Annotated in this window: 59 protein-coding genes (1 of these 59 running past the window's edge); 20 read left to right on the forward strand and 39 right to left on the reverse strand. The window is 68.5% G+C overall.

What is annotated here, in order from left to right:
• Positions 1-1,188 (forward strand): DNA phosphorothioation-associated putative methyltransferase (locus AQI95_RS39230; RefSeq protein ID WP_244189005.1); only part of this gene is annotated, 1,188 nt, incomplete at its 5' end.
• Positions 1,189-1,258: 70 nt separating this feature from the next.
• Positions 1,259-2,107 carry a hypothetical protein gene (locus AQI95_RS39235; RefSeq protein WP_067135513.1) on the forward strand — a complete coding sequence of 283 codons (849 nt, stop codon included), beginning with the start codon at positions 1,259-1,261 and terminating at the stop codon, positions 2,105-2,107.
• A 96-nt stretch (positions 2,108-2,203) separates the two neighbouring features.
• Here AQI95_RS39235 and AQI95_RS39240 read toward each other — a convergent pair whose 3' ends face one another.
• From AQI95_RS39240 to AQI95_RS39260, 5 genes are all read right to left on the reverse strand, one after another.
• The gene (locus AQI95_RS39240) at positions 2,204-3,004 is read right to left on the reverse strand and encodes an adenine nucleotide alpha hydrolase family protein (protein ID WP_067135668.1); all 801 of its coding nucleotides are present in this window, start codon (positions 3,002-3,004) and stop codon (positions 2,204-2,206) included.
• A gap of 196 nt (positions 3,005-3,200) precedes the next feature.
• Positions 3,201-3,848, reverse strand: coding sequence for a hypothetical protein (locus tag AQI95_RS39245; RefSeq protein WP_067135515.1), 648 nt, complete (start codon positions 3,846-3,848; stop codon positions 3,201-3,203).
• A 70-nt stretch (positions 3,849-3,918) separates the two neighbouring features.
• Positions 3,919-4,815 (reverse strand): phospholipase D family protein, encoded by an 897-nt coding sequence (locus tag AQI95_RS39250; protein ID WP_079071834.1) that lies wholly within the window; start codon positions 4,813-4,815, stop codon positions 3,919-3,921.
• Complete coding sequence (locus tag AQI95_RS39255) at positions 4,812-6,698, reverse strand: ATP-binding protein (protein WP_244189007.1); 1,887 nt, start codon at positions 6,696-6,698, stop codon at positions 4,812-4,814. Before AQI95_RS39255 ends, AQI95_RS39250 begins: the two co-directional genes overlap by 4 nt.
• Positions 6,695-8,266 carry a DEAD/DEAH box helicase gene (locus tag AQI95_RS39260; RefSeq protein WP_079071835.1) on the reverse strand — a complete coding sequence of 524 codons (1,572 nt, stop codon included), beginning with the start codon at positions 8,264-8,266 and terminating at the stop codon, positions 6,695-6,697. The genes AQI95_RS39255 and AQI95_RS39260 overlap by 4 nt, the downstream gene beginning before the upstream one ends.
• Before the next feature lie 534 nt (positions 8,267-8,800).
• On the opposite strand from AQI95_RS39260, the gene AQI95_RS39265 reads away from it, so the two are divergent.
• The 5 genes from AQI95_RS39265 to AQI95_RS39285 all read left to right on the forward strand — a co-directional run bounded on the left by AQI95_RS39265 (position 8,801) and on the right by AQI95_RS39285 (position 18,138).
• Positions 8,801-9,952 carry a cysteine desulfurase family protein gene (locus AQI95_RS39265; protein WP_244189008.1) on the forward strand — a complete coding sequence of 384 codons (1,152 nt, stop codon included), beginning with the start codon at positions 8,801-8,803 and terminating at the stop codon, positions 9,950-9,952.
• Between the two features lie 59 nt (positions 9,953-10,011).
• Entirely contained in the window at positions 10,012-11,124 is a 1,113-nt protein-coding gene (locus tag AQI95_RS39270; protein WP_037642090.1) for a DUF4007 family protein, read from the forward strand.
• A gap of 86 nt (positions 11,125-11,210) precedes the next feature.
• Positions 11,211-14,699: an ATP-binding protein gene (locus AQI95_RS39275; RefSeq protein ID WP_208614377.1), complete on the forward strand. Its 3,489-nt coding sequence runs from the start codon at positions 11,211-11,213 to the stop codon at positions 14,697-14,699.
• Positions 14,696-15,529 carry a phosphoadenosine phosphosulfate reductase family protein gene (locus tag AQI95_RS39280; RefSeq protein WP_067135521.1) on the forward strand — a complete coding sequence of 278 codons (834 nt, stop codon included), beginning with the start codon at positions 14,696-14,698 and terminating at the stop codon, positions 15,527-15,529. Before AQI95_RS39275 ends, AQI95_RS39280 begins: the two co-directional genes overlap by 4 nt.
• A 293-nt stretch (positions 15,530-15,822) precedes the next feature.
• Positions 15,823-18,138 carry a DUF262 domain-containing protein gene (locus tag AQI95_RS39285; protein WP_067135523.1) on the forward strand — a complete coding sequence of 772 codons (2,316 nt, stop codon included), beginning with the start codon at positions 15,823-15,825 and terminating at the stop codon, positions 18,136-18,138.
• Positions 18,139-18,566: 428 nt separating this feature from the next.
• Here AQI95_RS39285 and AQI95_RS39290 read toward each other — a convergent pair whose 3' ends face one another.
• The 14 genes from AQI95_RS39290 to AQI95_RS39355 form a co-directional block, all read right to left on the reverse strand.
• Positions 18,567-19,700, reverse strand: a complete 1,134-nt coding sequence (locus AQI95_RS39290; RefSeq protein WP_067135525.1) for a DnaB-like helicase N-terminal domain-containing protein — start codon at positions 19,698-19,700, stop codon at positions 18,567-18,569.
• Positions 19,700-20,968, reverse strand: a complete 1,269-nt coding sequence (locus tag AQI95_RS39295; RefSeq protein ID WP_067135526.1) for a DNA cytosine methyltransferase — start codon at positions 20,966-20,968, stop codon at positions 19,700-19,702. The genes AQI95_RS39290 and AQI95_RS39295 overlap by 1 nt, the downstream gene beginning before the upstream one ends.
• Before the next feature lie 130 nt (positions 20,969-21,098).
• Complete coding sequence (locus AQI95_RS39300) at positions 21,099-22,889, reverse strand: type IV secretory system conjugative DNA transfer family protein (protein ID WP_067135528.1); 1,791 nt, start codon at positions 22,887-22,889, stop codon at positions 21,099-21,101.
• 33 nt (positions 22,890-22,922) lie between these two features.
• Complete coding sequence (locus AQI95_RS39305) at positions 22,923-23,678, reverse strand: SPDY domain-containing protein (RefSeq protein WP_067135677.1); 756 nt, start codon at positions 23,676-23,678, stop codon at positions 22,923-22,925.
• A 23-nt stretch (positions 23,679-23,701) separates the two neighbouring features.
• The gene (locus tag AQI95_RS49465; protein WP_244189009.1) at positions 23,702-24,028 is read right to left on the reverse strand and encodes a hypothetical protein; all 327 of its coding nucleotides are present in this window, start codon (positions 24,026-24,028) and stop codon (positions 23,702-23,704) included.
• A 270-nt stretch (positions 24,029-24,298) separates the two neighbouring features.
• Entirely contained in the window at positions 24,299-25,108 is an 810-nt protein-coding gene (locus tag AQI95_RS39315; RefSeq protein ID WP_067135679.1) for an SPDY domain-containing protein, read from the reverse strand.
• A complete protein-coding gene (locus tag AQI95_RS39320) occupies positions 25,099-25,461 on the reverse strand; it encodes a hypothetical protein (protein ID WP_067135531.1) in 363 nt (120 codons plus the stop codon). The genes AQI95_RS39315 and AQI95_RS39320 overlap by 10 nt, the downstream gene beginning before the upstream one ends.
• Before the next feature lie 18 nt (positions 25,462-25,479).
• Positions 25,480-26,283: an SPDY domain-containing protein gene (locus tag AQI95_RS39325; protein WP_067135532.1), complete on the reverse strand. Its 804-nt coding sequence runs from the start codon at positions 26,281-26,283 to the stop codon at positions 25,480-25,482.
• A complete protein-coding gene (locus AQI95_RS39330) occupies positions 26,280-26,663 on the reverse strand; it encodes a hypothetical protein (RefSeq protein ID WP_067135534.1) in 384 nt (127 codons plus the stop codon). The genes AQI95_RS39325 and AQI95_RS39330 overlap by 4 nt, the downstream gene beginning before the upstream one ends.
• A gap of 260 nt (positions 26,664-26,923) precedes the next feature.
• Positions 26,924-27,331 (reverse strand): hypothetical protein, encoded by a 408-nt coding sequence (locus tag AQI95_RS39335; RefSeq protein WP_067135536.1) that lies wholly within the window; start codon positions 27,329-27,331, stop codon positions 26,924-26,926.
• Positions 27,332-27,460: 129 nt separating this feature from the next.
• Positions 27,461-28,219 carry a hypothetical protein gene (locus tag AQI95_RS39340; RefSeq protein WP_067135537.1) on the reverse strand — a complete coding sequence of 253 codons (759 nt, stop codon included), beginning with the start codon at positions 28,217-28,219 and terminating at the stop codon, positions 27,461-27,463.
• Positions 28,220-28,246: 27 nt separating this feature from the next.
• Entirely contained in the window at positions 28,247-28,933 is a 687-nt protein-coding gene (locus AQI95_RS39345; protein ID WP_067135539.1) for a hypothetical protein, read from the reverse strand.
• 20 nt (positions 28,934-28,953) lie between these two features.
• Complete coding sequence (locus AQI95_RS39350; RefSeq protein WP_067135541.1) at positions 28,954-29,451, reverse strand: hypothetical protein; 498 nt, start codon at positions 29,449-29,451, stop codon at positions 28,954-28,956.
• The gene (locus AQI95_RS39355; RefSeq protein WP_067135543.1) at positions 29,448-29,888 is read right to left on the reverse strand and encodes a hypothetical protein; all 441 of its coding nucleotides are present in this window, start codon (positions 29,886-29,888) and stop codon (positions 29,448-29,450) included. Before AQI95_RS39355 ends, AQI95_RS39350 begins: the two co-directional genes overlap by 4 nt.
• Before the next feature lie 601 nt (positions 29,889-30,489).
• Here AQI95_RS39355 and AQI95_RS47630 point away from each other — a divergent pair.
• Complete coding sequence (locus tag AQI95_RS47630; RefSeq protein WP_159056668.1) at positions 30,490-30,654, forward strand: hypothetical protein; 165 nt, start codon at positions 30,490-30,492, stop codon at positions 30,652-30,654.
• A 560-nt stretch (positions 30,655-31,214) separates the two neighbouring features.
• Here AQI95_RS47630 and AQI95_RS39360 read toward each other — a convergent pair.
• The 20 genes from AQI95_RS39360 to AQI95_RS39455 form a co-directional block, all read right to left on the reverse strand.
• The gene (locus AQI95_RS39360) at positions 31,215-31,712 is read right to left on the reverse strand and encodes a hypothetical protein (protein WP_067135544.1); all 498 of its coding nucleotides are present in this window, start codon (positions 31,710-31,712) and stop codon (positions 31,215-31,217) included.
• A 69-nt stretch (positions 31,713-31,781) separates the two neighbouring features.
• Positions 31,782-32,885, reverse strand: coding sequence for a hypothetical protein (locus AQI95_RS39365; protein ID WP_067135546.1), 1,104 nt, complete (start codon positions 32,883-32,885; stop codon positions 31,782-31,784).
• An 88-nt stretch (positions 32,886-32,973) separates the two neighbouring features.
• Entirely contained in the window at positions 32,974-33,318 is a 345-nt protein-coding gene (locus AQI95_RS39370; protein WP_067135549.1) for a hypothetical protein, read from the reverse strand.
• Complete coding sequence (locus AQI95_RS39375; RefSeq protein WP_067135551.1) at positions 33,315-33,764, reverse strand: hypothetical protein; 450 nt, start codon at positions 33,762-33,764, stop codon at positions 33,315-33,317. Before AQI95_RS39375 ends, AQI95_RS39370 begins: the two co-directional genes overlap by 4 nt.
• A gap of 32 nt (positions 33,765-33,796) precedes the next feature.
• Entirely contained in the window at positions 33,797-34,906 is a 1,110-nt protein-coding gene (locus AQI95_RS39380; RefSeq protein WP_067135553.1) for a hypothetical protein, read from the reverse strand.
• A complete protein-coding gene (locus AQI95_RS39385; RefSeq protein WP_079071846.1) occupies positions 34,899-35,636 on the reverse strand; it encodes a glycosyltransferase family 2 protein in 738 nt (245 codons plus the stop codon). Before AQI95_RS39385 ends, AQI95_RS39380 begins: the two co-directional genes overlap by 8 nt.
• Before the next feature lie 44 nt (positions 35,637-35,680).
• Entirely contained in the window at positions 35,681-36,121 is a 441-nt protein-coding gene (locus tag AQI95_RS39390; protein WP_425264961.1) for a hypothetical protein, read from the reverse strand.
• Positions 36,122-36,286: 165 nt separating this feature from the next.
• The gene (locus tag AQI95_RS39395; protein ID WP_244189010.1) at positions 36,287-36,793 is read right to left on the reverse strand and encodes a hypothetical protein; all 507 of its coding nucleotides are present in this window, start codon (positions 36,791-36,793) and stop codon (positions 36,287-36,289) included.
• 42 nt (positions 36,794-36,835) lie between these two features.
• Positions 36,836-38,014: a DUF8094 domain-containing protein gene (locus AQI95_RS39400; protein WP_244189011.1), complete on the reverse strand. Its 1,179-nt coding sequence runs from the start codon at positions 38,012-38,014 to the stop codon at positions 36,836-36,838.
• Positions 37,944-38,441 carry a hypothetical protein gene (locus AQI95_RS39405; protein ID WP_067135561.1) on the reverse strand — a complete coding sequence of 166 codons (498 nt, stop codon included), beginning with the start codon at positions 38,439-38,441 and terminating at the stop codon, positions 37,944-37,946. The genes AQI95_RS39400 and AQI95_RS39405 overlap by 71 nt, the downstream gene beginning before the upstream one ends.
• Before the next feature lie 50 nt (positions 38,442-38,491).
• A complete protein-coding gene (locus AQI95_RS39410; RefSeq protein ID WP_244189012.1) occupies positions 38,492-39,055 on the reverse strand; it encodes a hypothetical protein in 564 nt (187 codons plus the stop codon).
• Positions 39,056-39,309: 254 nt separating this feature from the next.
• Positions 39,310-39,744: a hypothetical protein gene (locus tag AQI95_RS48155; RefSeq protein WP_167361988.1), complete on the reverse strand. Its 435-nt coding sequence runs from the start codon at positions 39,742-39,744 to the stop codon at positions 39,310-39,312.
• Between the two features lie 93 nt (positions 39,745-39,837).
• On the reverse strand, positions 39,838-41,346 hold the full coding sequence (locus AQI95_RS39420) for a VirB4 family type IV secretion system protein (RefSeq protein WP_067135565.1): 1,509 nt from the start codon (positions 41,344-41,346) through the stop codon (positions 39,838-39,840).
• A gap of 28 nt (positions 41,347-41,374) precedes the next feature.
• Positions 41,375-41,833: a DUF6238 family protein gene (locus AQI95_RS39425; protein ID WP_067135567.1), complete on the reverse strand. Its 459-nt coding sequence runs from the start codon at positions 41,831-41,833 to the stop codon at positions 41,375-41,377.
• Positions 41,830-42,321, reverse strand: a complete 492-nt coding sequence (locus AQI95_RS39430) for a hypothetical protein (RefSeq protein WP_067135569.1) — start codon at positions 42,319-42,321, stop codon at positions 41,830-41,832. Before AQI95_RS39430 ends, AQI95_RS39425 begins: the two co-directional genes overlap by 4 nt.
• A 138-nt stretch (positions 42,322-42,459) precedes the next feature.
• Positions 42,460-43,932, reverse strand: a complete 1,473-nt coding sequence (locus tag AQI95_RS39435) for an SCO6880 family protein (RefSeq protein ID WP_067135571.1) — start codon at positions 43,930-43,932, stop codon at positions 42,460-42,462.
• Between the two features lie 84 nt (positions 43,933-44,016).
• Complete coding sequence (locus tag AQI95_RS39440; protein ID WP_067135572.1) at positions 44,017-45,420, reverse strand: SCO6881 family protein; 1,404 nt, start codon at positions 45,418-45,420, stop codon at positions 44,017-44,019.
• Positions 45,421-45,435: 15 nt separating this feature from the next.
• The gene (locus tag AQI95_RS39445; RefSeq protein WP_067135574.1) at positions 45,436-46,101 is read right to left on the reverse strand and encodes a hypothetical protein; all 666 of its coding nucleotides are present in this window, start codon (positions 46,099-46,101) and stop codon (positions 45,436-45,438) included.
• Positions 46,101-46,418: a DUF6112 family protein gene (locus AQI95_RS39450; protein WP_067135576.1), complete on the reverse strand. Its 318-nt coding sequence runs from the start codon at positions 46,416-46,418 to the stop codon at positions 46,101-46,103. The genes AQI95_RS39445 and AQI95_RS39450 overlap by 1 nt, the downstream gene beginning before the upstream one ends.
• Before the next feature lie 87 nt (positions 46,419-46,505).
• Positions 46,506-47,624 (reverse strand): C40 family peptidase, encoded by a 1,119-nt coding sequence (locus AQI95_RS39455; protein ID WP_067135577.1) that lies wholly within the window; start codon positions 47,622-47,624, stop codon positions 46,506-46,508.
• A 513-nt stretch (positions 47,625-48,137) separates the two neighbouring features.
• Between AQI95_RS39455 and AQI95_RS39460 the strand changes: the two genes are divergently transcribed.
• The 12 genes from AQI95_RS39460 to AQI95_RS39515 all read left to right on the forward strand — a co-directional run.
• Complete coding sequence (locus tag AQI95_RS39460) at positions 48,138-48,893, forward strand: DNA-methyltransferase (protein ID WP_067135579.1); 756 nt, start codon at positions 48,138-48,140, stop codon at positions 48,891-48,893.
• 205 nt (positions 48,894-49,098) lie between these two features.
• Positions 49,099-49,650 carry a DUF4913 domain-containing protein gene (locus AQI95_RS39465; protein ID WP_067135685.1) on the forward strand — a complete coding sequence of 184 codons (552 nt, stop codon included), beginning with the start codon at positions 49,099-49,101 and terminating at the stop codon, positions 49,648-49,650.
• Positions 49,647-50,129 (forward strand): hypothetical protein, encoded by a 483-nt coding sequence (locus AQI95_RS39470; protein WP_067135581.1) that lies wholly within the window; start codon positions 49,647-49,649, stop codon positions 50,127-50,129. Before AQI95_RS39465 ends, AQI95_RS39470 begins: the two co-directional genes overlap by 4 nt.
• Complete coding sequence (locus AQI95_RS39475; RefSeq protein ID WP_341849501.1) at positions 50,126-50,602, forward strand: hypothetical protein; 477 nt, start codon at positions 50,126-50,128, stop codon at positions 50,600-50,602. Before AQI95_RS39470 ends, AQI95_RS39475 begins: the two co-directional genes overlap by 4 nt.
• A 214-nt stretch (positions 50,603-50,816) precedes the next feature.
• Positions 50,817-51,617 carry a hypothetical protein gene (locus AQI95_RS39480; RefSeq protein WP_067135583.1) on the forward strand — a complete coding sequence of 267 codons (801 nt, stop codon included), beginning with the start codon at positions 50,817-50,819 and terminating at the stop codon, positions 51,615-51,617.
• Positions 51,618-51,768: 151 nt separating this feature from the next.
• A complete protein-coding gene (locus tag AQI95_RS39485) occupies positions 51,769-52,104 on the forward strand; it encodes an SH3 domain-containing protein (protein WP_208614378.1) in 336 nt (111 codons plus the stop codon).
• Positions 52,105-52,211: 107 nt separating this feature from the next.
• A complete protein-coding gene (locus AQI95_RS39490) occupies positions 52,212-52,679 on the forward strand; it encodes a hypothetical protein (protein WP_067135689.1) in 468 nt (155 codons plus the stop codon).
• Positions 52,676-53,125 (forward strand): hypothetical protein, encoded by a 450-nt coding sequence (locus AQI95_RS39495; RefSeq protein WP_067135585.1) that lies wholly within the window; start codon positions 52,676-52,678, stop codon positions 53,123-53,125. The genes AQI95_RS39490 and AQI95_RS39495 overlap by 4 nt, the downstream gene beginning before the upstream one ends.
• A 10-nt stretch (positions 53,126-53,135) precedes the next feature.
• The gene (locus AQI95_RS39500; RefSeq protein WP_067135587.1) at positions 53,136-53,564 is read left to right on the forward strand and encodes a hypothetical protein; all 429 of its coding nucleotides are present in this window, start codon (positions 53,136-53,138) and stop codon (positions 53,562-53,564) included.
• Between the two features lie 33 nt (positions 53,565-53,597).
• Positions 53,598-54,446 carry a winged helix-turn-helix transcriptional regulator gene (locus AQI95_RS39505; RefSeq protein ID WP_067135589.1) on the forward strand — a complete coding sequence of 283 codons (849 nt, stop codon included), beginning with the start codon at positions 53,598-53,600 and terminating at the stop codon, positions 54,444-54,446.
• Entirely contained in the window at positions 54,443-54,955 is a 513-nt protein-coding gene (locus tag AQI95_RS39510; RefSeq protein ID WP_067135590.1) for a hypothetical protein, read from the forward strand. The genes AQI95_RS39505 and AQI95_RS39510 overlap by 4 nt, the downstream gene beginning before the upstream one ends.
• 86 nt (positions 54,956-55,041) lie before the next feature.
• Positions 55,042-55,985, forward strand: partial view of an MFS transporter gene (locus AQI95_RS39515; protein WP_079071847.1) — the 5' portion only. It continues 184 nt past the right edge of the window; the window shows 944 of its 1,128 coding nt (coding positions 1-944); the start codon lies at positions 55,042-55,044; its stop codon lies off the right edge, out of view.

Below are 55,985 nucleotides of genomic sequence, written 5' to 3' on the forward strand. Positions count from 1 at the left end.
AATGTCATCGAGGACCCCGCAGAACGGCGTCGGACGCTCCTGCGAGCCTGGGAGCTGGCTGGCTCCGTGCTGGTGGTGTCTGCGCGGTTGCGCTGGGAGCGCAACCAGATCAAGGGGATCGAGTACGGTGACGGCATCCTCACCCAGCGCCGGACATTCCAGCACCTTTACGCCGCGGGAGAGCTCCGGGACTATGTCGAGGAAGCCACGGGCGTGCGCTGCTTGTCAGCGGCGCCCGGCATCGTTTACGCCTTCAAGGACGACTCGGCACGCCTCAGCTACCTGGCCCGACAGATCGCGCCTGATGGCGAGTGGTTGGCATCCGAGGACACCGCATCGGCGATCAGTGCGGTCGTCGCCCACTTGGAACAGCGCGGCCGGATGCCGCAGCTGGAGGAAATGCCGCAGCCGATCATTAGCCTCCTCGGTCACCTCCGTCCCGCCGAGCTGAAACGCCTTGCCGAGCAGGAGGCGGACCCCGTGAAGGTGGAACGGGGTGCAGAACGGGCTGCTCTCGACACGCTGCTCTTCCTCGCCGTCGAGTTGTTCCATGGCCGAGGCCCGGCAAGCAGCCTGCCACTTCCCGTCCAGCTCGACATCCGCGCCTTCTTTCCGTCGTACACGGAGGCATGCAAGCGGGCAGACCGCCTGCTGTTCAAGCTGCGCGATGACGCCTACGTCCGCCGAGCCATGAACGGGTCGATCGCCGGAAAGTTCACAGCCACTGCTCTGTACGTCCACCGCCGCGCTCTCCATCGCATCCCGACCGTGCTGCGCCTGTACGAGCAGTGCGCCAGCATCGCCGCCGGCCGGCCTGGCGAGTGGTCGGTCGTGAAACTCCGCCACCAAGGCCGAGGCGTCAGCTGGCTCGACTACCCGGAGTTCGACACGGACCCGCACCCCCGACTGGCCGCTTCCTACGCCGTCGACTTGAGGACCCTCAAGTCCTCCTTCACTTCTTACGCAGACTCAGTCAACCGACCACTTCTGCATCGCAAGCACGAGTTTCTGGCCGAAGACGACCCGGACGCGCCGAAGTACCGGCGTCTGACAGAAGCCGAGGTCCGTGCCGGCCTGTACGAGAGTCCCCACCTGATCGGAACGGAGGAGGGCTGGGAACGCGAACTGGCCCGATGTGGAAGGGAGTTGAGGGGACATCGGTTGGTGCGGCGTCCCGACTGCACCTGAAGCCGTCGCATCGGCCACAGAGGCGCTCAGCTCGGTCACCGTTGTCAGTGCGACATGAGACGCTCCCTCCATGACCACCACTCACACGGAGGGCGCCTGCCTGCCCTCGTACCGCACCGCTCCCACACTCGCGCTTGCTGCGCCTGAGGATCACATCCGTGAACTCACCGACTGGGTGGAGCATGCCTCGGGCGGTGGGGCAGCCGAGCAAGCCAGTTGGGAGAACGCTTACAGGTGGCTCCGCCTTGCCCAGGGGCTGCGTACGGTTACCCTCGATATGTCGTACGACGACGGGGGCATGTGTGCGGCCGGCGGCGACTTCGACGTCGTCTGGTCGGAGATGATGGAGGAGTGGCAGCTGCACCTCGTGCGGCTCGGCTACGTTCGGGCGGCGCTCGAAGGGTTCGTCAGAGTGCTGTACCCGGACTGCACGCAGCCTGTTGCCGCCATCGAGAGGGCGGAGCGCCAGTTGTCTCACCGCACCTACGTCTGGCCAATGCACTCACGCGCGGTCGCTCAGCACCTCACAGGTCACGTACGGAATCAGCCCAGCGACACCGCTGCGTCCGTCGCCTCCGGTGTCGCCGCAGCGATGGCTTTGCACCGTCAGACGGTGCACGGGCTCGCAGGAATCCCGGCGCCGATCGACGATGTGGATGCGAAGATCCACGCAACTGGTCACGAGGAAATCTGTGCTGCCAGGGAAGCGACCACGGCCGTCATGCTGGGCATACAGGTTCTGCTCGCCGCGGCCATGAACGAGGGGGGTGTTGTGCTTCTCGATGAGGACAAGTACCTCTTCGACGGCAGGTTGATCCCAGATGGCGCTGACGGCAGTCGGTGGGTGGATGAAGAGATGCCCTACAGCGAATACCTGGCGGTTCTCCACCTTGAGCCTGGCGAGCCGCCGGAGCTCTGACCTAGGGATCCGACCCGAACGGTGGTTCGTTCGTTGGTGCGAAGCGAAGGCCGGGGACGGAAGGATCAGCTTCCGTCCCCGGCCGTACCCCTTGACTCAGGTCATGCACCAGCCGGAGTCGCATGAACCGTCCCCGTCGTCGGCGTCACAGCTCGCCAAGCCCTCTTCAGGGATTGCCTGCGCGAGCGGGCGGCCGTACCGCGTGAGGTAGACGGCATCACGTCCGAGTGCAGCCCGGCGTTCGTTGATCGTCTCTTCCAGCTCCACCGAGAGGGCGAACAGCTCGGGTTCGTGCCTGCGCTGGTGCCGCCAAGCGTCGACAGTGCGGAAGGGGCAGAAGAAGCAGGAGCTTTTCGGCGGCACTGGCAGGCCCGCCTCCGTGATGAGGCGCTCACAGTCGGTCCTGCGGAGTCCGAGATCGAGAAGCGGATACTCGATGATCTCGTGAGGCTCTCGCCGACGCCGGTTGGCGCGGTGGATCTCGTCGAGGGATATACCGATACCCACCGCAGCCGGATGCTCTGCTGTGGCCCCGTGCTCTCGAAGCCACCGTCCAATCACCTTGATCTTGAAGTCCGCCGTGCAGTTGCGTCGGCCAGGAGCCCCGTTTGCCATGCGCACAGGGATTGGAATCGACCTCGTGGCCGGCCGGTGCAAACGCTGCATGAGCGTCTCGCTCGTTCCATCGCGCCGGCGCCGCCTGAGCTCTTGGACATCGAGGCCCGCCTGGGCGGCGTACGGCATGGCGACCTCACGAACGTAGGCGAGTGTTGCCGGGTGTTCGCTGTCATCGCCCACGTTGGCGAAGAGGAAGGTCTCGAAGTCGATCTCCCTACGGGCCGCCAATACCAGTAGTGCCGTCGATTGCACGCCGCCTCCGTAGGAGACGACCTTCATGGGGTCGGGCTGCCAGGAAGCGGTCTGTGGGACGGAGTCGGTGGGGTTGGCGTCATGGGCTCCGTGGGTGCGCTGCAAGATCGACATGTGAGAGACATTATGGATGGCGCCTGATCAAGGCAAGTGTTTCTCTCGCCGCTGTCGGCGAACATCGAGTTCAACGGGGGCGTGGGCTGGCATGGGCCGTGATGATGAGTTATCGCCGGGGCTTGATGGTGACGGAGTATCCCTGAGCCAGAACGGACGCCAGAAACTCAGCTGCGGCGCTGTGGTTATCGCTGGTGAACGTCTGTGCGGCAGGCGGTGGCTGTCGCGGCGGACTTGCCTCCGGGGCGCTCAGCCTTCGGCCACGGGGCTTCTGAGGAGTGCGCTGTCCTGCACGGAGCGCGGCGACTTCGGAGGCCACGACGGTTCGCTGCCGCTGCCGCGCGTCGTCCAGGATCGTTTCGAGGAGCCAGAGCGGCGAGCCGGAGACGAGCAGGTCGGCCTCTGCGATCTTGTGCCGGTTCCGCCACCGAGAGATGGTCTGCGCGTTCTGACCGAGCACGCGTGCTGCTTCCTGGATACCGACGACGACCGGGAGGTTCTCCTTGTCCCCCGGGTCGTAACCATGAGGGATACCGGCCTTGTAGGTCGATAGCCGTTCCCGGTCGGCGATGCGGTCGCCTTCGCCGTCGAGTCGCATGGCCGTGCTCAGCAGCCAGTACGGATTGCCGGATGCGATCAGGTCGGGCTCAGCGAGCGTGCCGGCTGTCCGCCATCTCTGGGATGTCTGCCGCTCAACGTGGAAGAGGAAGGCGATCTCGGCGTGCCCGAGGAGGAACGGGACGCGTACCTCTGCCATGAGACGGCCTTCCCCATCACCCTGTGCTCGTGTTCGTCGGCGGTGTGCTGGCCACGCCGCGGCTGTGATCTTAGGCGTGCTCTATGCCGGGTCGCAGCTCCCACGAGCCCACTTCGGCGTAGTACCGGCCGAAGTGCTGGAGCCAGGCCGCGAGCGTCTCGGCCGTTCTGCGCGCCTGATCTTCTGTGTCCCCCGTCCGCTCGGCGATGGCCCGTTGGAGCTCGATGTTGCTGAGACGCTGTTCTGTCGTCAGCTGACCGAGTTCCGGAATCGCATGCAGACGAGCCTCGACCTCGCTGTTGAAGGCGTCTTCCGGGAGGCCGGCGGGAACATCGAGCATGGCCAGGTCTCGTACGATGCCGGCCTCGACCAGCGAGGTGAATCTCTGTCGCCCGCTGTAAAGGGCGTAGACGTTCGCCGGTCTCCTTGTCTCCGGGAACCAATACGGGGCTGCTTCGTCCTCAGACGGCGGAGTGACGCGCTCGCTTCTCAGGAGTTCTGCCTGCTGCCGTACGAGGGCTGCCATGTGGGGTGTGGCTATGGTCGAGCGGGTGTTGATCTGGCAGAGGACGCGCTGTACTTCGGGGTGATCGATCGGCACCTCCAGCAGAAGTTCCACGTTGGCGTTCGGCACGCGTCCAGTGGCTTTGCCGGTCAGGTTGGCAGAGCCGACCAGACAGCGGCCGTCGGCACGATAGAGCTTGGCGTGGAGGGACGGACACAAGGCAATGGAAATGCGGTCGTCGCTCTGGGCAGCTTCGATGATCTCCGGGTCCGAGACCCCGGCGGCTACCTCTGCCGGGGTCCAGCGCGTGACACACGTGATCTTCTGGACGGAGGAGGGCACCACGGCGATGGTCTCGTCAAAGATCGCCTTCTTGATGAAGGGGGCGATGATGACCACCTCCTCGGAAGCGTCCTCCACCATGCCCAAGATCTGCTGCCAGACATGGTCTGGCTGCGTCACTCCTCTTCGCTCCCGTCCTCGATGAAGTCACGGGCGTACCGGCCCCAGTCACTTCGGGCATCCGCAATCACCCGGCGATCCTTCTTGCTGGGGATCTCGTCTTCCATCCGTGCCCAGGAGAAGATGAGCAGCTTAAAGGTTTCGGTCGCACGTGCGAGCCGTTGGCGGAGTTCCGCTTCGTTCGCGTTCTCGGGCACGTCCTCAAGAACGGCCATCAGCTTGCTGTGCAGAGGATGCTCTGTATTGAAGGACACCTGAAGCATGCCGGCGAGCAGGTCGATGTTGAAGAAGGCGGATGAGTCCTGGGGGCTGGAGATCCAGCGAACGCGCCAGTCGTTCTCCAATGCTTCGTCGACCAGGGACTGAGCGGTGTGCTCGTCTACGTGGTGTCGCTCGGTAAGCGCGGCTAGTTGCTCTTGGCGCTTATCGGCTTCCGTTGCGTCCTTTGCGAGGCGGTCGGTCGTACCAGTATGCCCGTCCTCATGGCGCCGTTTGACGGCATCCGTGGCCTTGGAAGTGACGTCCTTGTCGTGCCGCTGCCGACCCCCGCGGCTACCAAAGGTCTGTTGGTCCAGTTTCCGGCGCATCTTCTTCAGAAGCTCCACCAGGAACTGGGCAAGGGCTAGCAGTGGCTCGCGCGGGTCACCAAACTCCTTCAGGCGGTCCCTGAATGCCTTGGGAGTCTCGTCCGAGTCCTTCTCGGTAAACCAGTCGAAATCTGACAGAGACGAAAACACGGTGGCAGTCTGCTTGTTGTTCGTGACTCCGAAGACCTCGTCGAGTTCTGGAGGGAAGTCCACCTCCAGACCCCACCAGCGTTCGACCGGGTTGTAGCCGATTGCCCAACTCGAATCGAGATCAAGCTCTCGGCCTTGACGGACCAGTGAGATCCCGATGTTCCTGGCAGCATGCTTGCCCCAAGGCTGCCAACCACCGTCACGGTTTGGGTTCGCCGAGTCAGGCCACGGGTGACCGGGAACGTTGGGGCGGCGGGCTTCGGGCCGCGCGATGGATGCCCGTACTGTCACGGTGTGCTTCGTTCCGTCCGGAGTGAGGATCGGGAAGGGGTAGACGCCTGGTTCGCCCTCGTTGCCCACACCAAACGGCTCGAACATGGGTGTGCTGTTGAAGGGTTCAGGCGTCCCGCTCTTGTCCATCAGGTACAGCGGATCGTTGGGCTCGGCGTAGTACCAACCCTTCTTCTCATCATCGATTACTTCGCCCTCGCGGACGGGTGCCATCTTGATGGTTACGGCGCCGTCCTTCAGGTAGTGCCGGTAAATGCGGCCGATCAACTCCGCGGTGTTGCGCAGGGTGGCCCCCGCACCGTGCCACTTGACGCGGTCGAGGTTGGACCACACGACGAGCGTGCCGCTTCTCCCGAGGGGAGCCTCGCTCAGACCGTCCCAGTAAGCCGGCACCCGACGAAGCTCGGGCTCGGGAACGTCGTCGCGTCCGGCAGCGATCTCCTCAAGGTCGAGATAGGTCCACAGGGCGTTCGCGGCAGTGTTGGTCCACGACCAGACATCGACCCTGGTGCACTGGGACATACTGGAGTTGGGCAGGCCCATACCGAAGCGTCCGATGCGATTACGGTCGTCGCCGAGGCCGTCTCCGTACTTCAGGGCGCGACGCAGGAGGTCCTTGTCCATGCCCTTGCCGTCGTCGAGGACAGCGATCGTTTCCACCCGATATCTGGTCTGAGTCGCCCCTTCGAACGGCTTTTCGCAGGCGAAGACCTGTACCAGCCCGGCTTCCGCGTCGATGCTGTTGTCGATCAGCTCGGCGAGCGCGTAGGCGGTGTTCTTGTAGCCGCTGTCGCGCATGGCCTTGACGGTCAGCGAAGGGCTGACGATCCGGTAGTTGCTTCCTTCGCCGGTCACGCTGTCTCCCATACATCTTCCCAGTTGGTGAATGCTTCGGCGACATCGCCGAACCCAGGGAGCTCCGGGTCGACGACGGTGACGATCTCGCAGGTTTCGGTTCCGCCGGCCTTGGGGCCGCGGATGACCCGGCCGACCATCTGGCTGTACAGCACCAGGGACTTGGTCGGCCGGGCGATGACGGCGGCGCTGGCTGCCGGCGCATCGAAGCCCGTGGTCAGGACTCCGAAGTTGCAGAGGATCATCGGGCGCCGCGCGGCGCTCTTGAAACGACGGATGGCGTCGCTTCGGTGCCGCGGCGAGGACTCGCCGGTCACGAATACCGCGTCGAGGCCGGCCGCGGACAGCACAGAGGCGATGAGTCGGCAGTGATGCACCGATGCCGCGAACACGAGGATGCGGCGGTGCTGCTTCTCAAGCAGCTCCATGATTGTCTGGACAACCTTGAGGTTCCACTGCTTGTCCTTCGCGAGCTCGGCGATGATGCTGTCCGGGATCTCGAACGCTCGCGCCAAGTTCTGCTGATCCCGGGCGGACAGATGCATGCCGGCTTCCGCAGCCACCGTGCGCATGATCGGTTTGGCCAGGTAGCCCTGATCGATAAGGGCTGTCACGGGGTTCGTGTAGCCCTCGATCTCCAGCATGACCTTCTGGCGGGAGAAGAAGTCGGCCAGTTCCTCGTCCTTGGCGATGTCCGCCCACGTGCGGCCCGGGGTCGCGGTGAGGCCCAGTAGACTGGAGTCCTGGCGTACCGTCAGGTCGTCGACTACGCCCTGAAACGTGGGGGCGATGATCTGATGTGCCTCGTCGAACACGGTCAAAGTGGTGCGGGTGGCCAAGGTGCGCAGGAACTGTGGGTCCGACTTGGCGGTTGAGACGGCCTTCTCCAGCCCGAGGACAATCAGTCCGTCGGTCACGTTCGCAAGGTCAGGGGAAGCGCTGCCCCACACACGGAGAACCGGCAGGGGACGGTCGCCGACCTTGCTCCAGGCGCGTTCGAACTCGGCCGCGGCCTGCTCCAGCAGTTCCTGCCCGTGGGCCAGCCACACCACCAGGGTCGGTCCGTACTGTCGCAGGTGGTCGCAGATCATGCTCATGCCGGTCCGTGTCTTGCCAACGCCCGTCGGCAGGTGCAGCACGGCCCGGCGGGGGCCGTCGTACAGCAGCTCTTTGGTCCGGCGCGCCGCGCGGAGCTGATGGGGGAATAGGGCGTAGTCGGGTGCTGTCTCCCGTTTGTAGGCGGGGACTTGAGGCTGCGCGCGCTCTACCGTGAAGCCGAGGAATTCCAGAAGTTTCCGGCGTTCGTCAGGCGTCCACTTCAGCGTGTGCAGATAGTGCAGCGGTTGCTCGTCGCCCAGCGACCCGAGCCGTTGGGCCAGTTCCGCCTGCTTGGGACCGGGAACGAGGCCGAGCAGTACGGCGCGCTCGTCCTCGTCTGCCACCAGGAGCTCGGCGTCGATCGCGATCGCGGCGACGGCTCGCAATCGCTCATCACCCGCCGTGCCTCCTTCGATGAGGTCAAGGAGGCCGCACAGCTCCTTGCCGAGGTGCCGGCGGATGTAGTCCATGGGAGCGTTTGCCAGGACTGCCTCGAAGGGTATTCCCGGTGACCAAGTCGTCACAGCCTCACCTGACCGATGCGGCTGACGGCAAGCCGTGAGCCGCCCGCACAGGACCAACCAGCATCGCGAAGTTCCTCCCCCAGCTCAACGCACACCAAGCAGCGCTTCAACGTGCAGATACTGCGACGTTGCAGCGTTCGGACCACCCTAATCGGGGCCACTGACAACAGGAGCAGCATCAGGCTAAAAGCCCAGCCAGGGAGGGCATTTGGCCGTGCAGCCGCCCGCCTTCCCGCCCGCAACCCGGATATTTCGGCATGCGGCTTGCCTGTGAGCGCGAGATATAGAACATTCATTCGGTAAATGGCTTGCGACACCACGCGTTCGAGTGATTCAAAGAGTGGATCTCGGCTCGCGACTAGGATCACGGCGCTGCTGGTGGAACCCCGGATGCGGGGTGAGGCTTCCCCCAGCAGTACATTGGTGTGCGACACGAGCGAGGTGGGGTGGCAGATGATGAACGGGCCAAATGGGGCGAGTATGTCCTATTTTGACTACAACGCCACCGCTCCGATCCGGCCTGAGGCTCTCGCAGCCGTCGTCGAGGCCATGCAATCGGTCGGCAACGCTTCAAGCATGCACCAACCGGGCCGGCAGGCGGCTCATCGGGTCGATGTCGCCCGTCGGCAGCTAGCCGATCTTCTTGGCTGCTCGCCCGGCGAGATCATCTTTACCTCCGGGGCGACCGAGGCGAACAATCTCGCCCTCCGGGCCGCGTTCTGTGCTGGAAGCCCCTTGGTCACAAGCCCCGTTGAGCATCCGGCTGTCCTTGAGACGGCCCGCGCGGTCACCGCCGAGAGCCCCGAAGATCTTGTACTTCTGCCGGTCGACGGCGACGGCCTGGTGGATCTCGGCGCCCTCGAGCAGGTCTTCGCTGCGCGTTCCGGGGGAGTGGTTTCCCTGATGGCGGCGAACAATGAGACCGGCGTCCTCACCGATCTCCGCGCCGCGGCCAAGGCAGCCCGTGAAGCCGGCGCGCTCGTCCACACGGACGCCACGCAGCTCGTCGGCCGCCTCCCGGTGGATGTCGCTGAGCTCGACGTCGACCTTTTGTCACTGTCTGCCCATAAGTTTGGCGGACCACAGGGAGTCGGTGCCCTGTATGTGCGCCGTGGGTCGCCGCTCCCGCACCGGCCGCTCCTTGTGGGGGGCGGACAGGAGCGGGGCTGGCGCGCGGGCACCCTGAACGTGGCAGGGATCATCGGCATGGGAGCAGCGGCCGAGGCCGCGGCGCGCGGCCTCGGTGAGGAGGCCGAGCGTGTCGCAGCCCTGCGTGACCGCCTCGAAGACCTTGTCACCGGCGCTCTGCCTGATTGCCGTATCAACGGCCGGCGCGATCAGCGCCTGCCGGGCGTGACGAGTATTACTTTTCCGGGGGTGCCTGCGGACGCGGTCCTGGCGGCCATGCCCGACGTCGCTGCCTCGGAGGGCAGCGCCTGCGCGTCCGGCGCTCCGACGCCGAGCCACGTGCTCCTGGCGATGGGGCTGTCCCGCGCGGATGCCGACAGCACGATCCGATTCTCGCTGGGCTACGCCACCACGGGTGCCGAGATTGATCACGCGGCGCGAGCCATCAAACGCGCTGTGTCGCAGGTTCGGGCCGCGCTGGCCGAAGCCGACGGTCCACGCTGACCGTTACCCCGTTTACCAACCTCGTTAGAACGATCGCATTGGACACAGAGAGGCCCCGGATGTCAGACAGCCGGCTTGGGGAAGCCGCCCTTTATTCCTTCGCGCGACACGAAACGTTCGCGCCCCGCTTCGGCTGGCTGCACAAGGCGTACATGCAGGTCAAACGCGATCAGGGTGCGTTCCTCGCGGCTGATGCCCCGGTGCGGTTCGGCGTGGGCAAGAACATGGTCAACGCCATGCGCTACTGGTCGCGCGCGTTCAAGCTGACTCGTGAGTGCAATCCGACGAAGGGCACACAGGCCAAGTTTTCTTACCCCACCTGGGAAGCACGCTGGCTCCTGGACGAGGACGGAGCGGACCCGTATCTGGAGGAGAACGGCAGCTTGTGGCTGTTGCACTGGTGGTTGGTGTCGTCCCGTCCCGGGGCGAAGAGCCACGCGCCGGCCTGGTACACGGCCTTCCACCTCGCGCCGTTCTCCCGGTTCACGGTCGCGGACATGACGCAGGTGGTTACCCGGCATGTGAACTTCTCCTACGACAAGAGCCCGGAGGAGGCGTCGATCGTCAAGGACATCGAGTGCCTCACCAAGATGTACGCGCGTAGCGCCCCGGAGAAGGCGGGTTCGCCGGGCAGTTACGAGGACCTGCTCGCATGCCCGTTCCGCGACCTTGACCTGCTGACCTTTGTCGGGACGCGCGGAAATGCCGAGTGGCAGTTCACCAGCGGGCACCGCACCTCGTTGCCTGCCCGGGTCCTGGCCTATGCCTGTCTTGACTACGCCGCCAAGTTCTCCCGCCAGGCCAACTCGATCTCTGTGGCCCGGCTCGCCAACGAGCCGGGCTCCCCGGGGCGTGCCTTCCGCGTCCGGGAGAACGAGATCGTCACGGCGCTGCAGAAGGTCGCCGCGGATCACCCGCAGCTCGACCTGACCGAGGCCGTGGGACAGCGAAGCCTCGCCTTCTCGGCAGACCCCTTCGATCTGGCGTGGGAAGTGCTCGACGAGCAATACGACTTCGTCACCCGCCGTCCCGGCTTCCCCACCCGCGAGGAGTGGGCCGCCACGTTCCCCAAGCTCGCCGAGGCCGAGCAGAAGGAACTCGCCACGAAGGCCACGGACGCCACAGACACGGACGACACCACCGACACACTCTTTGCTAAGGAGACCGCGTGACCACCGCAACCTCCACGCGGACCCCGAGTAGCCCGTCGAGCTCCGCTCCGCAGTTCCCCGCCGGCATCGAACTCGTCGGCTCCCAGATGCGCTCGACCAACCTCGAGCGCGACGTCGAGGACGCGCTGCACGATCCCTACGTCGGCGCGCGGGCCGTGGACGTCCTGGAACGCATCGCGAGTGCACTGGCCGATCAGCGCCGCACCCGAGCCTGGTCGTTCACCGGCCCCTACGGCTCCGGCAAGTCCACCCTGTCCAACATCATCGACGCGCTGCTGGGGCGGGATGCCCAGCGCCGCAGCGAGGCCGAGCGCATCCTCGAAGAGGCCAGCCCCGCCCTCGCTCAGCGCCTTGCCGCAGCCCGCGATGCCATCGCCCCCGAGGGATTCCTCGGCGGCGTGGCCACCGCGCGCCGCGAATCCGTCGTCGCCACCCTCTCCCGCGCCCTGCACACAGCGGCGGCGCGACGCTGGGGCAAGCGCGTCCCGAAGGCCATCTCCACCGCCCTAGAGGCGTGCGCCGACCCGGACCGGGCCGGGGCCAAGGAGATTCTCGGCGCCGTCACGGCTCTGACGGCGGACGGACAGCAGCCTCTGCTCATCGTCATCGACGAGTTCGGCAAGACGCTGGAACACCTTGCCAGCCACAACGAGTTCGCCGACGCCCAGCACGACTTGTTCCTACTGCAGGAACTCGCGGAGAGGGCGGCCGGCCCCAACGGGCTGCCCGTCTACCTGATGACCTTGCAGCACCTGTCGTTCATGGACTACGCCTCACGGTCCAGCGAACTCAAGACCCGCGAATGGGCCAAGATTCAGGGACGCTTCGAGGACATCACCTTCGTTCCCCACCACGGCGACTCCCTGCACCTGCTGCGCCGCCGCCTCGACCGCTCGGCCGTCGACTCTGCGGGGCAGGCTCTGATCAACGCCTCCGCCGAGGCATCCGCGGATCTCTGGACCCAGCACGGTCTCGGCGTTCTCGCCGAACTCGGCTCCGACCACTTTGCCGACCTCTACCCGCTGCACCCCATCACGGCCCTGGCTGCGCCGATCCTTGCCGCCCAGATCGGCCAGCACGACCGCAGCCTGTCGGGTTTCCTCAACAGCGGGGAGCCCAATACGGTCCGCCACTCGCTGGCCCAGCACAGCGACCAGAACGTAGAGCACGCCAGCACGGTGCGGCTGCCGCAGCTGTACGACTACTTCCTCAACTCCGGGCGCACGACCCTGCTTGCTTCCGCCAACGCAAGCCGGTGGATCGAGGTCGACTCACGGATTCGGGACGCCAACGGCCTCCCGGATGTCGACCAGGACGTACTGAAGACCATTGGCGTCCTCAACCTGATCGACTCCGATGGGGCCCTCAGCGCCACCGCGCCGATGATCCACTTCGCCCTCCACGACCCCACCGAGGTCGCTGATCCCGCCGCCTTCTCGGCACTCGAAGAGCGGCTTGCCGACCTCGTCCGCCGGGGCTTCGTGGTTTACCGCGAGTTCAGCGGCGAATACCGAGTCTGGCAAGGAACCGACGTCGACATCGACGGTCGGCTCAAGGACATCATTAGCCACTTCGACGACGCTGCGGTCATCGACCGGCTCGGCAGCCTCATTCCCCAGGCTTTCGTGGCCAGCCGCCACAGCCAGATCACCGGCATGATGCGCGTGTTCTACACCGCGGTCAGTGGCCCGGAGACCAAGACCGTCGCTGCCCCGGATGAGCTGAGGGAGCCCGCCGACGGCCTCGTCGTCTTCCACCTCGGTACCGATGCCGACCGGCCCACCGTGCACTCGCCCCTGCCGGTTCTCGTCGGCACTACCGCCGACTCCGACGTGGTGCTGACCACGGCCACCTACCTCGTCGCGTTGAAGGAACTCAGCAGCCAGCAGGACATCGACCACGTCGCCCGACGCGAAGTCATGGAGCGCCTCGTGCAGGCCGAGGCCGAACTGCTGGAGCTGCTGCAGGACGCCTTCTACCCGCCCTCCCCCCAAGCGTCCTGGAGCCTGTGGCACACCGGGATCGCCCCTGGCGAAAAACCCGCCGCATCCGGCCTGACGGCCCGGAGTCTGAGCGGCCTAGTCTCCCTCGCCTGCGAATCGGTGTACCCGCACACCCCGCACATCCGCAACGAGATGCTCGGCCGGCACGTCCTGACGAGCCAGGCCGCCCAGGCCCGCGGCATACTGCTAACGGCCATGCTCTCTGCCTCGGGCAAGGAGAACCTCGGCCTCACCGGGTACAAAGCCGAACGAGCCATCTATCACGGTGTTCTGGCCTACCTCGGCCTGCATCGCGAGAACGGAGAGGCGCAGGCCGAGAGCCATCACGAAAGCCTGCTGCCGTACGGCTTCTCCCCACCCGGTGAGGGCCATGAGCACGCCCAGCCCGCCTGGAATGCCCTCAATGAGGTACTGACCGGTGCCACCGAGCGGGTCAGCATGGAAGAGGTCATCCGTGTCCTGATGAGCCCCCCCTTCGGGCTCAAGGCCGGCGTTGTCCCGGTCTTCCTGGTTCCGGCCCTGATCATCCGCCGGCACGACGTCGCCCTGTTCGAGGAAGGCACCTACCTCCCCCGGCTGACCATTGACGCCGTCGAGCGCCTCGTCAAGGGCCCAGGACGCTTCTCGGTGAAGTACACGCCAGCCGGAGACGGCCAGCGGGGCAGCATCATCAAGAAGCTGATGGTTTCTCTCGGTGTAGAAGCACCACGCTCCAAGGCTCTACGCAACCCCGACCTCCTCGCCGTCGCCAGTGCGCTGATCACGCGGGTGGCCGACCTCAACAAGTACGCCCGCAGCACCAAGAACATCTCCGCCGATGCACGCGCCGTGCGCACCGCCATCGCCAAGGCGGTGGACCCCGATGAGCTGGTCTTCCACGCCCTGCCCAAGGCCCTTGGGCTCCCCGAGGTTCCAGCACGCACACGGGCCAGCGCAGAGGCGGCGAACACCTACGTCGAACGCCTCACCGCGGCCGCCGACGAACTCGTCGCCATCGAAAATAAGCTCCGCGCAGAGGTCGTCCGCGTCCTTGCCCAGGAGTTCCGCCTGCCGGCCGAGCTGTCCAAGCTGCGCACTCAGCTGGCAGCCCGGTTGCGAGGCTTCGCAGACGCCGTGCTGACACCAGAACTGCGGGGCTTCGTCGACTTCGTCCTCAGCGACAGCCTCGAAGACGCCGACTGGCTGGAACCCATCGTCGTGCGTCTGACCAACTCCGCCCTCGGAGACTGGAATGATCACGAAGCCAAGGTCTTCCCCCAGAAGGCCCGGGCGATGGCCGCAGCTCTCGACCGCGTCGGACATCTGCACCACGCCGGACGCGAAGTCCGGAGCCGGGAAGAGAAACTCGACGCCCAGTTGTTGACCTTGACGGACAGCGCAGGCGTGGAGCAGCGCACGTTGATCTACGTACCCGAGCAGGCACGCGGCGAGGCCGACACGCTCGCTGCGGACGTCCTGAAGCGAGCGGAGAAGGCACTCGGGCCGGACGGTGCACGGATCCTTCTCGCTGCCCTCGCCCAGCGCGTTACCGAAGCCGCGACAGCGGCGAGTGAAAGGAAGGCACAGGGATGACCGACGAAGCCGACACCAAGAAGGTCCGGCACGTGCTCGGCATCTCCGGTGGCAAGGACTCGTCTGCGCTCGCCGTCTACATGCGCGACCGAGTTCCGGAGATGGAGTACTTCTTCTGCGACACCGGCGCCGAGCTGCCAGAGACGTACGAGTACCTGAACCGGCTTGAGGCCGCGCTGGGCAAGTCGATCGTGCGACTTAACGCCGACCGCGACTTCGACCACTGGATGGAGGTCTACCAGGGCACCCTGCCCAGCCCGCAGATGCGCTGGTGCACCAAAAATCTCAAGATCAAGCCTCTGGAGGACTGGGTCGGTGACGACAAGGTCATCTCCTATGTCGCCATCCGCGCCGACGAGAACCGCCTGGGCTACGTCAGCACCAAGCCGAACATCGAGGCCGTCTTCCCCTTCCGAGAGGATGGCATCGACAAGGACGGCGTGATGCGGATCCTCGAAGAGGCCGGCATCGGCCTACCCGGCTACTACGAGTGGCGCACGCGCTCCGGCTGCTACTTCTGCTTCTTCCAGCGCAAGCACGAGTGGGTCGGCCTCAAGGAGCGTCACCCCGACCTCTTCGACCGCGCCGTCGAGTACGAAGAGAAGGTCCGCTACCGGCACACCGCCATGAAGGGCCGCAACTACACCTGGTCACAGGGCGAGTCGCTGCCGGAGCTCATAGAGCGCAAGGAAGAGATCGAGGCCAAGCACCGGGCGGCCCTGGAGCGCGCGGCCAAGCGCATCAAGCCCAACAGGCCCCTCCTGGAGGTACTCTCCGACGCGCTCGACTCCGACGACGACGAGGCTGGCTGCTCCGTCTGCCACCTCTGACACACAAGCGCAAGGGCGGCGTGGCCGATGCATAACGGCCGCGCCGCCTTTTTGCCAGAGCCTCCCAGGATGCCCTCCCGTAAGAGTTCTTTCGGCGCATCCTGGCCCCAACGCTGCACGCAGGCCCGTGGCGGGCAAGGCCGAGCGTTTGAAGCGGGGGTGACGAATCGTCATGTATTGGGGCAGAGATCGCGTCGGATTGCTCCCTCCGTGCCGCTGTGCTGGCCTCATGTGCGACCATGAGAGGCAGTTCACTGACGGCCATCGGGTAGTAACGGGGAGAAACCAAGGGCATGGAGACTAAAGAGATCTTCGATGCGGCACCTCTTTCAGTTTCTCAGTTCCTGAGTGAGACCGGTCAAGGTCTCTATATCCCTCCGTACCAGCGGGCGTATAGTTGGGAGCTGCCGAAAATCCGGCGCTTGCTCAGTGATGTCGCACACGGTCTTGATCAGCTCGCTGAGTTCGAAGACTCGATCTGCTTCCTCGGCACTGTCATTGCTCTCCGGGATATCAACTACACGACCGTCGAGCCGAAATATCGGTCGCAAGTTCCCTCCAAGGTGATGACTATCATCGACGGTCAGCAGAGGATGACCACACTTCTCCTATTGACGACCGTTTTGCATGAGGAGATTCGCGTCCGGGCAGAGAAGCTCACGCGCGACGATGAACCGTCGGTCTGGTGCTATAATCAGGCGCTCGATGTGACGGGTCGCTTGTCGAATTGCTTCGAAGAGGACATGCGTTACGGGGAGCACCGTTACTACCCGCGACTGATTCGCTCGTACTACGACGTGTGGTCTCGCAACAAGGGTGAAGCCCGCTACCGCTCACCCATCGGTTACTACCTCGAGTCTTACGGTGCGTACGCCCGAGACCCGGATGCTGTCAAACCCTACCGGCACGTTCCGATCGATCCAGACAAAACTGACGGCGTGGACTTGGAAGCCTATCGGCACTTGGACCGCATGCGCGACCAGATGAGGTCGATGCTGCGCAAGGCGGTAGGGGCAGGCGTCAAGCGCGAGGACGACATCCAACTGCCCACCGGTACCGACATAGGGCAGTCGCAGAACCTCCAATTCGCTCTTTTTAATAGCGAGTTTCCTCCATCGGTCGTGGAGCAGTTGGAGGACGATGCCAAGATGACGCCGCTGACGCGGCTCATCGTCTTCGCGAATTACCTCCTGCATCGCGTTACGGTGGCTGTCGTAACAGCCAAGCGGGAAGACTATGGCTTTGACATGTTCGAGGCCCTCAACACCACGGGACAGCCACTCACGGCAATCGAGACGTTCAAGCCCCGGGCCATCAAGGAAGAGGGTTTGGATGAGTGGCAGGAGTCCGAGTCGAAGCTCCATTTTGATGTGGTCGAAGCGTACCTTGATCGAGAGGGAAGTTCCTCGGCTGACAAGCGTCAGACTGTCACTAGCAGTGTTCTGCTCCCCTTCGCGATGTTTCAGGATGGGACCAAGCTCACGAAGCGGCTCAACGATCAGCGGCGCTACCTGCGGACGGTCTTCGACAAGGACCCCGACATCGTGGCTCGTCGCAAGGTTCTCGCGGGCCTTGCCCAGGTAGCTCGTTTCTATGAGGGCCCCTGGGGCAGTCCCACGAAGGTTCCCAGCTGTGACGACGCCACCCTGCGGACGCAAGCGGGGATCGCCCTCGCAGCGCTGCGGGAAGGCGGACACGACATTGTTGTCGGGTTGTTGACTCGGTATTTTGCCGCGCATCGCTTGTCTTCGCCAGAAACTGTGGAGTCTTCGGCTCGACAGTTCCTGCTTGCCGCCCGGTCGTGCGCTGCCTTCTACGCGCTCTGGCGGGGAAGCTTTGGAAGCACCGCAGGAATCGACGGCGTTTACCGATCTCTCATGACCCACGTCGTAGAGGAAGGCATGCCGCGGTTCGCGCGATTCGAGCGGGATCTTACGGAAGTCCCGCCGGTCGAAGCATTGCAGTCCTATCTGAAGGAGCAGCTTCGCAGCGAAGGTATTTACGACAAGCAGCAATGGGTGGCACGGGCAGCCATGACGCCCGTGTACCAGCACTCAAAGCCGCTGACCCGTCTTCTCCTTCTCGCGGCGTCCCAGAACTCGACTCCGGACAGTGCAACTCCAGGACTTGTCGTTCGTGGAAAGAGCGGGCTGCTCGAGACACTTGAACTCGAACGCTGGAATGACGAGGCGTTCGCCACTATCGAACACGTAGCTCCTCAGGCGCCAAGCAGTAACGGTAGCTGGAACGCGGACCTGTACGAGGATCCCGAGCTCATCAACAGGATCGGAAATCTGACGCTTCTTCCGGCGGTCGAGAACGCCTCGGCGAGTAACCGGGCTTGGCACCTGAAGCGCCTCATGTTCCGAGCCCTCTCCGCGGCCACGGTTGAGGAAGCGGAGAAGACGCTGGCCGACGCGGAGGCACAGGGGCTGAGGCTGGGTAGTGGAGCCGGAGAGATCGTCCGCCAGGCCCGCTACCTCCCTCTCGTTGCTGCACTTGCCCAGCGAGAGGAAGAGTGGACGGCCGAGTTCGTGGAGGCCCGCTCTCAGAGGCTGTGCAGTCTTGCTTGGGACGCGCTGACTCCATGGCTGGGATTCGAGCCGTAATCGACGCATAAAGGCCGGACTCGAGCGATGGCCTGATCCCACATCCTTCTGCCTAGAGGGCAGGCTAGTTCTCTACAGGAGATGCCGGGGCCTTTTGGGAAGGCCCCGGCAAGGCAATGAATTTGACCCATGTTGTTCCTTGGAGAGCTGTCAGCAGCTACAGGAGGGGAACACCGTCTTGGTACAGGGCGAATTTCCCAGGGCGGTGATTCGATCAGGTCATCGTGATGACCGAGGTTTCGAGTAGCGGCTTCTGCTCGCCAGGAGTTGGTCCTCCAGGGCTTCGTCGGCAGGCTCGTTGCCCACCAGCTGGTCCTCGGTGAAATGCCCAGGAGGCTCGGCGATCCGCTGGTGCTCGCGGTGGAGTTGATGCTAGGCGCTTCTGCCGGTGGCTGACCCTTCAGGCGTTGACCATGTCGGGTTGGGGCTCAGCGGGAGATGCGAGTGGCCGGCGGAGCAGTTGTCCGCGGTGGGCTGGCTCTAGGTGGTGATGTCGTCCTGTCGCGTGGGCGGTTGACCGTTGACGGTGGTGAGGTGGCCTGGTGCCAACGGGTGCGCACGGAGGATAGACGCGCGAGTGCGCGGCGACCGCCGATGATGAACTGATACGGGGTGGTCGTCGGGTCGTCGGTCAATGCCTGGACGTGACAGCCCACTTGGTGCGCGGTCGTGAGGAGGGATCGCTGGACGATCAGCTCACCCCAGTGCTGTGGGGAACCCGCCGGTGATGCCAGGAGGTCGAGCAGTTTGGCCGGCTCGACGTCTGGTTTGAGGAGGCCGCGCTGCTGGGCCTCCCACAGGACCGTGATCGGGTCGACGGGGGCTCGTCGGTAGGCCAGAGCGGTCAGGCTCTGCCACAGGCCAGCCTGCAAGGGCTGCGAAAAGTCGTCGGCGGTCAGCCACCGCATCTGCTCGACATCAGCAGGATGTGCCGTCGCGGTCGCGAGCAGCAGCCACTCCTCGTCGGCCACCTTTCCGGTGTTGGGAAGGGTGCCGATGGGCGCAAGTGCGGGGGTGCGCTGTAGGAGACCGGAGGGCATTGGGAACCGCGCGGCGATTTCGTCCACGGCGCCGGCCAGGGCGTCGGCTGCGGCGAGGGTGGCGGGCACCGGGTGCGGGAGCGTGTCGTCCCTCGCGGTCTGCACGAGGCACATGGCGTGGGCGCGCAAGGTACGCCGGGCGTGATCGGTCTCGATCATTCGCGCATACGTGGACGCGTGGCGGGGCCAGGGACAAACCTGGATCAGCGTGTGCAGGTAGGAGGCCGTCAGTCCACGTGCGTGTTCGCGCGCGGCGGCGAGCACCGCGTTCAGCCAACTGGTGTCCAGCGTGTGCTGGACCGGGTCAGGGGCTGGCCGGCCGCGGATTGCGGCGAACAGGACGCCATGGGCGTACTCGGAGAAGGAGCTGGCGTCGATCCCGGTGACGTCGGCGAGACGCTGAGGCTCAAGAAGGAGGGCGCCGAGGAGGGCCTGCTCGGCGAAGTACGCCGGCTGGGGCGGATGGGTGTCGGACACGTCCTCGTGGTCGTCGCTCTCCTCGGTGGTGGGGTAGTGGGGCATCAGGCGGCCAAGGTGAAATCGTCGAGGCTGAGGTGGACGTTCAGGTGCGGGGCGAGGAGGTGGGCGGCCAGCCGGGGTGGGATGGCGTTGCCGATCTGGGAGAACTGCTGGCTCTTGTTGCCCTGCCAGGGGTAGTCGGCGGGAAAGGTCTGCAGGAGGCCAGCCTCGCGGGCGGTGATCCGGATTCGGTCCGGCACCGCTGGCGCATCCGTGTCATTGGCCGGAGCCGACACCGGTTGGGCGACCCAGGTGCACTCGTTCGCCCGGTGTCCGAAGAACAGCGTGCCTGCCGGCTCGGACAGCGGGCGGACGGTGGCGTTGGTCTGGTTGTTGCTACGTAGGGACCAAGACCATCGGTGTGCTTCGGCGGTGAAGGTTGGCGCAGCGGTGGCGGCGCGGTCTTCGCGGGTGCCGTGCCTGGCAGCCCAACCGGCTCCTTCACGGCGGGACTGCAGGACCACTCCGTCCGGCTGGGACACCCAGGTGCCGCGCTCCCGGGCGTCGGACAGCGTCTTTCGCGAGCCAGAGGGGAACGGTTCGGGTCCGCCGCCGGGTCCGCCGCCAGCGCAGACGGTTGGGACGGGCCGGTCGGTCGCGCCCCATCCCAGGGCCTCGGCCATGCTGACCCAGCGGGCGCGGCCTGGACCGAACAGGGATTCCGGCTCCTCGACCTGGGAGTACGTCGGCGTGGGAGGCTGTGCCGTACGGACCCGGGAGGCGAGCAGGATCGCCCGCCTTCTCGTCTGCGGAACTCCGAAGTCGGCGGCGTTGAGGATCCCGCACCAGACCGAGAAGCCCCATCCGCGTAGGACGGCCGCGTACTGCTTCCACAGCGGCAGGACGTCCGGCACCTCCTCCATAGCGACCCACTCCGGCTCGCTGACCGTGTTCAGGGCGTACAGGTAACGCATCGGCTCGGCGGCGAGCAGGGAGCGCTCGTCACGGCACGCGGCGAGGAGGCGTTCGCGGGTGTCCCGCCCGGCGGCCAAGTCCTTGACCGCCGCGTGCACCAGCGGCTGATCCACCAGACCGAGGCGCTTGCCAGCCATACTCCACGCCTGGCACGGAGGGGAAGCGATCAGCCCACTCGTGCGGCCGATAAAGGGCTCGGTCGGATACATCGCCACGTCGGTCCGGATCGTCAACTGACCGGCGGCTGCGCGGGTCTTGCAGGCCCACTCGTCCCATTCCAGGCCGACGTCGCGAACTCCGAGGATACCCAGTGCTCGGCTCCAGCCGCCCGGCCCCGCGAAGAGGTCGAGTATCACGTGGCCAGCCCGAACTTGTTCCGTTTCGATGCATCCGCATTGGGGCGGCAAGTGACGAGGCCGTCCCCGAGGGAACATCTGGCATCGGCGCCCGTCTGCACTTCGTAGGCTTCGTCTAGTCGTGTCCTGCTCATGCTGCCGATCCGAAGTCGGCCTGACTGGGTGCGTGTTTCGTGATGGCACGGGCGGTGATCGCTTTGGAGGCGCGGGCGGATGCGGCGGCCAGTTCGTCGGCCCCGGGCTCCAGGTACCAGGGGCGCAGGTCGAGCATGGCGGCGCGCATGCCGGTGGCGAACACAAGGGCCGTGCCCTTGGGCAGGGCGCGGATTTCGTCGGCGGGCAGGATCCGCTCCTGCCGCATCGACACGGACGTCGACTTTCCGGACTCGGACGTGGAGGTGGAGGTGGTCTCGACGTCGTGGTCGCCGATCAGGCGGGAGAGCTTGTCGGCGAAGTCTGGGTCGTCGATACCGGATCCGATGACCTTGACGGTCGCGGCCGACCACATGGCGTCCATGCCTGCGTCTCCCCAGACCTTCTGGCCCTGGCGGTAGGACTGCAGGATCGTGATCGGGATGATCCCGCGTGAGCCGAGGTGGGAGTACAGGTCCGGCAGATCGCTGATCTTGCAGACGTTGGCGGCCTCGTCCAGGATCGCCAGCATCGGTGGGTCGAGGCGTCCGCCGGCGCGTTCGGCCTGGGCGGTCGCGGCCCGCATGACGGAGTCCGCGCACGCGGCGATCAGGGCGGATGCGCCTCCGCCGCCGTCCTTGGACAGCAGGTACAGCGTGTCCGTGGAGGTGACGAACTCGGCGGGCCGGAACTCGGGGATGTCCTCCTGCGGGGTGATCCAGGCAGCGATCTCGCTGTTGAGGAGGGCGGCGGCGTACTGGCGGGCGGTCTCGTAGATGCCGTCGCGGGTCTCGGGCGGGCCTTCCACGGTGCCCTTGAGCTGGGCTGCGACCGCGGTGAAGTCGTGGTCGCGCAGGATGTCGAGCGGGGTGCGGTCGGCGGGGAAGGCCAGCCACTGCATCACGTCGGTGATCGGCCGCTCATCCAGCGCGGCGGCGAGAAACAACTGGGAGAGGATGTTGGATCCGGCCTTGGACCAGAAGTCGCCCTGCTGGCTGGCGTCCACGGAGGCGGCGAGGAAGTGACCGGCCAGGCGGCCGGCGCCGTCCAGGGTCTTGGCGTCGGCAAGCGGGTTCCACCACATCTCGCGGGCGGCATGCGCGATCTGCTGCGGGTCCATCGACCACACCCGTCCCACCGCGGCGCGGGCGTCGAGGGTGGCGGTGTAGGCGTCGCCGGCCGCCTTGTTCGAGGTCAGCAGGACCGGTCCCGGCGCGTTGAGGATCGACGGGATCGCCAGCGAGGTGGTCTTTCCCGACCGCGGCGCCATGATGGCGACGGCCACGTCCTCGTAGCCCATGCGGACCTCGTGCCTGGTGCCCTGGAGGTTGCCGAGGAGGATGCCGGTGTCGCGGGCGTCGATGTGCTTGGCGGTCTTCAGGCTCGGGCGCAGGGAGCGCGCCTTGTCGGTGATCGCCTCGGCCATCAGGGGCTCGATGTCCTTCAGCTTGGCCATGCCGGTGATCTTCTTCTTCCGGCCGCCGCCGTTGTTCTTGTGCCGGGCCCACAGCAGGCCGGCCGTCGCAACGAGGGCGAGAAGGACGGTGACGGGGATGACGCGGGCACCGATCAGCAGGGACGTTTCCCCGGCCTTCGGCCAGAGCTGGTCGGGGTGGAGCAGGGCGGTGGTCGGCTGGTAGGACGCCCAGGCGTGCCCGGTGAGGCAGGCGGTGATGTTGCCGGACAGCCAGGCGAGGTGGGACAGGGGGACGACGACGGCGAGGACGCCCATCAGGAGACGGAAGGCGATGTCGTAGCCGTCGGAGTTGTTGGCAGAGGCAGGAGGCAAAGGGCTACGTGCTTCGGTGCGGGGACAAGGGAGTCAGCGGGTGCGGCCGGGCCCGGCGGATGGCCGTGGGGGAATGCCGGGCGGTGCCGCCGGGGCCGCGTGACGGGCGGTGAGCTGACGGACGCGGTCCTCCAGCGCGGAGGCGACCTGTGCGGCAGGTACTTCCTGGCGGGTGTGGGTCACGAGGTCCGGGTTGCGGGTCGGGAGGCTGAGCACCGAGCCGGTGCGCGCTACTGGGTGTGGGTCGGTGAGCGCGGTGGTGAACGCGGTGATCAGGTGCGCGGGTGTGTGCTCGCCGAAGTGGGCCTGCCATACCGGAGGCCGGGATTGACCCAGGGTGGTGGTCACCCACCAGGTGCCGCTCGCCTCGTGCAGGTCGACGCGTACCGTGCCGCCGGGTGAGGCGAGCCTGTTGTGATGGAACATCGGCGACCAGCCCGCCTCGTGGAGGGGTGCCAGCGGGTCCCAGGCGTCTGCCGCATCGGCGGCAGACGCGGTGAGGGCATCGGTGAAGGCCGCGATGATCTCGACGGGAGTGCGGGCGCCGAAGCTCGCGTACCAGGCGGGTCGGTCCTCGGTGGGCGCGTGCTGGAGTGTCCACCAGTGGCCGTCGGGGTCCGGTTCCAGCCGAAGGAGGGCCTTTTGGTCGGGGCTGGAGAGGATGACGCGCGGCATCAGGGGGTCGTGGCCGTGGCTCCAGCCGCAGGCGCGGTGCAGGGGGACGGTGATCCATGCGGGATCACCACCGCCAGCCAGGTGACGTGGAGCAATGAAGTCGACGTCGACCATCTGGGAAGGGTCGTCGTGCACCGTCACCTCCGTGCCGCCGCGGTGCGGCCAGTTGCCCGGGCTGGTCGCATGGTGGGCGCGGGAGCCAGCGGGGACGGCGCGTGCCGGGCAGCGGTGTTGATCTCGCCGATGACGTGACCGTGGGTGGCCCAGTCGTCGAGGTAGCTCCAGCACTCGGCGTGGTGCTCGGCAAGGGCGGCGTCGAAGACCTTTGTCCCGGGGTGGGCGTCGGCCAGGAGACTGTCGCGGGTACGCAGCCATTCCTCGTGCAGCGTCGTCAGGCGTTCTAGCGCGTCGCGCAGGACGCCGAGTTGGTAGATCCAGCGGGTCTGCGCGGTGCCGGCGGGCACGAGGGGCAGTTGCGCGTCGGCGGTGTCCAGCAGGTGCTGGGCGCCTGCGCGCAGGTTCTCGAACGCCGCGGCGGTGTCGGCATCGCGCTGTTGCTGGCGCAGCCCGTAGGCGTGGTCGTCGTACGGCCAGCCGTCGAGGTCGGTGTGTTCGTCGGAGTAGACGTTCCAGGCGTCGAGGATCTTCTTGGCTTCGCGAATGTAGCCGTCGAGGTGGTCCAGGAACTCGCGGTGAGCGTGCGGGCGGGAGATAAGGGGTGTCCTTTCGCGGGGTCAGCGGCGGGCGGCAGGCCGCGCGGCGGTGGGCGCCGCCCGGGAGGTGCTGGGTCTGCTGTTCTGCCGGCGGGCGGCACGGACCGTGGCACGGATGCTGTTGAGACGGTCCGTGTGTGCCTCGACGATCTGCTCCGGCCGCAGTGGGCTGGGCGTCTGAACGGCGCTGTAGTGGGCGGTGCGGTCGCCCATGCCGCGCTGGAGCGGGGTGGGGTCGACGAGCGCGGTGAGGAAGGCGTTGACCAGGTGGCCGGGCGTGCGGTCGTCGAAGGAGGCGTGCCACAGCCGGGGGCTGTGGCGCCCGCGGTCTGGAGCGTGGACCTCAACCTGCCAGGACAGGAGCGAGTCCGAGCGCCGTTCGAGACGGCAGGCAGCGTCTGGTGAACTGGCCGTGTCGCGTTCGTCGAGGAGCCATCCGGCAGCGTCGACCACGTCCAGCGGGCCGCCGTGTTTGGTGGGTGCGGGGACGACGAGGGCGTCGGTAAAGCCGGCGAGGACCTCGGCGGGCACGAGTTCGCCGAACGTGGCGGTCCAGCCCGGCTCTGTGTCGGTGGATCCGGCCCACAGCCGCCACCAGGCGAACATGCCGGACTCCGGGACGAAGTCGAGACGGTAGCGCTGATCCGGGCTGCTCATGACGATCTCGGGGCTGAGCGGGTCGGAGGTGCGTTTCCATCCGGCGGCGGCCAGGCCGTGGGTGACATGGCGGGCATCGCCGGGACCGGCGAGGTGACAGGGGCTCGTGTCGAACGGGATGCGCCAGGCATGCCTCCTGGCGAATTCTTCGAGCTGCTGTCCGCTCAACGGCACGAGCCGCACCCCAACGTGCGCGTCGGCTGGGAGGAGGCGTACAAGGTGCGGAGGTCGTCGATGACGTAGTGGAGAGTGTGCTGGTCGGTCTGTTCCCAGGCGGCACTGCGCAGTTCCTGGACCAGAAGGTCGACCTTATGGTCCAGCAGGGTGTCCGGGCGGTGGGTCTGCACGGTGCGGGCGAGGGCACGTAGCGCGTCGGCGAGCTGGACGGGAAGGCCCGTGTACTCATCCAGCAACGGCTCGACCAGGACGAGGGCCTCGGCAGGGTCCGGGTCCTGGCGCAGGTATTCGGTCAGGCGGGCGAGGGTCTCGGTGGCAGCGTGGATGCTGTCCGGGGTGAGGTCGGGCACAGAATTACTTGGTGCGGGTCAGCGGTGGGCGCGGAAGGCGCCGGCACCGGCGTGGGGTCGGGGCGTGGTGCGGGGACGTGGGTTGCGGACGGAGTTGCAGGCCCAGGTGGCGGCGCGAGCGGCGGCGATGCGGGCCTGCTGCCAGGCGCCGAGCTGAGAGGGCAGGACGGACACGGAGGTGGTCCGGATCTTCGTGCTGTGCGGAACGCGTCCGCGGGGCCGCATCACCGGCTCGGGAGAGGCCAGCGCGGCGGAGAAGGCTTGGACGAGGTGCATCGGGGTGCTGGGAGCGAACTGGGCGGTCCAGCCGTTGCCGCGCTCGTCCCTGGCGCCCGACCACCACAGGGCGTTGCCGTCACCGTCCTGGCGGAAGTGCATCCACGCCGTACCGTCCGGGCTGGTCGCCGTGTAGTGCGGGCCCTCGAACTGCGTGTGCCAGTGCTGCTCTTGCAGGGGCGCCCACACGTTGGGGGCGTGCGCGGAGCGAGAGCGGGTGAGAGCGTCGGTCAGTCCCGCGACGATCTCCACCGGCGCCTGCCGGCCGATCACCGCCCACCACTCGGCCTGATTGCCTTGTGCCGCACTGCGGATGGTCCAGCCGCCGGGCTGGGTGTAGGGATCGTAGGAGAGACGGACCGCACGGTCGGGGCTCTCCATGAGCAGAGGGCCGCCCTTCTTGGACTTGTCCTGCCAGCCGGAGGCGCGAAGGAACTCCGAGACGTGACGGATGTCCCCACCGCCGGCCAGCGCCCGCGGTTCGACGAGGTAGTGCTGCTCGGCCTGCTCGCCCGCTCCCCAGCCCTGCCACTGGCCTTTCCTCACCGGCGCCGCCGGGCGACCAGCGGGGCGGGGGCAGGTGGCTTGCTCGCTGCCAGGCCCGCCTGTGTGCCGAACTGGACGAAGGTGTCCTTGTGGTCGTCCAGGTCCAGGCCGATGCTGTGCAGCTCGTTCGCGGCCCGCCCCAGGGACAGCCACACCTCTGCCGGCAGCGCACCGCGTTCGGCCTGGTGCTGGGCAAGGCGAGAGCCGGCTTCTACGAGCTGGGTGAAAGCGCCGAGGATGCCGTCATCCGGGTTGAGGATGCGCGCGATGACCTGGACGGCTTCGTCGGCAGGCAGCTGGTGCAGATCGTTGGAAAGGTAAGCGAGCCGCTGGGTGATCTCGGCGGTCAGTCGGGCGGTGTTCTGTGTCGGGTGCGGCATGCTCCTCCAGGCGGTAGATCGGGATTACGGGCGGGTGGTCCGGCGGGCTTCACTGAGGGCGGCCTCGGGGCGCGCACCGGCCAGAAGACAGGTGCGGTCGGGACCTGCTGGGATGCAGGCGCGCAGGTAGCGGCGGAACACTGCGGTCGCCAAGCGGGGGCTGAGGCGCCGGCTCATCGGCGGTGGTGTGCGGGGAGTTACGGCTTCTCCGAGTGGTTGCGGTTTGGGGTGGGGGCGGGCCCCGGCTGGGGCCCGCCGTGTTACGGAGTACGTCGGGTGGGCGCGGCACGCCGGGAGGTGGCGGGAGGGCCCGGGGGGTGGGTGGTCTGGCGGGAGGTGCCGGATCGGATGTCGTGCACGGCCTGCTGGTACGCGGCCTCGTCGAACACCCCGGGTGTGCAGTTGGCCTGGTATCCGGCCAGCAGGAGGGAGGGGATCGCGCGGGTCGCCATGCGCAGTTGCTCGGCGCTGTCGAGGTGTGCGGGGACCTCGTGCCAGATGTAGACGGGCTCCGGGGTGGGGAACTGGTGTCGTTCGAAGCCCAGCTGGTCGAGCTGGTCGAGCAGCTTCGCGGGCGCGCCGGTCGGAGTCTCGGCGTAGATGGTGGGATTCAGCCATCTGCGGTAGATCTCGACGTCGGTGCCGTACTCGTCGGCACGGTTGCCCATGACTCTCCTGTTTCAGCGGTTGCGGCGCGGGACGCTGTGCTGGGCTTTGCGTCCTCAGGGCCGGACGCGGTTGGGTGGGCCTGCGACGACGTCGTTACGGACGCGCACCGAAGCGGGGCTCGACCTCCCTCATCGTGTCCGGGCCGCCGACGCCCGGGACGCCGTCGGGGCTGGCGGGGCTGCCGGCGCCGTGGCAGTGGGGGCGATCCGGCCGGAGGGGTGCTGGAGTGCGGTGCCGATGCCGTGGGCGCGCAGCTGCCGGCCGCTCTCGCGGACGGCACGCACCTGCTTGTAGGTGTCGTCGCCGGAGAGCCGGTACACGCCGGTCTGTTCCTCCTTGACGAAGCCGTTGGCGGCCAGCACGTTCGCGGCTGTGTCCCCGACTGGGGCGGCGGCGAGGCTGCCGTCCGGCTGCCAGGTCAGCACAACCCGGTCCGGCTGCGAGGGCACGATGTCGCCCAGGGCGTTGTAGCGGACGCGGGCCAGGGCGGTGTCGTAGCGGGCGAGCAGGTCACCGGCGACCTGCTCTGCGACGAGGAAAGGGTCGTCGGTCACCGCGATGCCATTGGGCTCGGGCACGCCGCGGTACGCCTCGTCGGGCAGGCCGCGCGGTGCGACGGCGGCAATGAGGAAGCCGTCGCGCTCGTCGTGCCGGTCGAGAATGACGAGCTGGGCGCCGTCCGGACGGGAAAGGACGGCCGCCTGGCGCAACGGGTGCGCGGCGAGGGATTCGGCGACGAGGTCCAGGTCCCAGACGCGGTCGGCCAGCTCGGCAAGAGCGTCCTGGTCTGTGGCGGAGTGGTGGGTGCTGCCCCAGGTACCGGGGAGTTCACCGGCGAGAACGTCTGCGAAGGAGGCGAGGCGCTCGGGGTCTTCGTGGTGGTGCATGGAGTCCTTGGCAGGGAGGGGGTGGTGTCAGCGGCGCGGTCCGGCGGCCACGGGCGGGGGGACCGGGATGGCGCGCGGTGGAGGTGGGCAGGCACACACGGCGGACCGTTCGCGTTCGTCAGTGGGGACCTCTTGGGTGCACGCGACGCGGCTGGGGTGCGGGGCGTGGCGGTCGGCGAGGTCATTGCGCGTGTGCACCAGGTCGGTGCAGACGACGGCGAGGCGCTCCTCGGCGAGGTAGCGCAGCCGTCGCGCGGTGTACGGGGCCGTCGATGCGCCAAGGCCGTCGTGGAACTCAGCTGCGGCAGTGAGGACTTGGCCGACGGCATCGAGGATGCCGTCGCAGGGGGCAGTCAGCTCGGTCAGGATCTCAGCGACCTCCTCTGTGGTGGTCGCCTGTCGGATCCGGTCGGCGAGCTGGGCCACCGAGGCACCCAGCGGCTCGTACTGGGCGGGCCGACGGTCGGTGTCGAAGACCGGGTCGCAGTCGACGTGGTAGCCGACCGCCCGCAGCCGGGCCACGGCTTCGGTGGCCAGGCGGTTCTCCTCTTCCTGCGCCAGGCCGGCGGGAGCGCGGTGGTAGGTCTCGTGGAGGCGGTGGACGGGCACGAAGCCCGCCCGTTGAAGCACGCTGTGGGATCCCGGATCGCCACCGCGGGCAAGCACTTCCTCGGAGTGCGGGTCGCGGCGGATGGTCAGGGCGCGGTCGGCCAGAGGTAAGGGGAAGGTTTCTCCTAAGGTGAGTGCCGGGCATAGGCTCGTGCGGCCGGTACCACTTGCGCTGCGGTCGACCGCTTGGAGCGGGTGGTCAGACGGGCAGCGGTGTCATCGAGGTCCTGCTGGATGCCGTAGATGCGACGGGCGATCAGCTCCAGCTCGTGCGCGGTGTCGGGACCGGTGCATGGCTGGAGAGATGCGCGGTACGCCGTGTGCTCGATGAGGCCGCGCACGGTGGCCAGCGGACCGGACCGCTCGTCGGTGAGTTGGGCGAGGACGGTGGCGAGCTGAGCGGACGCGGTCGGCACGACCCTGGCCACCTGCCGGTCGTCGGATGCGGACGTGACGGTGGTGACGCGCAGGTCCTGCTCGATGCGGCGGGCCTGAGATGCCAGCCGTCGCAGCAGGTCGGCTGCCAGGCGTGCTGGCCAGAACGACGAGGTGCCCCTGGTGGCCTGGGTCCGTGCGCGCGCCAGTGTGGAGGCGCGGCCGGGGCGGCGGAGAGGCAGTATCACCGGCCGCCCCGGGCGTCAGCGACATGGACGAGCTGGCCGAGCGCCGTGGTGGTGTACCACCCGCAGTCGATGACCGCGTCGGCGTGGTCGGCGTACTTCGGCAGCAAGTGACCCCCCATGGCGCGGAGGTAGATCATGCAGGCCGGGCAGCGGCGCGAGAGGTGCACGAGGTAACGCGGGTGCGCGGTGATGAACGTCTGCGCTCCCCCGTTGGGGTCGCGCAACCGCCAGCCGTCCTCGTCGGTCGGGGTGTGCCAGGAGGGGGCGACGACCTGCATCGCATCCCCCCACAGCTCGGCCCCCGCCACACCCTTGATGACCACGACCTGGTCGCCGGCCTCGAAGTGCCCATGGGTGATGTCCCGACAAGGGGTGAGGGGATCGGGTGTCGGTGCGAAGGCCGGGGTGGACGGCGGGGTCCAGGACGGTGGGAGCATGCGGATCCTTCCACGCTGTGCGTGTGGCGGCGGGAGGATCAATGGTCCGCAGGATCGCCGGTTTGGCTAACCGGCGATCTGCGGCTATGTTCCGCCCGGTTCGACTGAACCGGTTGCCTGTCCCCCGGTTCTGCGGCACCGCGGCGTCTTTGGAGCTGAGCAGGCCGGAGTCGCCTGTGCTGTGATGGTCGCTGTCCGCCCGCGAACCTGTCCGTAGTCCACACGTAGGTGCCGGCTGACGTCTCGGCGAGCTGCTGACCACGGCGCACCCCGGCACAGAAGACCTACACAGTCACTCTCTGTGGCGCACGTCACATCGACCTTGTTGGTATGGCGATCTGTGGCGGGACTCGTTCGTTGGGATCGATGCTTGACGCCTAAGGCGTGCAGAAAAGGGCGCGTGACCTGCGGAGTTCTATCCGGCCCAAAGCTGGCATTGTTTTCGATGTCGGGAGGGCGGTATTCGCTAATTTACCCACCGGAGGGGGCGGTGCGGCAAGTTATACGCGGTATTCCTCGCCGGGTGGTGAGATGGCCCCTGTCGCAGGTGGTACGTTAAGCCTGCCCACCTTTTCCGGGGGAGACTCACATCGGGAAGGGGGTGAAGGACGTGGAGAGTGCTGGTCAAGATGCGCTTGAGGAGCCGGAGCGGCCCTCGTTCTGGCGTCGCCTGCGGGCGCACCGGAATCGATGGCTGGAGGCGGTGGAACTCGTAGCGCGGCTCGGCCTGGTCATCGTGGAAATCGCCCATGTGATCGGGTTGTAGCGGGCTTGGCCAGGACGTATTGCCGGGAGCCCGCCGCGTGCGGCGGGCTCCCGCGTCGTCCACGCCGACCCGGATGGGGTCTGTCGCTGCTTGGACGGCTCGGCAGGCCCCGTCCTCGTTGTGGATGACGCTTAAGACTCTACCACTGAAATTGATTCCGCCGGGGATCCGCGAATTTTCTCTCGGTTGGCTTTTCAGTGATCCTGTTTCGATGTGATTTCATTTGGTGTTGAATCTGATCGCAAATCTTCGCTCCGGGGTTTCGTTGTGCTTCTGTCGATCGAAATATTCGGCGGGATAATTTGGTTCATCACCCGTTTGGGTGGCTGGGCTGGAAAGTCGGCTGTCGGGCCCTGAGGAATTTGTGAGGCGCTGGCGCGTAGGTGTTTCACCGGCAGCGCGTCTACCAGAACCTTCTTCCCGCAGGTTGAACCCCTGCTCAAGCCGGCGCTCCGATGCGCCGGGTGCCGACAGTCCCCAGCGCCTCTCCGTCAAAGTTGATCAGCCATTCGGGTGAGGGTCGCCCAAATCCGCACCGGCCTGGCATCGCGGAGTGGGGGTCAGCGGAACGGGTTCTCCGTGCCGCGATCGTGTTCCGTCGCGGCGTCGAGGAGTTCGAGCAGGTCGGCACCGTCTGCGTCGCGCTGGTCGATCCACCAGCCAGCCCGGGTGATGGTGCGGGCCTTCTCCTCCAACTCCGCCCAGTCAGCCTCGTCCCAGGTGCCTTCGACGACGAGCGCGGTGTGCGCAGCGCACATCAGTTGACGGCGAGAGCGCTCGCCCCAGTCCAGGGCCTTCTCGGGGCCTTCCAGCAGCGGCATGTCGAATCTCTTGGCCCACTCGGCGGCGGCCCGCAGTTCCTCGGCCCGCTTGGCGGCGAGCCATTCCTGCTTGGAGGCGGTGTCGTTGCTGCGGGTGGCCTTCCAGCAGTCGGTGCAGTCCCGTCCGCCGAGCCAGCGGGCGAACCCGGCCCGCCGGTCGGCGGCGCGGTCGGACAGGTCATGGATGACTTCGTGGCCGCAGGCGTGCTCGACGGTCCACTTCGTGCGGACAGCCATAGATCGATCTCCTTGAGCGGGTCGTGTGTGAGTGAAGGTGCAAGGGGCCCGCCGAATCCGCGGGCGGCCCTACGCTCGGCGGGTGACGGCCGTGCTGCGGGGCGGCGATGCGGGAGGTGTGGTAGTCAGGGCGGGACGGGGCCTTATCCGCGGTGGTACCGGGGTGCGGTATGGCGGCAGCACGCCGACCGTGGCGGCGAGATCCTCGGCCGCGTCGTGCACCTCGCGGGTGAGGAAGGCGAGTTGCCGGCCGAGGGCGTCGAGCCGGGCGCCGAGCTGCTGCCCGCGGACGGTGTCCAGGGCGTAGGAGAAGCTGGCCGCGGTATCGAGAAGGCGCTCCAACCGGACCAAGGGACCGGATTCATAGCCTTGCTGCGTGGCGGTGAGCAGGGCCTCGGAGACCTCGCCGGCGGTGCGGGCCTCGATGACCTCCTGGAGCAGCTCCTGCACTGGCCGCTCGGGCATGGGCTCGGGCCGGTCAAAGCGGGACGCGGCGTCCGGCCGCAAGACTCCGGGAGGGACTGCGCGAGGCAGGGCCTGGCTGGCGGCCGATTCGTGGTCGTAGTGCCCGATCACCTCCCAGCCCGCCGTATCAAGGTCGCCCGCCAGGGCGATGACGGTGGAGGTGTCGTCCTGGACCAGATAGGCGAGTGTGATGAGGCGGCCGTCGGCCGCGTACCAGGACTCGATCGGGTCCAGTTCGCCCCGCCGTCGGGCAGCGCGGGCCTTCTCGGTCCACAGGCGTTTGTCCTCGCTGGACAGTTGGGGGCCGTGGTGATGGTGCTGGTCGGCGAGGTCGGCTGCGATGGAGCCGTAATCGGCCCAGAAAGCCAGGTGCGGCCACACGGTCGTGAGCTGCTCGCGTTCGCCGGCCGATCCGGGTGCGGCGGGATGGTCCAGCACGCGGGTGATCTCGGTGTGGGAGGCGGCGAGGGCATCGAGCAGGTCACGCCAGGCCGCAGTGTGGGGGGCCGAGGGCAGTTGGTCGAGGTTGCGGCGGGCCGCGTGAAGCAGCTGGTGGCCCTGCTCGGCGACGTGCGTGGCGTAGGTGGCGAGGGCAGCTCGGGTGCGGCGGCTCCGGGCAGCCGCGGAAGCGCCGTGGTGGACAGTACGACCATAGCGGTCCCGGGTGGCGTCCAGTGCGGTCTCGCTCTCACGGTCGATGACCGCCATCCGCAGCCGGAAACCGCGTGCCCGCTCGGCGAGCTTCGCCGCGCTGGGCGTGGTGGTGTCAGAGATCGGGTTCTCCTGGCGGAAGGTTTCAGTGGCGGGGTGGCCGGCTGGGCGGCGCTTGGGCGGTCATGGCCGGCGGCCGTGCTGGCGTGGCCGGAGCCTCCTGGCCGGGTGGGTGAGGGCGCAGGTCGGGGTCGAGGTGCACGGGGTAGCGGGCGGCGGTGAGCATGTCCGCCGCGCAGGCCGCGTGCTCGTTCTCCCAGCCCTGGCCCAGGTCGAACGGCAGCCGTATCCAGTGCCCGCGCAGGGCCGGCAAGAAGAGGAACCCGGCTCGGATCAAGATGTCCCGGGCGAACGCGTCGATCGTTCCGGTGACTTCGACCTCGCCACCTCGCCCGCGGGTGATGCGGATCGTGTCACCGCCGACTGTCATCGGGAGCGTCCAGTCGGCAGGTGAACGGTCGGGGCGTAGGTGGGCTTCGGCGGGATCGGTCGCGCAGCCGGTGCGGTGGTGGTCGGCGCCACACGGCGTTGGGGGGAGCGCATGGCCGCGGCCTGTGCGATGCGGGCGCGACGATCCGAGACAGCGTGGCGCCGGACCGGACGCGGCGCATCGGCCGGTGCGTCCGGGTCCAGGCCCATGTCGGCGGACACCGAGTAGCCCTGGGCCCGCAGGTCGCGGACGGCTTGGCGGGTGCGGCGCGGACCGTCACGCTCGGGCTCGGTGAGGCGGAAGAGCCCGGGACGGTCAGGGATGGGCTCGAACTGCTCCCGGCTGAGGAACCAGTGGGCCAGGTGCGCGGGCATCGTGGCGGTGAAGGAGGCGACGAAGCCGTGCTGGGGATGAGTGCCGAAGGCGAAGTGAGTACCAGGGTCCAAGAAGGTCGGGTCTCCTTAAGAATCGGGTGCCGTCAGCGGTGGCGTGCCTGGCCTGGCGGGTGCCGGCGGGGCGGTTGAGGAAGGACGGCAGTGGGGCGTGGGCGAGGGGAGGCAGCGCGGGCCTGGCGCAGAAACCGGCGGCGGTGGGCGAGCCAGGTCTCGATGGCCGGCCCGGTCTGCGCGTAGTGCTCGGCGCGAGCCAACGGAACGCCGCTGCTCAGGTCCTCGCGTACCTGCTGCGCGGTGAGGAGCGCGGCGGCGAGCTGGTCGAGCACCTCGGCGTCCTGCGGCCACAGGCTGGTCGCGGGACGGCACTGGTCGAGCAGCGCCGGGGCGTGGTCCAGGACGGTGAGGAACTCCCGCCACGCGTTGTCCAGAAAGCCGCCGGCCGCCGTGGTGAACACCGGCGGTTCGGCCCCCAACGCCCCGCCGGGCTCGGTGGCGATCCGCAGTTGCTTCCAGAAGTCCCACTCCGACTGGATGAGATCGAGGGCCTCGGCCACCTGCGCGATCCGGCGCTCGTGGACGGCGCGGTCGTAGGCGGGCAGGTACCGCAGGGTGATCACCTGCGCGGCGCGGCCAGGGAACGGCGACAAGGTGACGCTGCGAGGAGCGTACGGATCGTCGAACCCCTCACCGAACGGCTCGGGCGCGAACGCGCCGACGAGGTAGCCCGGTTGATGGTCGGGGCGTTCGACGAGGAGCAAGGTGGTGCCCGAGACCGGGTCGGTGAGGGTGGCGGCGTAGGGGATGCGGTGGGTCCGCACGACTCGGGCGAGTTCGCCGCTGTCCCACAAGTAGGGCACGAGGTCTTCCTGCCACACCGGGTGGGAGTAGATCTCGACCTGCGTGTCCCACTGGCCGGGCAGGCAACGGGCGATGTCCTGGGCGGCATCACTGATGAAGCGCCGGCTGCTGGCCGTCACCTGTATCCCGCGCGCCTCGGCACGCTGGGCCAGGTGGGCCAGGGTGCTTCTGGCCGCCGCCTCGTCCGCGTGGGTCACGCGGTACACCCCGGCCTCGCCCCGGCGGAACCCGGCATCGTTCAGCGCGCCTTCTGCGGACTTGTACTGCTCGCCGGTCACGATGGCGACGACGCCGGAATTCCGGCTGTAGGCGAGCGTGATCTGTGCGTCAGCCACTCAGGACCTCACGGTGCAGGAGTGAGCGCAGGCTGCGGCCGTACTGCCAGGCGTGCTCGCGGGCAGCGTTCTCCAGCTGGTCGTATCCCGGCTGGGCGGTCATCTGGCCGGGGTGCTTGCGGTAGCGGTAGACGGGCAGCGGCAGCAGGATCCCGGACGCGAGGCTGGTGATGCCGACGGCCGTCATGTAGTCCTCGCCCTGGACGAGGCCGCCCATCGGGGCCGCGCGCACCAGCTCGGTGCGGGCCAGGATGGTGGTCGGTCCGATGGGGATGGTGTCGGCCGGTGAGCGCCAGTACGTCCATACATCCCCCGCCTCGTGCCGGCCGGGCGGCGCCGGGCACCGCCACAGCGTGGTGGTGCCGTCGGGGTGGAGGTCCTCGCTCCACCCGGCGCACCAGCCCACCCCCGCCTGCTCCAGCGCGCCGAGCCGGGCGGCCATCGCATGGTCCGGAAACAGGTCGTCGTCGTCCGCCCAGTTCACGTACGGGGTGCGGACGAGGTTGAGGGCGAGGTTGCGGGCGGAGGCCGCGCCGACGGGCCGCGGCACAGACAGGGTGCGCATTCGCGGATCGCTGGCCAGCGCTGTCGGCAGTCGTTCGGGGCCGACGCCGTCGAGGGCGATGACGGCCTCCCAGGGCACGGTCTGCCGACAGAGACTGCGGTGCATGGCGGTCAGGAAGCCGAGGCGGTCCTCGCGCAGGCGAGTGGCGATGACGACCGTGATCAGGGGGGTGGGCAGGGCGAGGTCTCCAGTGTGCGGGGGCTGGTGGGTTAGCGGCGGGCGGCCGTGCGGGGCTGTGGCGAGGCTGCGGCCCGAGCGGTCTGCGGGGGCCGGGCCGTCGGCGTGGAGGTGGCGAGCGGGGAGGGCGTGGGCGCGGGCCAGTGCGCCGGATGGTCGCTGAAGCGGGTGCGGGGGTCGGTGTCCCAGCCGATGACCGGACCGGCGTCGGCGTAGGGCACGCTGATCACTTCGATGCCCTCGGAGCGGAGGACATAGCCCCACTGCACGTCCTGGTCCGCGGCGGTCTGTTCCGTGACCGTCATACGAACCGGCGGGGAGCCGTCTGGGGTGATCAGGTGGTCGAGGGTGCGGCTGGGCCACTGCTCGCCGCCGGTAAGCGCCGTGACGACCTGCGGTGGCGCGCCGGCGAGGAGGTCGGTGCCCAGCTCGTCCCAGCCGACGGCCACGCCATCGACGAGGTGCTGGACCATGACCTCGACGTCACCTTCGAAGCGGTATCGGAAGGCGGCGAGGAGCAGAGGCAGCTTCGCGCTCGGCTGGCCGTCGAGCTGGACGTAGATGCCGTCATAGCCGCTGGTGGTGGGGCGGGCGATGAAGGAACGGGTCGACAGAAGGAGAGCCTCCGGAGATGGGGGTCAGCGGCCCGGGGCCGTGCCGGTGGGCGGTGCGCCAGGCGGTGCGGGCGGGAGGCAGCGCGCAGTGCGGCCCGGGGCCGGGCTGGGCGGGGGCGGTGTCGGGTCGTACTCGGCGCGCAGGATCGCCAGGTCCGCTTGGTGGCCGAGGGCCAGGGCCGACAGACTGTCGCTGGCCGCCTTCATCAGCATCTTGGGCGGTGAGCCCAGCTCCGCTCCGCGGTTCTGGCCCCGCCACCGGGCGGCGGCCACAAGGTATTCACTTACCGCTTCGAGCACGGGTGCGGCGGCGTCCAGCAGGCGCTGGGTAACCGCACTGGCCTGCGCGGGGATCTCGGCGGCGGCGAGGGCATCGAGATAGGGGCCGAGGTCGGGCGCTGGCAGCGGCTGCTCGGGCAGCGGGTGCTCGGCCACGAACGGCTCGGCGTCCCGCCTGGCCCACCGCAGCAGGTCGCGGTCGGTGGCGATGCCGTAGCGGGCGGCGGCGATCTGGTCGCCGTCGCGGCCCACGTTGTCGTACAGCTCGAAGTCGGGATCTCGCAGGGTCAGCTCCTAGAGGGAGAAGTCGGGCCCGGTGGGCTTGGCGTCCGTGCGGCGGCAGCCGTAGCCCAGCAGGCTGGAGGGCTTCGGCATGGCCGGGACGGCGGCGACGTCCGAGCAGGTGAAGGTGTAGGTGAAGGCAGGGGCTGGGGCGTTCAGCCACGCGCGGTCGATCTTGTCCGGCACGATCTGAAGTCCCGGGGCGGTGACGGCGTCGTGCTGGGTGTGCGTGTGGGAAAAGATCACGAGCGCGCCGCTAGCTGTCTTCAGCGCGTACGCATCGGGGAACTGCGTATCGGCAGATTCGAAGCGGGTGGTGCCGCGTGTGCCAAACTTGCGGGTCGTCTGGTCGTGGACCTTGATCTGCCGCCGGGATGCCTCGGTCGTGGTGAAGACTTTCTTCCCGGTCTTCTCGCCTCCGGTGGCGAAGTTGTCCGCGATGGCTGTGCGCAGCACGCCAACCGGTGCGGCGAGCGTGGTGGAGGAGGCGTGGACCGCGGTGGCGTAGCCGTCCTTGTCGAGGGTGATGCCCGGCAGCTGCTCGGGATCGTCGATGTCGACGGCCGCGACCATCTCCCAGCGCTTGGCCTTCGTGTTCTCCGCCAGGACCAGCATGCGGGCGTACTGCTTCTTGCTGCCGGAGCGCGTGACGGCGGCGAACCAGCACTGCTGGCCCGGCTTAACACCGAACCAGCACTGCTGGCCCGGCTTAACACGCGGGATGTAGACATCTGTTGCATCGAGGTCGTACGACCACGGCCGGTACGGCTCACGGTCCGACCTCGGCAGGGTCGCCTCCTCCTTGAAGTCCGCGGACGACATCGCGTACAGCGGTCCGTCCTCGATGGTGTCGAGGAGCTTGGTGTCGCCAGCGGCATTGGCCTTGTTGTTGCTCTTTGAGTAGCGGGCGATCTGGGCCAGCGCCTCGTGCTTCGCCAGCGCCGGCTCGGCGGCCGGCGTGGGCTGCGTGGTGCGGTGCCGGGTGGCCGTGGTGCTGTCGTGGGTGTTGCTGCAGGGGGAGCAGGCGGACGCGGTCAGCGCGACAGCCGCAGCGGTGAGCAGGAGTGCGGTGCGGCGGACAGAAGTGTGCAGGGGAATGGGGACACTCCGGGGTCGGGATTCAGAGGGTGCGGGTCGGGGCGGCCGTCGGCGGTGCTGTGGCTGGCCGTATCGATCGGACGTCGGCGGCAATGCGCAGGTGCTTGGCAGCACGGGCGAGGTGCGCGCGGCTCTCGGCGAGGTGGTCTACGAGGTGCTGGTGCGCGGTGGCGACGGCCCGGTTGCTGGCGCGGCTGGAACCTTGGTGGCTGAGATCGGCGAGGATGCCGAGGCAGTGGATGGCACCGCCTAGAGCGGCGAGTGCGGCTCCGGCGGGTTCAGCGGCATGGGCGAGGGCGAGTGCGGTGCGGCGCTGGGACGGCGTGACCCGGTGCGGATAGCGGGCAGTGGCCCGGTGGCGGAAGGCGCTTTCGCCGGCCAGGTAGCCCAGCAGTCGGGCCAGGTGCCGTACTTCATCGTCCAGGATCTCGCTGAGTCCGGGGCCCGGATGGACCTGGTCAGGAAGCGGGAGATGGTCGGCCACGGTGTTGATCCGGTCGGCTACGTCGTGCAGCAGCATCTGCTGGTCGGGATCGGAAAGCGACGGTGTTTGCACTGGGAGGCCCGGTTCTACCGCCGGGCGGCCGGCTGCCTCGCACCGGTCGGTGCGCCCAGCTTCGGTGCTGCTGTGCGGGGCGGACGGGATGGCGTGGGGGCGGCGTGCCGGAAGTTGACGCCGATGCCTTGGGCTGTGAGCTGGCGGACCGCGCTCTGCAGCAGCAGGGCTTGCGCCTCGGTGGTGTAGGAGGCGGGCAGGACGAACGCCGCCTCGTGCGGGCTGTACTGGAAGTAGCAGCCGTACAGCACGGTGCGGGCTTCGGTGGGCACGCTGACGGACGGGGCGCCCACCACGCCGTCGGGGTACCAGATCAGTGTGAGCGCCTCGGTGACCTCTGGCGCGGCGGCCCGGTGCGGTGGGTCCGGCTGGTGGAGGGTGTTGCGCCGGACCGCGTTCAGGGCTTCGGCGTAGCGGGGCAAGGCACGGCGGGCGACCTGGGCGGCGGCACGGACCGGATCGTCGGGGACGGCGATGCCGTTGGGCTCCTCCACCCCGCGGAAGTGGTGCGGTAGCACACCCTCGGGCTGGAGGGGCGCTACCAGGTACTGGCGGGGGTAGCGGGGGCGCGGTATCACGCAGAGCTGTTCGCCGGCTGGCCCGTCGAGGAAGGCGGTCGGCGGGTCCCAGTCGAGCAGGGCCGAGTGGGTCGGCCCGCAGTCCCAGACCCGGTCTGCGACATGCGGCTGGTCGTGGGGCGGCGGGAACCCGGTGTACCGGCGGTGCCACTGCCCAGGGAGGCGCGCCGCGAGTTCGGTGGCGAAGGTGCTGAGAGTCTGTGAGGACAGGTGGCTACTCCTGGGGACGGAAGGGGGGCGCCAGGGCGGGAACGTCAGCGGCGGGACCCGGCCGTGTGCCCTGGGGCGGTGGGGCCCGGCGAGGTGGTGGCCGAGGGCGACGTCGTGCGTGTCGGTTCTGCGCTCGTTGTCGGTGGCGCGTAGTGGGCGCGCAGGTTCTCCAGGTCGGCTTGGGCCACCTTGGCCAGGGCGGTTCGGATGCTCAGGGCGGCTTCGCGCAGCAGGCGCACGGACTGGGGCGTGTGCCGGTGCTCGGTCCCGGCCCACAGGGCTACGGCGATGAAGTGGCTGGCGATGTGGTCGAGTGCGGGTGCGGTGGCGGCGACCAGCTGGTGGGTGATGGCGCTGACCTCCGCTGGTGTCTTGGCCGCGGGGAGTGCCTGGAGGTACGGCGTCAGGTCCGGCAGGGGGGCGGGCTGGTCCGGCAGCGGGTGGTTGGCCAGGAAGGTCTCGGCTTCGCGGCGGGCCATGCGATATAGGTCGCCGGGTGGAGCGGGGCCGTCGGACTGTGTGGAGGGGTGTGGCGACAAGGAGTCTCCGGTGCGGTGGGCGAGGTCGTCCAGTCAGTGCATGCGGGCATCGGTGTCGAACAACGCCAACTCATCACTGTGGAGAAGGTGTTGGACGATGAAGGATCTGCTGGCCACCTTCCACAGGCCACGGCCGCGGTTGAGGTGGGCGATGGCGTCGACTTCGACGGAGGTCAGGCCGAGCAGGGAGGCGGCGGCGTGGAGCTGGTCGGTTTCCTGCCGGTAGATGATGCGGGTGGAGCAGTCGGCGAGGAGGCCCTCGGCGAGCGCCCGGCCCTGTGATCCGGCGTCGCCGGCGGTGAGCAGGTCGGACAGCCGGTGGATGACCATGAGGTTGGCGATGCCGAGTCCGCGGGAGAGTTTCCATTGGGCCTGCATGCGCTGTAGTAGGCCGACGTGGCGCATCAGGCGCCATGCCTCGTCGTAGACGATCCAGCGCCGGCCGCCGTGCGGGTCGGTGAGGGCGGACTCCATCCAGGCGGAGGCGCAGGTCATGGCGAGGACGAGGGCGGTGTCGTCGCCGGATCCGCCGAGCCGGGACAGGTCGATGGTCAGCATCGGCGCACGCGGGTCGAAGCGGACAGTGGAGGGCGCGTCGAACATGCCTGCGAGGTCGCCGTGGACCAGGCGGCGCATGGCGTGGGCGAGGTCACGGGCGGCCTCGCCGAGGTGTCCGAACATCGTCCCGGTGGCCTTGTCGAGCTGGGCCGGGTTGTTGAGGGCGGCGGCGACGTCGCCGAGCAGCGGCGTGCGGCCAGTGCCGGTGGCGCGGCTGACTGCGGCGTCGAGGGCGACGTCGAGCGCGGTGTGCTCCATCGGCAGCAGGTCCCGCCCCAGGACGGTCCGGGCCAGGGAACCGAGCAGGAGCAGGCGCCTTTTGCGGATCTCGCCCTCCCAGTCGGCCTCGGTGATGCTCTCCGGGCGCGGCGCCGCGTCCAGGGGATTGAGGCGGCCGGGCAGCCCGGGACCGAGGGCGACGGAGGTGCCGCCCAGCGCCTGGGCGACCGGCGTCCACTCGCCCTTCGGGTCACAGGGCACGTAGACCCGGTATCCGAAGGCCACGGACCGCAGGGCGAACGACTTCGCGAGAGCGGACTTGCCCTGGCCGATCACGCCGGCCAGCAGGATGTTGGGGTTGGTGAAGCCCTCGATGCGGCCGTAGAGCGCGAAGGGGTCGAAGACGAAGGATGCTTCGGCGTGGACGTCGCGTCCGATGTAGATGCCCTCGGCGCCGAGCCCGCCTTCGGCGAGGAAGGGGTAGGCGCCCGCCGCGATGGCGGTGGTCATGCGGTGGGCGGGCAGCTTCAGCCGGTTCCCTCGGGCGGACGCCCGTCCGGGGCGCCCGCCGGGCGGATAGACCGGTGCAGGCGTCTCGTGCTCGTCCGGTGCCGGGCGTGTGGCCGGGTGGGCGGCTGTCTCGGCGCGTGCCTTGGCGGCGGCTTCGGCGAGCTGGCGGCGGGCGGCGCGCCGGGCGGCGCGGTCGGTGCCGTGCGGGGTGAACAGCGGGCTGGCGGAGGCGCGGCGGGCGGGCCGGTGGTTCATCGGGGGCCCTCGATTCGGCGGATGGTGCTCATTGCATGCACGAGGTGGTGTGCGGTGCGCGGTGCAGGTCGGTGGGGGTGGTCTTACGACGGACGATGTGCCCGGCGGTGAGATGGCGCTGGCAGATGGTGAGGAAGGGCGGCCCTTCGGGGAGCTGCCCGGGGTGGTCGCACTCGGCGGAGTCCGCGGATGAGGTCGGCAGAAGGTGGAAGGCCGCGTGGATGTCGGTGGTGGCCTGCCACAGCCGGGTGCGCGCCTCAGCAAGGTGTCGTCCAGCTGCGGGATGCGGGGGCCGTGCCGCCTCGGCCAGCTGGTCGAGGAGCCGGTGCAGTTCTGTGAGGTGGGCGTGGAGGGTGTCGAGGTGCGTCCGATCCGGGAGATGCGCAGGCGCGGGGTGGCTGAGGGCGCGGATGTGATGGCGGACGCCCGCGGTGGCAGCACGCAGATAGGGGTGCGAGTCGGGCTCGCTGGGACGGATCTGGGTCAATGGGAGGTCCTTGCCGCCGGGGAGGCGGGAGCGGAGACCAGGGGCGAGCTGGTCACTGGAACGGAGAGGCGGGCGCGCGAGGTTCGGGTGACGCCGGTCAAAGGCAACGCAGCGGCTTCTTGCTCGTCGCGCAGGTCCACGTATTCGCCGCGCGTCGGGAGGCCGGGATGGCTCTGCTCCGGTAGATAGATGATGTCCGCGCCCCGACCGTCAGGGGCCCCGGCGTCAGCCAGGTACCACTCATGCCAGCTGGGAAGGCCGGCCAGGATGCGGGCGGCGTCATCGAGGTTCATGGCGTTGACGACGAAACTTCTGGGGGCTTCCCCGGCGTACCGCTCCTGGCCGGCAAACGTCAGCGTGAAGGGGCTTGGCGCTGGCGGGCCGAGGAGGTGGGCGAGGCGGTTTCGTACGGTGTCGAGGTGGTCACTGGCCTCGATCGCCGTGGTGATACGGGCGTCGTCGTATTCGCGCAGCTTCTCCTCGATCACCTCCCCTTCGGCGTCACGGTACTGGTCGAGGACGGCGCGGTGGCGGGCGGCCAGCTCCTCGGAGGAGGTCAGCAGGGCCTGCAGTTCGCGGAGGAGACCGTCGCGGTCGTTGATCGGTGTCAGTGCGGTTCCGGTGGCTTAGAGGGTGGTGCGGGCAAGGGGGAGTGCCGCGACGGCGAAGGCGTCGGGCTGCTGGTACCAGAGCCTGCGCAAGTCGACGCCTGCGGTGACGGCGGCGGTCTCGATCTGTGCGCAGGCGGCGTCGAGGGCGGCGTCGGTGTCGGCGGTGACGGTGATCAGGCCGGTCAGGGCGACGTCGGCGTGCCCGGCGATCAGCTGGCGCTCGCGGGTTTTGACGTCGGCGTACTCGATGGAGTCCTCTTCGCTGTCGACTTGCCCGCGTCGAGCGCGTTCGGAGGCGTCGGCGATGATCGCGGCCTTCTTGCGCTGGACGTCGCGCAGCGCGGACTCGAGCCTCTGTGGGACATAGGTGAGGGAGAGGGTGCGGCGCACGCCGGCGGTGAACATCAGGCCGTGCAGGAAGCCTGCGCCCATCTCGGTGCGCGGCCAGTTCTCCACCCAGTAAGTGGTGTGACGGGCGGAGTCGGTGGCGACGCGGTCGTACTCCTCGACCTGGACGACGGGCCCGGCGGCGGCCGGGTCGGCTTCCGCGCGGCCGGTCGGTGACCACTGCTGGAGCGCGGCGAGCGCCTTGGGGTCGTAGGCGGTGCGCACGACGGCGGCGATCTCCCGCGCGGACAGCCACCCGGTGATCATCAGCCCGGCGTTCCGGGCGGCCTGGGCGATCGAGGCGGTGGTCTGTTCCATGACGGTGAACGCACCGGGCAGTCCGCCGCCGGCCTGGGAGATGAGGCGCTTGGCGGCCTTGAGGTCGAGAGAGATCGCCAGGTACGTCTCGTGCGGGGCGGCGGCCGGTCCGGCCGAGGCAACCAGGTCTGCGTACACCTGCCCGGCGACCGGTGCTTCGGGCCGGCCGTGCTGGGCCCAGTGCCGGGCCAGGGTGTCACCGGAGTCGGGGACGGTGCGTTCCAGGACCTGCACGGTGGCGACGTGCCCGGTGCGGGCAGTGCCCGCGAGCGCACGCCCCCACCCATTGACGTTGTGGTTCTGCGTGGCCGGGTCGAGCAGGGCGAAGGCACGGCTGCTGACGCGGGCGACAGCGGTGAGGGTCTGCTGGTGCGGATCGTGGACGGCGGCAGCGCCGTTGGCGGAGTCGCCGGGAGTGACGACCTTCAGGGAGGCCGCCGTGCCGGGCAGGTGGAGGATGCCGTCCTGGCGGGGCCGGGTGACGGGCCGGGCCAACCACAGGGTCTGTCCACTATGACGGCGCCAGGCGAAGCGGGCGACGATCGGGGCCCAGTCGATCAGTGAGCGGCCCTGCCGACGAACGGCGACCAGGACGGCCACCGCCGCCCACAACGGGGACAGGGTGATGGCGCCGAGCAGCCCGGTGGTCAGGACCGTGACCAGGAGCAGGGCCAGCGCGGCGGAGACGAGGACGAGCTGGTGAAGGGTGAGGCCGAGCAGGATGCCCCGGCGGCTGCGGTGCGGGAACTTGACGGTGGCCGGGGATACGGCGAGGTCGGACAAGGAGGATGCTCCTGGAGCGAGGGCCCGGGGACGGGAAGGACCGTGAACCTTCCCGCCCCCAGGAATCGGGCATCGGGCAGGAGATCAGAGACCGGTCGCGGGCGGCGGCGGTGAGGCCGGGCCGTTCGCCGCGGAGTTCGTACCGGCGGTCTGGCCCGCGGCGGGCGGGGCGCCCTGTGGCGGCGGGGTCGTGGTCGGGGCAGCGGACTGCCATCCGCCGCTCTGGCCAGCGGCTGCGGCACCTTGGCCGAATCCGCTCGGACTGGGGGTGCCTGCGCTGGTCGGGCTGCCGCCCATCTGGCCACTGGTGTCGTCAGCGACGTGGGTCGGCGGCGGCTGGACGGCCTGCTCCACCCCGGACTTGGCGGAACTGCCACCCGAAGAGCCACCGGAGCCGCCGCCTTGGGCAGAGTCCTGTCCGTTGCCGACCGAGCGGGAGGCGATGTCGCCAGGGAACCCGTCCTGGCCGGGCACCGTGTCCGGCCCCTGCGGAGCTGCTGCGGCTCCGGCCGCGGCACCGCCGGTTCCGGCAGTGGCCGCCATCGCCGCGGCCTTCCGGCCCGCGCGCTCGGCGTGCTGCCTGGCCAACTGCGCGCCGGCTCCGCCGGCACGATGCAACGTTTCTCCGTCGGAGCCCTCGGCCGCCCAGTGCACGAACTTGAACGTGGCGTACGGGCACAGCAGCACCAGGATCATCACGACGATGCCTGCGAGGACGTCGGCCAGGGCGGCCAGGCCGTCCTTGGCGTCGGTCTTGCCCATTGCCGCGACGCCGAGGACGAAGACGATCGTCATCAGCAGCTTGCTGGCCACGAGGGTGGCAGTGGCCTCGATCCAGCCCTTGCGCCAGCGGCGCGCGACTTCCCAGCCGCCCCCGGCTCCGGCGAACACGGCGAGGGTGACCATGACCAGGATGCCGACCTTGCGGACCATCATCACGCACCAGTACAGGAAGGCGCCGATGGCTGCCCCGATGCCGGCGAAGACGGCAACGAGCCAGCCGAGCCCGGCAAGTCCTGGCAAGGAAGCGACCTTGACCATGCGGCGGACCGCTGAGGCGATGTCCGTGTGCGCGGCTTGGAAGAGGCCGGCGGACAAGGCATCGGTCACTTCGATCGCGACGGTGGTCAGGGCGATGGCGGCGAACGCGAAGATCACACCGGATGCGGTGCCGGTGAACGCCTGGATCAGGGCCTGGCCGTCGCGGCGGATCGCGGCACGGACCAACTGCGCGCAGAAGGTGGCCACGAGCATGACCAGGCCGATGGGCAGAATCGTCTCGTAGTTGTCGCGGAACCACCCCGCGTTCAGATCGACCCGCGTGGTGGCATCGACGGCCTTGGACGCCAGATCGGCTGCGGACGCGGCGAGTTCACCGGCGCTCTTGGCCATCCAGTCACCGATGTACTTGCCCGGGTCGGAGGCGAAGTCGATGGCCTCGCCGACCGCGCAGACCTTGTCCGCGACGGGGAGATCACAAAACCCCATGAGGACTCCTTTCGGTCAGGGCGCGACGCGCGGGGCGATGGCGACCAGCGAGCAGTCGGCCGAGGGGCGGCACTGGACGGCGAGGGTGGTCGAGCGGTCCTCCGCACCGCCGCCCTTGGCCCAGGTGATCGTCTGCTTGCCGGTGACGGTGACCGCGTAGATGTACGCCTTGGTGATCGCGGCCGGGTCCTCGGACAGAGCCTGTTTGAAGGCGGCAGGGTAGTGGCCTTCGGTGATGGTCGCGGTGGCGTGCTGCTTCTGGTCCGCCATCCGCGACCACAGCACCGGGTCCGGTATCTGCGCCGCGACCGAGGTGAAGTCGCCGTACTCGCTCTCCTTCGTCATCCACGCCTCCATGCCGGCCAGCTGCTGGGCCTGGCTGGTGGTGCGGGTGTCGTAGGACCAGAGCATCTTCGCGGCGGCCTTGGCGAACTCCACCGGGTCGGAGATCCTCGGCGGCCCGGCCACCGGGCCACTCTCGGAGGACGGCTGTCGCGTCGGAGAGGTGGAGCTGTGCGCCGGCGCCGGGACGGGCTGGGCAGCGTGGGAGCGGCTGCTGCGTCCGGCGAAGATGGCCGCTGCGGCAGCCAGGGCGAGCAGGCAGGTCAGGCCGACCGCAATCACGATGACGCGGCGATTCAGCGACCAGCCGAGGCCGTATCCGGGGAGGCGTTTGAGCATCAGTGGACCTGCGACCCCAGACCGGAGAAGAAGGCCACGATGCCGTTGGCGGCGCCAAGCCCGAGGGCTGCACCGGCGGCGACGGTGGCGCCCTTCTTGCCGTTGGCCTCGGCCTGGTGACCACCGGTGTGGTGGCCCCACGCCCAGACCGCGAGGCTGACGGCCAGGGCGCCGACGACCGCGATGATCGCGAACATATTGATGCTGTTGACGACGTTCTTCAGGACGGTCAGGCCCGGCAGGCCGCCGCCTTTGGGGGAGATGCCGGGATCGTAGGCGAGCTGGATGACACGGTCAGCGAGGGGTGACACGGGTATGGAGAGCTCCTTGCGTGCGCAGGCCCGAAGGCCCTGGCGAGAGTTCAGAAAGAGGGGGTGTGCCGAGCGGCGTAAGAGGGGCCGGCGTCAGATGACGCGGCGGGCGGCGAGCACGACCCAGTCCTTGATCGGCGTGATCCGCACCGGCTTGCCAGTCCGGGGAGCCTCAATGACCAAGCCCTCGCCGATGTACATGCCGACATGCTCGGGCCGGGCCGCGGTGCCACGGCTGAAGAGCAGGTCACCGGGCTTGAGGGCCTTCGGCGAGACGGTATTGCCCTCGCCGACCTGGGTATAGGTGGTGCGGGTGAGGGTGATGCCGGCATGTGCGAACGCCTGCTGCATCAGGGAACTGCAGTCGCAGCGGGCCATGGCATCGGGGCCGTGGGGGTTGGTACAGGATCCGCCCCACTGGTACATCGTGCCGAGCTGCTGCATCGCCCAGACGATCGCCTTGCGAGCCCGCGGATCGGTGCCCTTGGGGATCTTGTATCCCTTCGGGACGGCGCCCTCGGGGATGGGCCCGTAGGACGAGCCGTCGGCGGTGTCGCAGCCGGTCGCGGGGGCGGGCTTGTCGTCGGTCTTGCCGGACTCCTTCTCCCCGGAGTCGGGGAAGGTCGCTGCGATCGTCTTCTGCAGAGTGGTCGCCAGCGCTTCCCACTGCGCGTACGCGTTGGGGTAGGCGGACTTCTGCACCGCCTGGGCGGCCTGGGTGACGGTCATCTGCTGCCAGCCGTGGACCTTCAGCAGTGCCTTGTAGAACTGCTCGGAGGCGTAGACGGGATCGTGGATCTGTGCGGCGGTGCCCCAGCCCTGGCTGGGCCGCTGCTGGAACAGGCCGAGAGAGTCACGGTCGCCGCCGCCGAGATTGCGCAGCCGGCTCTCCTGCATCGCGGTGGCCAGCGCCACGATCTGCCCGCGTTGGGGAACGCCGAGGCTGATGCCGGTGGCGACGATGGTCTGCGCGTTCGGGATCTGCTCGCCGGGCAGGTCCAGGTCCTTGATGTGCACCTTGGAGGCGTCCGCACCGTCGAGGATCTTGGTGACCTGATCGGCGATCTTGCTGGTGTCCACGTCGGAGAGGCAGTCGAGCGAAGAGGTGGTGCTCTGGGCGGCTTCGCTGGAGGTGGCCATCATCATGGCGCCACCGCCAAGGAGAAGAGGGGAGAGGAAGACGACGCCGATGCCGGCGGCGAGCCCCTTCAACCTGCGGTGCCCAGGCGCAGATCATAGGTTTCGGGCAGGGGCGGGTAACGAGACGTCATGCAGGCATCCTTCGAGGTGCAGTGTCCGGCATGCCGCGGGAGCGCAGGAAGTGATGGAAAGGGAGCGCAGCGGGCCGGGGGCGGGCGAATCAGGAAGGGCTGCACAGGCGAGTAGCCGCTCGCCGTGCGCGGCCGACAGGTGAGTTAGGTGTACGGGGGCAGGGGAAACCTCCACGAGGCAGAGGGGGGAGTGGGCCATCGGCGGTGTGCGCCGGGCGGTCCAAAAACAGTAGGCCCAGATCGGCCGTTGACCAAAAAGTCGGCGCGAGGTGCCGGAATCCGACCCCTCAGTAGCGCACTTCTTGGTCGTCGGCCGAATCGCGTCTACAGTTTTTGAACTCCCCCTCGCCGTCCCCAGACCATGGCCATTGTTCATGCCCGATTCCCAGCCAATGGGGCTTGCCGACGCGACGGGCATTCCACCACGCACTCCCACCCGAAACGGGGTTCCTCTTTGCCTTTTTCCCTGCATCAGGGCGACGCCCTGAGCGTCCTGTCCAAGCTCCCGGACGACTGCGTCGACGCGGTCATCACCGACCCGCCCTACAACTCCGGCGGGCGCACGGCGAAGGAGCGCACCAGCCGCTCCGCCAAGCAGAAGTACACCTCCGCCGACGCCAAGCACACCCTGGCCGACTTCACCGGCGAGAACATGGACCAGCGCTCTTACGGATTCTGGCTGACGCAGATCATGACCGAGGCCCACCGCCTCACCAAGACCGGCGGCGCGGCCCTGCTGTTCACCGACTGGCGCCAGCTGCCCATCACGACGGACGCGATCCAGGCGGCCGGCTGGCTGTGGCGCGGCGTCCTGGCCTGGCACAAGCCCCAGGCCCGGCCCCAGAAGGGACGCTTCACCCAGAACTGCGAGTTCATAGTGTGGGCCTCGAAGGGCGCCATCGACGGCGCCCGGAACCCGGTCTACCTGCCGGGCATGTACTCCGCTTCACAGCCGTCGGGCTCCCAGCGTCAGCACATCACGCAAAAGCCCGTCGAGGTCATGCGCGAGCTGGTCAAGATTTGCCCGCCAGGCGGCACGGTCCTCGATTTCTGCGCCGGCTCCGGATCCACCGGCGTGGCCGCCCTCCTCGAAGGCCGGGACTTCATCGGCGTGGAGAAGACCGCGCACTACGCGTCCATCGCCGCAGACCGGCTGACGGAAACGATCCGCCAGACACTCGGCCAGGACGACATGGTCCTCACCGCCTGACTCCACCACCCCGCCACATACGAACCCTCGACCGCCGTATTCGGCCGGTGCACTACCGGGCTTTGCCTGTCCTCATCTCTGCGGCACTCAGGAGGTCATTTCTCGCATGTCCGAATCCATCGAACCCAGCGCTGACGGAGAATTGGAGCCGGTGCGCATCCCGGACACGCAGCTGGAGGGGATCGAAGCCAGTGTCCGTCGGCTGATGGAACAGACCGCAGAGCAGGCCCGGCAGCTGGATCATCTCGCTGCCGCTCCGCCCCCTGGGGGTTCGCCGTTCGCGGCGTTCGGCATGCCCGGGTTCGGTGGACCCCCGGCACCGGCTGCGCCAGAGCCCCGGCCCATCCTCGAACTGGAGGGCGAGGCGTACGAGGACGAACTCGACGCCCTATCGGACTGGGTCGACGACTTCCTCCTGCCGATCTACGGGGCGGAGGTCACCACGGCGGCGCCCTGGTGCCTGCAATGGCAGGAGCACAGCGACGTCGTCGCCTGGCTGCATGCCCTGTGGCTGGCTTACCAGCAGCACAAGGACCCCGATGCGGGCCTGGCCGGCATGTTCGTGTGGCACCGCGACTTCCTCACCCACGCCATGGCCGCGATCCGCGCACCCGGCGGCCCCCTGTCCGCCTGCATGACCTCCTCGGACCGTCCCGCGCACCGACTCCTTCCCGGACCGCCCCCCTCTGCCCGTGCGGAGAAGGAGTCCGCCGAGGCGGAAGCGTCCGGGACTGGTGAGTACGAGCTGGCGTCATGAGCGAGGGAAAGCAGCCGGCTTTCGGCCTGAGCTTCGATGCCCGTGCCCTGACCGACCTGCTCCAGGCACCCTCCGACATCCGCGATCTCACCCTCGCCTATCTGCAGGAAGTAGTGAACGCCGAGCGCTTCGGGCTCCGCCTGACCGGCGACCTGGAGGGGTACCGCAAGCTGTTCGTGGACGCCCGTAAGGACTGGCGGGTCGTCTACGGCATCCGCCCGGCGCCCGAGTCCTCGGCGCACCCGCGCGAGATCCACGTGGTCGCCGTACGGCCGCGGGCGGGCAACGACGTCTACGACGAGGTCGGCCGCCGCCTGGGAATGTCCCGCCGACCGCTCAGCGCCCGCACCCACGCGGCACGCTCCCGTTCCCCGCAGCTGGCCACCCGCGGTCCCGTAACCAGGCCGGCACCGCTGCCGTCCGCCATGCCGGGCCTGCCCCGCCCCGCGCAAAGCCCCACCCCGCTTCACACCCGTTGACCCCAAGGAGCCGCCCATCCCCCCCCGAGCCGGAGCCCACGGCTGCCCGGCGCGCTGTATCCCCGCCCGACCCTCGCATCGAGACTGTCACCGGTCACGACGTCGACACCCTGTGGGCCCACCGCGACCGCGGCATCCTCGACGAGACGCACGCCGAGCTGGTCGACCGGCATCGGGAACTGGCCCAGGCCGAGACGGGCGTCACGTTCTACCGCACCCTCCTGCACCGACTGTCCTCTAGGGAGTTCCCCGTCGATGCCGCCCTGTTCGAGCGGATCGACCGCACCGTCGACCACCTGGAGGCCGCCGCAGCATCCCGCGACGCCGCCATGCGGCGGGTGCTCGACGCGCTGGAGCCGATCGAAGCCGCCGCGCAATCAGCTCCAAGTGGCGGAGAGGCACAGATCACTGCGGCTGATCAGGCAGCGCTGCTGGCCATCGCGGCGGCGCCAAGCTCTACGAGCATCTCCTGACCGGTCGGCTGTCGGTGACCACCGCCTCGGGCACCCGCGTCCCCTACGCCGAGCTTCAGCGGCTCCAGTCCGCCGGTCTGGTCGCCCTCGATACCAGCCATCCCGTCCATGCCGGCCAGCCGGTCAGCCTGACCGACACCGGCCGTGCCGCGCTGGCCGCCAGCCGCCGTACGAAGCCGAGCAACGCTTCGTTGCCGACAGCGCGGCCGGGAGCATGGCCGCCCGCTCCGGCACAACGACGCTGACCCGAAAGACCGCATTGCCCACCCACGAACCATCCCCATCCGCCGATCGCTGCGGCCAGCGCGCCTCCCCGGACTTCCGGCTAGATGGCCTCGACGCCGACGAGCAGATGAGCGCGGCGTTCTTCCGTCTCGTCGGCGTGAACGAAGACATGCTCGTCTCACTCGCCGAGCACCACAGCGCCGATGACACCCGCAGCTTCTACGTCCTGTACGACGGTTCGGCAACCTGGGATCACCCTGGTGTGCCGCAGTACGTGGCTCTCTACCTGCAACGAGACCAGCAGAGAAGGACGTTCGATTTCGAGCGGGCGACGTTGCCCCTGCCTTCGATGGCCCAGTCCTGGCTGATCCACCGGGGCTGTCCGCCCGAGTTCATCGCGCTCGCTCCCGAACGGGGCACTATGTCGGCCGACGAGGCGACGCGGGCCTTGGAGCAACGGCTCATGAGGGACGGGGACCACTACGCGCTCGGATGGTCCTACACCCAAGACGACCCGGACGACTGCGTCACGCTCGCGGTGTTGCGGTCCCTGGACGACCGCGCCCCGTCCCCATTCCGCGTCGTGGTCGAGGAAGTCGACATCGAGGCGGGAACGCACACGCTGCGCGAGGGCGGCTTCGCTTCGGTCGAAGAAGCCCTGCAATGGTGTGACAACCGCCTTGGTGGCGTGAGTAAGGCTCTGCCACCGGTCCGACCGACGCCATCACTGTCCCGCCCGGCCCCCGCACCGAAATCGGCGACATCCCGGCCCTCGGGCCGTTCACGCTGAAGCCCAGTTTCCGGTCGGCGCGGCGAAACATAGCCGATGATCGCCGGTTGGCCAAACCGGCGATTCTTCGGACTCTTATACGGCCACCGGGACAACCCCGGGCTCGGCACTCCCCAGTATCCCTTTTCCCTCGTACGGAGGCTCTTTCCGCATGCGCGCAAACCGCATTGCCGTATCCGCCGCAATCCTCGGCGCCCTCGCCCTGCCGGTCGCGGCGGCGACCACCGCCACGGCCGCTCCGAGCAGCGCCCTGACCTCCCAGTCCTGCAACGACCCTGGCCCGTGGGTCATCGGCACCAAGGCCGTGACCATCCGCTCCAAGGCGTCGGCCAAGTCCACCGCGGTCGGCATCCTGTACCGCGGGCACAAGTTCACCGTCCACAAGACCAGCGGCCACTGGCGCTACATCACGGACCGAACGACGGGTGTGAAGGGCTGGGTGTCCGCTACCTACGTCTACCGCGACGTCCCTATGTGCCTCGACTAAGGCGCGTGCACCAGCAACTCGACTGCGTCTCGGCGCATTTGAGCGTCCGATTGCCTCTCGTTTCTGGCAGTTAGAGGATTCCGGTGTCCTACCAAGAGGAGTCTCCCTTGTCCGACGCTTCACCCGACGCGATAGACGACGTCGTGGGAGTGCTCACCGAACAGATCGAAACTCATTTCGGGATGAGCATGCATCAGTTGAAGGCCGCCGTTGCCGCTGCGCCGACCGCCAACTCCCTTGCAACCGATGTGGTCAAGTGGCACGGCCTTCTCCTGGAATCGCAGACAGTGCTGGAACGAGCTGAGGACACCCTCGTGGCCGCGCTGGAGAGCCAGCCCAGTGAGGTCGACGACCCGACGATGGAGTTGGCCCATCGCGTCAACGCTGCCGTCACCGCCCGCGACGGGCGGGCCATGGTCGTGCGATGGCTCCTCGACCCTGACGCCGTGGGCAAGCAGGACCTGGCCGCCCGGCGGCTGGCCCGCTTGCGCGGGCGTCAGGGACCGGCCGTGCCCACCAGCCCTCCGCCGAGGCCGGCAACCACCCCGCAGCCGGGAAGGAGCCTTGCGCGGTGAGCGTCCGGCTCAAGCCCAGCTCCGCGGACGACCTGCTGCACCAGGTCTTCGGCGTCCCGGTCGGTGACCTGTACACGGCAGCGGTGCATCCCGACGCATCCCCGGCGCTGTCCCGGGCCCTGGAGCTGCGCTCCTTCCTGGCTCTCGCAGAGGAGCAGGTCGCCCGGGTCCGTGACCGCGTCCACGAGGCGATGGCCGCGGACCGTGACATGGACGAGCTGTCCGCCGAGGACCTGCGGATGGACGCGCAGTGGCTGGATGCGGCGCTCGACGCCCGCGACGGCTACCGCGCCGCACTGGATGACCTGCTGCGCACCATGCCCCCACCCGGGCAACGCGCCCGGGCCGTCCGCACCGTGCAGCCGACCCGTGGCCACCGACTGCCATCAGCCGTGGCCTCCCCGGCCCCCCAGGGTGCCGGGGAGGCCACGGGCCGCCGACTGTGAAAGCCCCCGCTTGACCCACCCGACGTCCGCCGAGATCGCCGGACGGATCGAGGACCTCTACGGCGCCCCGCTCGCCGCCCTCGCCTCCCATGCCCAGGACCAGCCGCCTGGCATGCTCTCCGCACTCCTCGGCCTGCACGACTCGCTCGCATTTGCCGAGCGCAGCATCGCCTTCCACCGCGAACGCCTCGCGCAGCTCGTCCACCCCGAGCGGCACATCACCGCCCACGAGGTGCCGCACGTGCTCGACTGCGCCCGCCGCCTCGCGGAAGCGGTCGCCGTACGTGACACCCAGGCGGTGACGGCGTCGGCGGTGCTGCACAGCCTGGTGCGTGTCGAGCCGCCCGAGCCGCCCGAACCGCCCTCCCCGGCTTCGCCTTCTGCCGCAGTGGCCACGGCCCCTGCCAATGGGGCTGCGAGCGCCGCACCGAGCCGCTGACCCTCACGCCTATCTCTCACTGGAGCTTCTTCCTTGGCCCTGACCGGTCTGCCTCCCGACACCGATGCCGACGTCGCCCGGGTCACCGAGGCACTCGCCATGATCACTCCGCGCTGGAACGTACGGATCCTGCTCGCCCTCAGCGGGCAGCCGCTGCGCTACAGCGAACTCGCGGCCAAGGTGTCCTGGCTGCGCGACGGCCAGCTGCACCCCAAGCTGCGCCAGCTGTGTGATGCCGGCCTCGTCCAGCGCACTGAGCACACCTCGCGGCACGTCACCTACGGCCACACCGACCGTGCCGCAACACTGCTGCCGGTTCTGCCGCTGATGGTCACCTGGGCCGAGCGGTATCTGGAGAAGTCCGACCAGCCGCTGCCCGCGATCGAGCAAGTCGAGGACAGTCTCACGCTTCTGACCCGGCGGCACGCCGCCGCGATCCTGTGGGTGCTCAAGATCCGGGGCGAGGCCAGCGGCCGGGCTCTGGCCCAGACGGTCATGCCCGGAAGTGACTGGACCAATATCTACCCACCGCTGCGGCAGCTCGTGGACGACGGTCTCGTCGGAACCGACGGGATCGGGCAGCCCTACCGTCTGTCCGCCGCCGGCGACGGTCTCGGTCCCGTCCTGGGCGCCCTGTCCGCCTGGTCCGCCGGCCAGCCCATCACCCAGGCCGAAGAGCACCCGGTCTGGGGGCGCCCCCGCGCCGCACCTGAAGAGCGGATGTGGCTCAGCAGCCAGACACGGACGCCGGCCCCGACGACCGCGCCCGCACCGTACCCGACCGACCAGACGCCGCCGGCCTGGCAGCGCACCGCTCTGTTCTCCCACGCCACCCCGCCCCGCCCGCTGGCGGCACTTCCGACTGGAGGCCCGCGCCGATGACTACCTTCTTCGAGACCGCCGGCCTCCGGCACGCCTGCACGATGCTGTCCACACCCGGTTTGATCCGCCTGGTCTCCGAGATCGACGACAACGGCCCCATCCCGCCGCGCAGCCTGACTCGCACCGTCCCCGACGTGCCCGTGGCCCAGCTGCGTCAGGCCGTCGAGCAGGCCCGCGCCCTCGGGCTGGTCCGCCACCGTCCTGGTGTCGGCCTCAGCCTGACACCGTCCGGATCGGGCCTGGCCGACGTCTACGACACGATGGCCCGCTGGGCTCGCAGCCGCAGTCTCCCGGCCCCGGTGTGCGACTTCACCGGCCGTGTTCAGCACACCCTCTCGCTCCTCGCTGTGCCTATCGCTCTGACTGCGCGGGAGGCCACCGAGGAGTTCGAAGGCGCTCCGGCTACCGAGGCCGCTGAGCAGCAGGCCGGTCCGCGTGGCCTTCTTACCCAGTGGTTGCGCGAGAACCCGCAGCTTGTCCAGGGCGCCGAGCCCGTGCTGGCCGCGTGAGGGCTGTCAGAGCCCGGCAGGCCCGGCGCCCGCCCTTGTTCCGCAGCGTCTACCTGCCCCGATCGGCTGACGGCGCCGCATTCGCGATGACCACCTACGGCATCCCGCTCATCGTGGTCGCGACGACAAGGTCGGCGACCCTGACGGGCGTTGTGTTCGCGCTGGAGTGGCTGCCGCGCCTGGTGGCGTTCACGGTGGCCGGCTCCCTCGTCGACCGCCACGGCGTCGCCCGCATCTTCCGTACAGCGTGTGTCGGCAGGGCTCTTGTCGTCCTGCTGGCCGCGCTCCTGCTGGCTGCGCCTGACGTCGGGGTGCCGGCGGCGGTGACGGTGATGGCGCTCGCACCGGTGAGCGGCTTCCTCACCGAGTGCAGCTACATCGCTGCGGAGACAGCCGGCGGCGAGGCGAGCCGAACAGCCGGGGACCAGGCGCACCGGGTGCAGTCCGTTTTGCTGGCCATCGACCAGACCACCATGCTGGCCGGGCCCCTGGTCTCAGGACTGCTGCTGGAGTACGGCGGACTGGCTCTTATGCTCATCACACTTGCCGCGCTCTCCCTGCTCGCCGCCACATTGCTTCCCGACAACTCGGCCATGCCGAGTGGTGACTCGCCGGGCAAGAGCGGTGTGAGGGCGGGCTGGGGCACTTTGCGTGCCCTTCCCGCCCTGGCCTGGCTGGTGGGCGGCCTGCTCGTCTCCAATACGGCCATCGCCCTGCTGCAGGCGGCGATGCCGGTGATCGTGGTCACCGAGCTGGGGCGCTCCAGTGCCGATGCGGGATTCATCTGGTCCGCCGCTGCTGTCGCCTCTCTGCTGGCCATCGCTTGCGCGCGTCGGGCAATCGACCGGTGGGGGCTGTGGCCGGTCGGCGCCACCGCTGCCGCCATCGCCGCCGGAGCCACCCTCGCCGTCGCCCAGGCAGACACCTACCGGGGATACGTCCTGCTGATCGCCCTGCTGATGGCCGGCGAAGGCGGCCTCACCGTCGTCCTGCGCACCCTGCGCTCACACCTCATCCCGCCCGAGGTGTT

The organism is Streptomyces yokosukanensis (genome assembly GCF_001514035.1).
GTDB classification, from domain to species: Bacteria; Actinomycetota; Actinomycetes; order Streptomycetales; family Streptomycetaceae; genus Streptomyces; species Streptomyces yokosukanensis.

What these genes read in the sequence shown, in the direction of transcription:
- AQI95_RS39260 (WP_079071835.1), bottom strand. Translation starts at nt 8,266, where the DNA reads ATGGACTACATCCGCCGGCACCTCGGCAAGGAGCTGTGCGGCCTCCTT.
- AQI95_RS39360 (WP_067135544.1), bottom strand. Translation starts at nt 31,712, where the DNA reads ATGGCTGTCCGCACGAAGTGGACCGTCGAGCACGCCTGCGGCCACGAA.
- AQI95_RS39465 (WP_067135685.1), top strand. Translation starts at nt 49,099, where the DNA reads ATGGAACAGACCGCAGAGCAGGCCCGGCAGCTGGATCATCTCGCTGCC.
- AQI95_RS39290 (WP_067135525.1), bottom strand. Translation starts at nt 19,700, where the DNA reads ATGCCCCACTACCCCACCACCGAGGAGAGCGACGACCACGAGGACGTG.
- AQI95_RS39470 (WP_067135581.1), top strand. Translation starts at nt 49,647, where the DNA reads ATGAGCGAGGGAAAGCAGCCGGCTTTCGGCCTGAGCTTCGATGCCCGT.
- AQI95_RS39265 (WP_244189008.1), top strand. Translation starts at nt 8,801, where the DNA reads ATGTCCTATTTTGACTACAACGCCACCGCTCCGATCCGGCCTGAGGCT.
- AQI95_RS39485 (WP_208614378.1), top strand. Translation starts at nt 51,769, where the DNA reads ATGCGCGCAAACCGCATTGCCGTATCCGCCGCAATCCTCGGCGCCCTC.
- AQI95_RS39235 (WP_067135513.1), top strand. Translation starts at nt 1,259, where the DNA reads ATGACCACCACTCACACGGAGGGCGCCTGCCTGCCCTCGTACCGCACC.
- AQI95_RS39330 (WP_067135534.1), bottom strand. Translation starts at nt 26,663, where the DNA reads ATGCCGCACCCGACACAGAACACCGCCCGACTGACCGCCGAGATCACC.
- AQI95_RS39405 (WP_067135561.1), bottom strand. Translation starts at nt 38,441, where the DNA reads ATGCTGCTGCACGACGTAGCCGACCGGATCAACACCGTGGCCGACCAT.
- AQI95_RS48155 (WP_167361988.1), bottom strand. Translation starts at nt 39,744, where the DNA reads ATGGCCCGCCGCGAAGCCGAGACCTTCCTGGCCAACCACCCGCTGCCG.
- AQI95_RS39390 (WP_425264961.1), bottom strand. Translation starts at nt 36,121, where the DNA reads ATGGTCCAGCACCTCGTCGATGGCGTGGCCGTCGGCTGGGACGAGCTG.
- AQI95_RS39270 (WP_037642090.1), top strand. Translation starts at nt 10,012, where the DNA reads ATGTCAGACAGCCGGCTTGGGGAAGCCGCCCTTTATTCCTTCGCGCGA.
- AQI95_RS39420 (WP_067135565.1), bottom strand. Translation starts at nt 41,346, where the DNA reads ATGAACCACCGGCCCGCCCGCCGCGCCTCCGCCAGCCCGCTGTTCACC.
- AQI95_RS39365 (WP_067135546.1), bottom strand. Translation starts at nt 32,885, where the DNA reads ATGGCGGTCATCGACCGTGAGAGCGAGACCGCACTGGACGCCACCCGG.
- AQI95_RS39440 (WP_067135572.1), bottom strand. Translation starts at nt 45,420, where the DNA reads ATGGGGTTTTGTGATCTCCCCGTCGCGGACAAGGTCTGCGCGGTCGGC.
- AQI95_RS39355 (WP_067135543.1), bottom strand. Translation starts at nt 29,888, where the DNA reads ATGCTCCCACCGTCCTGGACCCCGCCGTCCACCCCGGCCTTCGCACCG.
- AQI95_RS39335 (WP_067135536.1), bottom strand. Translation starts at nt 27,331, where the DNA reads ATGGGCAACCGTGCCGACGAGTACGGCACCGACGTCGAGATCTACCGC.
- AQI95_RS39285 (WP_067135523.1), top strand. Translation starts at nt 15,823, where the DNA reads ATGGAGACTAAAGAGATCTTCGATGCGGCACCTCTTTCAGTTTCTCAG.
- AQI95_RS39340 (WP_067135537.1), bottom strand. Translation starts at nt 28,219, where the DNA reads ATGCACCACCACGAAGACCCCGAGCGCCTCGCCTCCTTCGCAGACGTT.
- AQI95_RS39480 (WP_067135583.1), top strand. Translation starts at nt 50,817, where the DNA reads ATGGCCGCCCGCTCCGGCACAACGACGCTGACCCGAAAGACCGCATTG.
- AQI95_RS39245 (WP_067135515.1), bottom strand. Translation starts at nt 3,848, where the DNA reads ATGGCAGAGGTACGCGTCCCGTTCCTCCTCGGGCACGCCGAGATCGCC.
- AQI95_RS39370 (WP_067135549.1), bottom strand. Translation starts at nt 33,318, where the DNA reads ATGACAGTCGGCGGTGACACGATCCGCATCACCCGCGGGCGAGGTGGC.
- AQI95_RS39305 (WP_067135677.1), bottom strand. Translation starts at nt 23,678, where the DNA reads ATGGTCGACGTCGACTTCATTGCTCCACGTCACCTGGCTGGCGGTGGT.
- AQI95_RS39510 (WP_067135590.1), top strand. Translation starts at nt 54,443, where the DNA reads ATGACTACCTTCTTCGAGACCGCCGGCCTCCGGCACGCCTGCACGATG.
- AQI95_RS39280 (WP_067135521.1), top strand. Translation starts at nt 14,696, where the DNA reads ATGACCGACGAAGCCGACACCAAGAAGGTCCGGCACGTGCTCGGCATC.
- AQI95_RS39240 (WP_067135668.1), bottom strand. Translation starts at nt 3,004, where the DNA reads ATGAAGGTCGTCTCCTACGGAGGCGGCGTGCAATCGACGGCACTACTG.
- AQI95_RS39445 (WP_067135574.1), bottom strand. Translation starts at nt 46,101, where the DNA reads ATGCTCAAACGCCTCCCCGGATACGGCCTCGGCTGGTCGCTGAATCGC.
- AQI95_RS39275 (WP_208614377.1), top strand. Translation starts at nt 11,211, where the DNA reads ATGCGCTCGACCAACCTCGAGCGCGACGTCGAGGACGCGCTGCACGAT.